Raw genomic sequence first — 57,671 nt, 5'->3', positions numbered from 1 at the left:
GCGGCACTGTGCAGCCATCGCTTTAGCAGAACCCACCGTTCATGCACTCTTCGCTGCAAGCGCTTCGCAGCAACGATACAACTTTCCCAGAACCTCCAAGCACTCACTACCTTCATCAGGACTAGAAGCGAATCGCTCGCTCCCCCCACATTGGCGTCTAGCCCCTCCCAATCCCACTCGAAAGGAGAATTCTCGAAAATGGAACATCGTGCTGCAGATACATAGCACTCGAACTGCCGGTCAGTGCAACTTCACCATGGGAACCTGCAGAAATCACCCCCTCCTGCCGGACATTTTATATTAAAGTCCAAGGATTCCACATCCGGCGCTCCCAATGACACTCAGAGCTTTCATCAGCAGCACCATGGACGATCTTGTGAACGAAAGACGGCTCGTTGCCAGAAGGCTCAAAGAGCTTGGCATTGAACCTGTAAATGCTGAAGCCATGCCCCCTTCCGGCCTCAACAGCTGGGATAGGATCAAAGGCGAAATAGATAGCTGCCAAATCGTGATTCTCATCTTGGGCGACAGATATGGTTGGATGCCGAATAGCGGCCATGGCGCCAACTTGGGAAAATCAGTTACACACCTTGAGTACGATCATGCGAAGGAACTCGGAAAGATCATTCTCCCGTTCCAGAAGCGACTGAGGTACGGCCTCCCTGTAGACACTTCCCGGGACGACTTTCGTCGCGAAGTTTCCGAATGGTCCGATGGCGCATTTCGACAGGAATTCGACTTCGCCGACGAGCTTTCAGAGCTTGCTGGCGCCGCCGTCATTGATCTTCTCCGAAATACGTTCCTCAAGAACCCGCCCTACCCCCGTCGTCAGCCGACGTCAATCCCACGCCCGGTGCTCTCCACCTCAAACCGTTCCACCAACAAGGACGTCCTAATTGCTGGAGCAGGGATGTCCATTGCCGCAGGAATGCCTACTGCATCGCTTCTGATCGGACTACTTTCTCACGAAATCTGGGATCAACCGAGCCAATCGGAGCGGTTCAACTTCAGTGATGTAGCCGAGTTCTACACCTTTAGATTTGGCAAAGAACAGCTGATTAATCGATTGGCGGAAGCAATGGAGAAGCTAGGAAACCCTCAACCGACATCAGCTCACAAGCACTCGGCGGCGTATTTCAGCGCGATCATTACCACCAATTTCGATAGCCTATTCGAGCAGGCTTGCGAACAGCAGGGCATTCCATACGTTGTCATGCTTCCTGGTCAGCCGCTCCCCGAGGTTGGAAATCGCCTGCCAATCTACAAACTTGCAGGAAGCTTGGATACATCAAAATCGCTTCGCCTGACTCAACAAGAAACAGCCATGGATGTGAATTCAGAGCTTGTCATGATGGCGAAGCAACTTACACGGAAGAATCCTGTAACGGTGATAGGTCACGGACTTCGCGATGGACTCATCCCTGAGATCCTCTCCCAAAGACCAGAGAGCCTTGAGGGAATAATGGTTTCTCCAATCGCAGACCCCATGGAAGAAATACTGCTCAATCGATTCCATTTGAATAAAGTCGAAATGTCAGCCAACGATTTCATGGAAGATCTGATAGGTCGGCTGTGACTTCGCAGTGAATTCAGCCAAAGGACAGCGAGGCAAGGCAGGCCCCTTCCAGTGCAATCAAGTGTAGAAGCCGCAGCACGGTGTTGCGGCTCATTTGCCTCTGCAAGGAACTACTGAAACAAGTTCCTGTGCCAGCGCCGCAAGGCCAGCGTAAAGACCGCCAAGGCAGCGCCCGGAATCAGCAGGAACAACGCCGCCACCTTCCAGAAGAAGAACGGCCACAGCCACGCGTAGTCCAGGTCGGTCAGCTTCAGTACGTCCATCGGTGGCAGCAGTTCCACCGAGGCCACGCGCCCCGCCAGCGCGGGCTCGACCTCCAGAACGGTCACCCGCAGCCACGAACGCCCGCGCGGCAGCGCATCCCCCCGGCCATAACCGAAGTACGAGGCGGCAAATCCAGCAGGCTCAACCGACTCGAGCGCACGGGTGATGCCGGAACCCGGCACGCCCGAACGCGTTTCGGCGCGGAAGTCGGTCCGATCTGTCGGGGTTTCCACGCGCAGGCGCACCTCAGGATCGATCGCCGTGGAAGTACCGTCATCCGCGTAACGCAGGCGCAGCCGCAATTGGTCATCGATGAAGCGGTAGACCGTGACCTCGGACGTCGCACCCGGGCTCAGCACCACAGGCAGCACCTGCGTGCGCGAGGCCATGTGGTTGGCGATCGCGCCCAGCACCAGCACCGCGCAGGCAAGCGCCCACAGGCTCCACAGCACCCACAGGGTGATCCGCACCACCGTTACGCCCTTCACGCTGACATCCGGGTCATCACGTCATTTCCCTGCTGGCCGTGCCGACACAGTAACGAAAAAGCCCCGCTTTCGCGGGGCTCTTACTGTCACCTACGCCGGGCAGCGCCCGGCGCTACCTCAGGCGAACGGATCCTGCAGGACCATGGTGTGGTCGCGGTCCGGGCCGGTGGAGACGATGCTGATCGGGCAACCGGCCAGCTCTTCCAGCGAACGCAGGTAGGCACGTGCGGCCGGCGGCAGGTCGTCCCAGTTGGTGATGCCGTGGGTGTTCTCGCTCCAGCCCGGGAACTCCAGGTACACCGGGGTGCAGTCTTCCCAGCCCTGCGCGTCCAGCGGCGCGTACTCGGTGCGCTTGCCGTTGTATTCGTAGGCGATGCAGACCTTGAGCTTTTCCATGCCATCCAGCACGTCCAGCTTGGTGATGCACAGGCCGCTGATGCCGTTGATGGCCACGGCGCGCTTCAGCGCGACGATGTCCATCCAGCCGCAGCGACGCGGACGGCCGGTCGAGGCACCGTACTCGGCGCCGCGGTCACGGATGCCCTGGCCGACTTCGTCGTCCAGTTCGGTCGGGAACGGGCCGCCGCCGACGCGGGTGGCGTAGGCCTTGGCGATGCCCAGCACGTAGTCGATCGAATCGGCGCCGACGCCGGAACCGGCCAGTGCACCACCGACGGTGGTGTTGGAGCTGGTGACGTACGGGTAGGTGCCGTGGTCGATGTCCAGCAGCGCACCCTGCGCGCCTTCGAACAGCACGCGCTTACCCTGCTTGCGCAGGTCGTGCAGGATGCCGGCCACGTCGGACTTCATCGGCTGCACGTATTCGCCGAAGGCCAGCGCTTCGTCGAAGGTCTTCTGGAAATCGACCGCATCGGTGTTCAGATACTTGGTCAGCACGAAGTTGTGGTAATCCAGCGCGGTGCGCAGCAGTTCTTCCAGCTGCTTCGGGTAATGCAGGTCGGCGATGCGGATGCCGCGACGCGCCACCTTGTCTTCGTAGGCCGGGCCGATGCCACGGCCGGTGGTGCCGATCGCCTTGCCGCCGGCAGCGCGCTCGCGCGCCTGGTCCAGGGCGATGTGGTACGGCATGATCAGCGGCGCGGCCGGGGAGATCTTCAGGCGCGAACGCACTTCCACGCCGGAGGCTTCCAGCTCGGCGATTTCCTTCTGCAGCGCGGCCGGCGAGATCACCACGCCGTTGCCGATCAGGCACAGCGCATCGTCACGCAGGATGCCCGACGGGATCAGGTGCAGGACGGTCTTCTTACCGTTGATGACCAGGGTGTGGCCGGCGTTGTGGCCGCCCTGGAAGCGCACGACGGCGCCGATTTCCTCAGTGAGCAGATCGACGATCTTGCCCTTGCCTTCATCGCCCCACTGGGCACCCAACACTACGACAGACTGACCCATGACGGGCTCCTCATATGTTGCGGCCATCGGGGCCGCGGACGGTTGAACCGTGGCGGGGCTGGCCAGCACCTTGAGGGCGGCTCCAAACGGGGAGCAGCCGGCGATGGAAGGCCCAGACACGGAAAAAGCCGAACGGGGAGGCCCGTCCGGCTTTTGTGCATTATCCGGGTTTCCGGGGTCGGGTGCCACCTTTCCGACGGACGGCTTCACCGGCCGGTCAGCCGCCCCGCCCGGTCGTGCCGGCCGTTGGCCGGCAATGCCAACCAAGGTTGGCATCTGCCAGAGCCGGACCACGCATGTGCCGGCCAGTCAGACGCCTCCGGTAGTGCCGGCCGCTGGCCGGCAATGCCAACCAAGGTTGGCATCTACCAGAGCCGGGCCACGCATGTACCGGCCGGTCAGGCACTACCCTTTCAATGCCGCGCCCACCACAGCAGGCTCAGGCCGGCCAGCAGCACCAGCCCGCCAAAGCTGCGCAGGGCCGGGCTGGGCAGGTCCAGCAGGCGCTCGGCCATGCGCTTCCAGGCGAACGGGGCGACGAACAGGAACAGGCCTTCCAGCACCGCCACCAGGCAGACGGCGGCGAACAGATCTTTCATGGGGACTCCGGAAAAAGCACGGGGCCCGGCATCTGGCCGGGCCCCGTGGGGTACTGCCCTGCGACCTCAGCGGTCGTTCTTCAGGTACTGCAGGAACGGGTCGTTCTTGTCGAGCACGATCACGCCGTTGCCGTCGGTCATGGAGCCACGGTAGGCCTCCAGGCTGCGGTAGAACGCATAGAACGACGGGTCGGCCGAGCCGGCCTTGCCGTAGATGCGCGCCGCATCGGCGTCGCCTTCACCGCGCAGGCGCTGTGCATCACGCTCGGCCTCAGCGATCAGCACGGTGCTGTCACGGTCGGCCTGGGCGCGGATGGTCAACGACTGCTCCTCGCCCTCCGCACGCAGCTTGGCCGCTTCCTGCTTGCGCTGGGCGCGCATGCGCTCGTACACGTCATTGATCACCTGGCTGTCGGTGGGCAGGTCCACCTGCTTGATGCGCAGGTCGATCATCTGCATGCCGAGGCCGGCCACCGCTTCGTTGATCCCCTTCAGCTGCTCGGCGATCAGCTCGCTGCGGTCGCCGGAGACCAGCTGCTGCAGGGTGCGCGAGTTGATCTGGTTGCGCAGCGAGTCGGTGATGATCGGTGCCAGGCGGGCGTTGGCGATGCGCGGATCGCCACCGGTGGCACGGAAGTAGTCACCCACGTTGGAGATGTAGCCGATGGCGAAGAAGTCGACGCTGACGTCCTTCTGCTCGGCGGTGAAGTAACGCGCCGGGGCGGTGTCGAGCACCTGGAAGCGGCGGTCGAAGACCTTCACCGTTTCCACCACCGGCACCTTGAAGTGCAGGCCCGGCTTGATGTCCGAACGCACCACCTTGCCCAGGTTCAGCACCATGGCGGTCTGGTCCTCGCGGACCACGTACACCGAGCCAAGCAGGCCCAGCACCACCGCCACGATCACGGCGATCCAGATAGGACTCTTCATCGGCTGCCCTCCTCACGGCCGCTCGGTCGCCCGGTCGGGCGGCCCACCGGCCGGCCCGGATCACGGGAAGCTTCCGCCGCTGCACCCGGCAGCGACGGCATCACCACCTCCGGATTGGTCACTCCCGGCGGGGCCGAGGTGGTGGGACGGGTATCGCCGGTCATCGGCACGTAGATCAGCTGGCGGCCATCGCCACCGATCACCTTGCGGTTCTCGCTCAGCACCTGCTGCACGGTCTCCAGCCACAGGCGCTTGCGGGTCACTTCCGGGGCGTCCTTGTACTGGGCCTGCAGCAGGCTGAAGCGCTGTGCGTCACCCTCGGCCTTGGACACCACGGCCTGCTTGTAGCCTTCGGCGGTGGTACGGGCACGCGAGGCCTGGCCTCGGGCTTCCGGCACGACCTTGGCGGCGTAGGCCTGGGCTTCGTTGATCAGGCGTTCCTTGACCTGCTGCGCACCGTTGACCTCGTCGAAGGCCGGCTTCACTTCTTCCGGCGGACGGGCGTCCTGCAGGGTCAGGCCGGTCACGGTCAGGCCGGTCTTGAACGCCTTCAGCAGCGCCTGCAGGCGCTCCTCGGCGGCCACGGCCAGCGGGCCACGGTTGTTCAGTACCGCGTTGAGGTCGGCACGGCCGACTTCCTCGCGCACCGCGCTCTGCGCCGACTGCTCCAGCACCTGGTTGGCATCGACCGTGCCGAACAGGTACTGCTGCGGGTCGTCGATGCGGTACTGGACGTTCAGCGAGACGTTGACGATGTTCTCGTCGCGGGTCAGCACCGGCACCTGGATCGAGAAGGTCTTGATCTCGGTGGCATTGACCTTGGTGACCGATTCGATCGGCCACGGCAGCTTGAAGTTCGGGCCGGGCTGCAGGATGCGCGAGAACTGGCCGAAGCGCAGCACCACGCCACGCTGCTGTTCGCCGATCAGCTGGAAGCTGGAGAACAGCACCAGCAACACCACGGCTGCCACCACCCAACGCATGATGCCACCGTCGAACAGGTCCTTCAGCGGCCCGGGCAGTCCGCCCCAGCCACCACCATTGCCACCGCCGCGCGACCCGAAGGGCCCGCGTCGATTGTCCTCGGGGCCTTGTCCGCCCTTGTTGCCGCCGGGTGTATTCCAGGCCATGCACGCTCCATCAAGATTTGGGCTGCGGCGCGGGCCCTTCCCGCACCACCAGCCGTGAAACCATCACCGATCATACAAGATGGGGCGGATCGGCAGGATCGAAAGGGGGGCAACGGGGTAAGGTGGCGTTTTCCTCGAAGTCAGGCAACGCCGATGGCCCCCACCACCCCGTTCACCGCCTTCCGCATCGAAAACGACGACGCCGGCTACCGCAGCGGCCTGGCCCAGCTCAATGTCGACGACCTCAACCCTGGCCAGGTACTGATCCGCGCCCACTGGTCTTCGGTCAACTACAAGGACGCGCTGGCGGGCACCGGCAAGGGCATGATCCTGCGCCGCTTCCCGCTGGTCGGCGGAATCGATGTGGCCGGCACCGTGGTGGCATCCACCGACCCGGACTGGCGTGAAGGCGATGCGGTGCTGGCCACCGGCTGCGGCCTCAGCGAGACCCGCGATGGCGGCTACAGCCAGTATGTGCGGCTGGAGTCGCGTGCGGTGATCGCCCAGCCGGCCGGGCTGACCCCGCGTGAGGCGATGGTGCTGGGCACCGCCGGCTTCACGGCGGCGCTGGCGCTGCTGCGCATGCAGGACAACCGGCAGGTGCCGGAACTCGGCCCGTTGGCGGTCACCGGCGCCAGCGGCGGCGTCGGCGCGCTGGCGCTGTCGATCTTCAGTCGTGCCGGCTACACCGTGCACGCAGTCAGCGGCAAACCGGACCAGGCCGAGTTCCTGCATGGTATCGGCGCCACTGAAGTACTACCGCGCGAGGCACTGTCCGACACCGGCCCGCTGCAGTCGGCCCGCTTCGGCGGGGGCCTCGACAATGCCGGAGGCGACATGCTTGCCAGCCTGCTGGCGCAGACCGTGCCCTACGGCAGCGTGGTCAGTGCCGGCCTGGCAGCCAGCCCGACGCTGGATATGACGGTGATGCCGTTCATCCTGCGCGGCGTGTCACTGCTGGGCGTGTCCTCGGCCAATGCACCGCGTGGGCTGCGCGAAGAAGTGTGGTCGCGGCTGGGCAGTGACTGGAAGCCGCAGCACCTGGACCGCATCTGCACCGCCGAAGTCGGCCTCGATGGCCTTCCTGCCGTGTTCGAACGGATGCTGGCGGGCGGTTCGCTGGGCCGCACAGTGGTGCGGATCGACTGAACGTCGCAGGCAGGCGACGGACGGCAGATGCGCCCCTCCCGCCAGTAATGGGCCCGCACTACACTGCGGGCATTACATGGGGAACAACATGGCACGCATTCTGATCGTCGACGACTCACCGTCGCAGCTGTTGGGGATACAGCGCATCGTCGAGAAGCTCGGGCACCAGATCCTGACCGCCACCGATGGCGCCGCCGGGGTCGAAACCGCCAAGGCCGAGCTGCCCGACCTGGTCCTGATGGACGTGGTGATGCCCAACCTCAATGGCTTCCAGGCCACCCGCACCCTCGCCCGCGACGAGGCGACCCGGCATATCCCGGTGATCCTGGTGACCACCAAGGACCAGGACACCGACCGCATGTGGGGCATGCGCCAGGGTGCCAAGGCCTACATCACCAAGCCGTTCTCGGAAGACGAACTGTCCGAGGTGCTGGAACGGGTGTTCGCCGGCCAGGGCTGAGACACGCGCGGTAGTGCCGGCCGCTGGCCGGCAACCACGCATCACCGTCCCGGGCAATGAAGTTGCCGGCCAGCGGCCGGCACTACCTTCAAATGGTCTCGCCGAAGGCCTTGGCCAGATTCCGGTAGGCCTTCTTCTGCGCCTCGTCGGTCGCGGCCGGGGCCACGATCTCGATCTCGACGATCTGGTCGCCATCCGGGTTGCCCGGCAGGCCACGGCCACGCAGACGCAGCTTGCGGCCGGCATCGGAATCGGCCGGAATCTTCAATTCCACCGCTCCACCCAGGGTCGGCACGCTGATGCTGGTACCCAGCGCGGCCTGCCATGGGGTCACCGGCAGCGTATAGAGGATGTTACGGCCATCGACCTCGAACTGTGGGTGGGCGGCATATTCCACTTCCAGCAGCAGGTTGCCGCCATGGTTGCCCTGCCCGGCCAAGCGGATCACCTGCCCCGGGCGGATGCCCTTGGGCACGCGCACGTCCAGCTGCTTGCCGTTGACGGTGATGCGCAGGCTGTCGCCGCTGTAGGCCGCTTCCAGCGGAACCGACAGCTTGGCGCGGGTATCGCGGTTGGGCGCGTGGCCCTGGCTGCTGAAGCCCGGCCCCGGACCAGCGCCACCACCGCCACGCTGGCGCGCGAACAGGCTCTCGAAGAAGTCGCTGAAGCCGCCATTGGGGCCGCCACCGCCGAATACTTCCTCGAAATTGAAACCGCCAGCACCACCATAGTTCGGCGGCACGTTGAACTCCTCGCCCGGGCGATAGCCCTGCGCGCGCAGCTGGTCGTAGGCCGCGCGCTTTTCCGGATCGCGCAGCGCCTCGTAGGCCTCGTTGACCGCCTTGAACTTGTCTTCGGCCCCGGCCTCCTTGCTGACGTCCGGGTGGTACTTGCGTGCCAGCCGGCGGTAGGCGGTCTTGATCTCCGCCTCGCCCGCGCTCGGTTCCACCCCCAGGGTGGCGTAGTAATCCTTGAATTCCATCCAGCTACCTCGATCTGCTTCGGCCGCGCCGGTGGCGCCGCCCCGGGTTCATTCTACGCGCCGGCATGCTACGCCGCCCCTCGTGCGGCCACGGTGAGGCCGACTGATCCTGCGCAATGCGGCTGCCATCCCCATGCGCCACGCTGTGGCTGGAAGCCCCCGCCGCAAAGCCTGAAGATGGGGCCTGCACACGGGTTTTCCAATGTCTTGACGCCCCTGTCCCATCCGGCCCACTAGCCTGCCCCAGCAAGGAGTTCCCCATGACCATCCATGTCGGCGACCGCATTCCGGAAGTGACCCTCAAGCGCATCCGCGAGGGCATCGAAACGCTCGATACGCATTCGCTGTTCGACGCACGCAAGGTGGTGCTGTTCGCCGTGCCCGGCGCGTTCACCCCGACCTGCTCGGCGCGCCACCTGCCCGGCTACGTCGAGAAATTCCAGGCGTTCCGCCAGCGCGGCATCGATGTCTACTGCATGGCGGTCAACGACCCGTTCGTGATGAAGGCCTGGGCTGCCGACCAGAGCGTGCCCGACGGCCTGCTGATGCTGTCCGACGGCAATGCCGAACTGACCCGTGCGCTCGGCCTGGAGCTCGACGCCAGCGCCTCGGGCATGGGCATCCGCTCACGCCGTTTCGCCCTGTACGTGGTGGATGGCGTGGTGCGTGCGGCCTGGATCGAGCAGCCCGGCCAGTTCGAAGTGTCTTCGGCCGAATACGTGCTGGAGCACCTGCCAACCTGATCTTCCACCGCAAGAGGAAACGGCCAGCCATGTCCACCAAGCCAGCCAAAGCCGCAAAGCCTGCCGCAAAGGTGCCCGGTATCAGTGACCGCAAGACCCTGCGCGAACGCGCGCGGCGCAACATCGAAGACGGTGCGATCACCGACAGCTACAGCGCCGACCGCAAGGTCGTGATCAAGCTGCTCAACGATGCGTTGGCCACCGAGTACGTATGCGTGCTGCGCTACTACCGGCACTACTTCATGGCCAAGGGCATGCTGGCCGACGCGGTGAAAGCCGAATTCCTCGAACATGCACAGCAGGAACAGGCGCACGCCGGCAAGCTGGCCGAGCGCATCGTCCAGCTCGGCGGTGAGCCGGACTTCAACCCCGATACGCTGACCGCGCGTTCGCATGCCGAATACAAGGAAGGCAGCGACCTGCGCGACATGGTCCGCGAGAATCTGGTGGCCGAACGCATCGCCATCGACAGCTACCGCGAGATGATCAACTTCATCGGCGACCGCGATACCACCACCAAGCGCATCCTTGAAGAGATACTGGCGCAGGAAGAGGAGCACGCCGACGAGTTCGCCGACCTGCTGGATGGGTGGATCGGGGAATGATCTGGTAGATGCCCACCTTGGTGGGCGTCTTTGCCGCGTGCCAACCAAGGTTGGCACCTACCAGAGCACGACGGTGTCGTTGGCGTTGGACCGCGCGCCGACCTAGGTCGGCATCTACCTGAGAACGTTGAACCGCACCTGCGTCCACGCGCCATCGGCCGCCAGCGCGGTCAAAGTGTGTGCGCCCGGATCGGCGAACTCGCGCTGCATCAACTGCGCGCCTCGGGTCTGCGCGATCCAGCGGCCATCCAGCAGCCAGTCCACCGCCTGCTCGCTGCCCAGCGCGCGCAGCTGCAGGCGCACGCCATGTTCGGCATTGGGTGCACGCGCCAGTGCAGCGCCATCATTGAGGCCATCGATGTGCAGGGCCACGCTGGCCTCACGCCCGTCGTCGCGGCAATCCGGCGACAGCGCCGGCAACTGCGAGGCAGCGCGTGTGGCCTTGGGCAGCCACGGTGACAACAACGCCGGCCAGCGCGCGATCTCGCGCGCTACTTCCTCATGTGGATTGCGGCAATCGGCCGATACACGCAGGCCGGTGTGCGCATCAGCCAGGTAACGCTGCCGGCCCGGTTGCCAGCGCCGCGCCTCGCGCTCGGGGAAGGTCGGTGGTGCCGCGCCGTCCAGCAGATAGGCCGACATCCGCCGCTGGCACAGTGCCGTCGGCAGGCCTTCGGCGCGTTCGCCGGTGGGCCAGCAGATATCTTCCTGGCTGACACTTGCCGGCATCGGTGCAGCAGCCGAATCGCCGCGCTGGCGCGGCAGGCTGTCCACCACTTCGAACATCAGCGGCAGCGCAGTCACCGCGCCGTACTGGCCCGGTAGCGGTGTGCCGTCCGGCCGGCCCACCCACACGCCCACGGTGTAGTGGCGCGTGCTGCCGATTGCCCACGCATCGCGGTACCCGTAACTGGTGCCGGTCTTCCACGCCACGCGCGGGCGGCCACCGACATCGAACGTACCGACGCTGTAGCCTGGGCGCGGGTTCGATTCCAGCATTTCGCGCACGATCCAGCTGGCGCCCGGCGAGGCCAGTCGCCGCTCGATCATCGGTTCGTCATCGGTGTAGCGCACGCGTCCGGCAATGCCGTTGCGGTTCAGCGCCGCGAACGCGCCGACCAGATCTTCCAGCCGCGCACCGGTACCGCCCAGAATCAGCGAGAGGTTGGGCGTGCTGCCCGGCGGGAAACGCAGCTGGATGCCGGAGTGCGAAAGCCGCGCAGCAAAGCGCGCGGCCCCAACCCGCTGCAGCAGGTCCACCGAGGGCACGTTGAGCGACAGCCGCAATGCGCTGGAGGCGCCAATCGGCCCGTTGAAGGCCATGTCGAAGTTGCCGGGGCGGTAGCTGCCGAAACTCTGCGGCGCATCGACCAGCAGGCTTTCCGAATGGATCAGGCCATCGTCCAGCGCCATTGCATACAGGAACGGCTTGAGCGTGGAACCCGGCGAACGCCAGGCCTGCACCATGTCCACGTGGCCCAGCCGCTGGCGGTCACCGAACGCCAAGGTGCCGACATAGGCACGCGCCTGCAGGGTCTGGTTGTCGACCACCAGCAAGGCGGCCGAGGTGCGCTCGGGCAGCGTCGAGAAATAGCTGGCCACGCGTTCTTCCAGCGTGCGCTGCAGGCCGATGTCGATGCTGCTCTGGATGCGTGCCTGGCCGGGGTACGCCGAGTGCAGTCGCTGCGCCAGCAGTGCGGCATGCAGTGGCGGCCGCAGCGAGCGCGCCACCACGTTCTCGATGCGCGCATCCTCCACTTCCTCCGGCGTCCACGCGCCCAGTTCGGCCATGCGTGACAGCACCTTGTCGCGCGCCTTCTGCGCGGCTTCCGGATGGCGGTCCGGGCGCAGCCGGCTCGGCGCCTGTGGCAGCACCGCCAGCAACGCGGCTTCGGCATGCGACAGCTGCGCCGCCGGCTTGCCCAGATAGGCCCAGCTGGCCGCTTCCACGCCCTCGATGGTGCCGCCATACGGCGCGCGCTCCAGATACAGGGCCAGGATCTGCTGCTTGCTCAGGTGCACTTCCAGCTGCACCGCGCGCAGCATCTGCTTGAGCTTTCCCCAGGGCGTGCGCGTATGCGGGTCGAGGATGCGGGCGACCTGCATGGTCAGGGTCGAGCCACCGGAAACAATGCGGCCGCCGCGCAGCAGCTGGCCGCTGGCACGCAGGATCGCCAGCGGGTTGATGCCCGGATGGCGCCAGAACCAGCGGTCTTCGTAGGTCAGCAGCGCCTGCAGGTACAGCGGCGAGACACTGTCGATCGATGCCGGGTAGCGCCACACGCCCTCGGCATCGGCAAACGCGCGCAATGGCGTGCCGTCGGCAGCCACCACCAGGGTGCTGGTATCGCGCTGCTTCGGCAGCGGCGGCGGGAAGGCGAAATCCAGCACCAGCAGCAGCGCCAGCGTGGCAGCCGTGCCCCAGCGCAGCCACGGCCACAGCGGCCGCAGCCGGCGGCGCAGGGCCGCCAGCCGGGTCGTCGTCGTGTTTCTCATTGCAGCGTGCCGGATTGGAGCTTGCCAGCGGGACGGGCCGCGCCGTCGCGGCCCGTCCGCGCGGTCACGGCTGCACCACCGTGATCGTGGTCGGGTTGCTGCGGCCGACGCCACGCAGCTGCGGCCGGTACATGTCCTCCACCAGCGGCGGCGGCACCGAGTAGGTTCCCGGCGTCACCGCACGCACCAGGTAGAACACGTTGGCCTTGCTGCCACGCGAGAGCTTCAGCGCGGCCACGTAGCGGTCGTCGCGGAACTCCTCGTGCTTGGTATCGGCAGCTTCTCCGCGGTCGCTGATGGTGATGCCATCGACCACCACGTCGGCCCACTGCTTGGCGTCGCCCAGGTTGAAGTTCTCGATCTCCAGGCCGGCCGGCAGCAGGTCGGTCAGCAGTGCATCGGGCATCGTGGTGTCGGCGGTGACGGTCACGCGCACGATCAGTGCTTCGCCTTCCTTCAGCGGGCGCGGCGACCACGGCTTGCCATCGGTGCCGTAGTAGCTGCGTTCGACACCCAGCACACTGTTGTCCGGCGCCGGTGCACTGCGCGGGATGCCCGCCACGTCGATGCTGGCGAACATCGGCGGCTGGCCCTGCGGGGTGAAGCGTACGCCGCTGGCCAGTTCGCTGGCGCTGAAGTTGCGGCCGAACAGCTTGCGCTCGCCGATGGCTTCGGTGTTGCCACCGATCACCAGCTCACCGGCCACCAGCGCCTTCTGGTTGGCGGCGAGCGCCTTGCCGAGGCGGGCAATCGCCACCTGTTCCTGCGTGCTCAGCCACATCCAGCCGGCATTGCGGCGGGCATCCAGGCCACGGCCGAGATCGACCGCACGCGCGTCCCACGCGGGCTTGGCCAGCTTGTTTTCGTGGGTCAGCGCGATCATCAGCGCGTCATCACGGATGGCGCTGCCGTAGTCGCCGAAGTACGACGGGCGTTCGCTGCTGGACTTGGCGAAGGCCGCCGCCAGCGCGGCCTGGCCACGCTTGGCATCGCCCTGCAACGACAGCGCCACGCCCAGATGGACCAGCGAGAGGCCACCGACCGCCTTGCTGCGCTCGTTGTCGTACAGCGTGCGCAGGGTACCCAGCGGCGCACGGTTGACCCGGGCCAGCACGTAGCCCGAATACGCCTGGTTGGCGAACTTCAGCTTCTCGCGGTCGTCCTGGCCGTAGAACTGGTTGCCACCGGACAGCAGGTCCTCGCTGAGCCGGTTCAGTGCCTTCTGCAGCACGTTGTCCGGCACCGCGAAACCGGCGTCCTTGGCATCGAGCAGGAACTCGGTGATGTACGGGGTCAGCCACGGGTTCACGTAGCCGTCGTCACCCCACATCGAGAAGTTGCCGTTGGCCACCTGCATCGACGCCAGGCGACCGAACGCACCTTCCATGCGTTCGCGACGGGTCTTGGCATCCAGGCCGTCGGCACCGAGCATCGACGATGTCGCCTGGTCCAGGATCAGCGCGGCGTAGCCCTTGCTGGTGGTCTGCTCGGCACAGCCATACGGGTAATTCAGCGCGCCCTGCAGTGCACTGGCGAACGGAATCGGCGGCAGCGGGCTGACCAGCAGGCGGGCATTCACCGACTCGGACATCAGGCCATCGGTCAGGCTGTTGTCGAGGCTGACCGCGGCCAGCGGATCGAGCGTGCGCACCTGCGAACGCAGCACCTGCGGCCACGCCGCACGCACCGGCAGGTCGTAGCGGCGATCGGCCTTGAAGCCGTTGCCATCCACCCGCACGCGCACCTTGGCCACGCTGTGGCCCTCGCGCGCGGACAGCGGGAAACTCAGCGTTGTCTTGGCATCGGCATTCAACTGCACGCTGCGGCTGCCCTCGCCCAGGTTCAGCGGGCCTTCGCTTTCCACCTTCACGTTGAACTGGCCCGGCTTGCCGGTGAAGTTCTGCACGTCCAGGGTCACGGTGCTGCGGTCGCCCGGGGCGAGCACGCGCGGCATGCTGGCTTCGGCCAGGATCGGCGCGCGCACCACGGTTTCCACATCGCGCTTGCCGTACTGGTCATCGCTGTAGACCAGTGCCGACACCCGCAGGGTGCCGTTGAAGTCCGGCACCTTCAGGCGGATGCGGGCGATGCCCTTGGCATCGAGCTGCACCGGGCCGGAGAACAGGTCCACGGTCTGCACGCGCGCAGTCGGGCGCTTGGCCTGCGGCAATGCCTGCAGCGCCATGTCGCCACCGAACTTCAGCTTGCCGGCACCGCCGTCAAAGCTCTCGATCACCCGGCTGTAGATGTCATAGGCATCAATGCCGAGGCGACGCTGGGCGAAGAAGTGCGCACCGGCATCGGGTACCGGGAAGCGGGTGATGTTGAGGATGCCCACGTCCACCGCCGAGACGGTGACGTGCGCCATCTTGCCAGCCAGCTGCGGCGCGCTGACCGTCACCGGCAGGTCCTGCTCCGGTCGCATCTGCTTGGGCGCTGCCAGGCCGACGGCCACGGTGCGGCCCTTGCGGTCCATCGGCACATGCACCACGCCCACGGCACGGGCCGGAGTGATCTTGCTCGGTGCACTGCCGCCACGGAACACCAGCGCGGTGATGTAGACGTCGTGCCGCTCCCAATCGGCGGTGACCGGAATCTTGAAGGTCGAACCCGGCTTGGCGTCGATGTCCTGCACGTACAGCATGCGGTCGGTCTCGACCATCAGGATGCCCTTGCCGGCATGCGGCGGGGTCACCGTCACCTCCAGCGTGTCACCGGCCTTGTACCCGGTCTTGTCCAGGCCCAGCTTGACCTTGTCCGGGCGCGCGTCCAGGCCGCGGTTGTCATCGCCCCAGCTCCAGCCGGCACGGAACGGGTAGCGGCTGGTCAGGCCGGTGGACGGATCGAACACGTCCACCCGGTACTCGCCCCACTCCACCGGGAAATCGAAGGCGACCGCGCTGCTGCCGGCGTCGACGGTGCGCGTTTCCTTGTTCTCGAAGCGGCGGGTGAAGTCGTAGTCCCAGCGGTTGTCGTTGAAGGTCCAGTGGTAGTCGCGCAGCTCGCGCACCAGGGTGATCTTCAGGCCCTTGGCCGGCTGCGGCTTGCCGGCGGCATCCACGCGCATCAGCTCGAAGCGTGCATTGCCGTTGGAGTCGGCGCCATCCTCGGGGTTGAACAGCGGGCGCACGCCGACCAGCGCGTTGGCCGGCCACATCACCCGCTTCAGGGTACGGGTGACGGTACGGCCACCGGTTTCATACAGGCTGCCGGACAGCACCACGGCGATCGGTGCCTTGGCCTTGGCGGCCTCTTCCGGCAATGCCACATCCTCACGCAGCTGGCCGTTGCCCGGCAGCGTGGTATCGATCACGTCCTTGGCTTCGCGCGGCAACTGCAGGGTCGGGTCACCGAAGAAGTAGCCCGGCAGGCCCTCGACCGGCTGCTGTTCGGCGGCCACCGCCATGCGCGCGGTGAAGCGGTTGCCGTCGGCCGGCGCCCCGTACAGGTAGGCGCCATTGGCCTGCAGGCGCAGGTCCTCACCCGGCTTCAGCGTCTTCTGCGCGCTGTCCAAGTCCAGCTTCATGCGCTCGGGCAGGAACTCCTCGATACGCAGGGTCATGCCCTGGATCGCTTCCTTGCTGGCCGGATCGGTGCGGAACTCGACCTGCCAGCGCCCGGTCGGCGCCTCGGCGGGGATCACCTGCTCGAAATTGATGTAGCCCTGCTCGCCCGGCTGCAGGCGGGTCTCGCGGAAGGTCTTGCCGTCGGGCTGCTTCAGGCGCAGGAACACCGGCTGAGCCTTGACCGGCTTGCCATCGTTGTCGCGCAGCAGTGCGGACAGGCGCACGGTTTCGCCCGGGCGATACAGGTCGCGCCCGGACCAGGCATAGACGTCGAACCAGGCATTGTCACGGCCGGCCACGGCGAATTCGCTCAGGTCCAGCGCCGGCTGGTTGAACGGCAGGAAGCTGGTGTCCTTGCCCGTGCTGGCGACCAGCACGTGAGTGGCATCCAGCGTGTAGTTCAGCAGCGCATTGCCGTTGCCGTCGGTGCTGCCCTTCAGTACCACCTCGCCCTTGGCGTCGAGCACGCGCAGGTCGATGCCCTTCAGCGGCGCGCCGTCCTTGAGGCCGGCGGTGTGCACGAACAGCTTGTCCTTGTAGGCGCGGGTATGCAGGCCGATGTCGCTGACCGAGAAGAACGCGGTATCGAACTCGCCTTCGTAGTCACCGGTGCGCTTGAGCAGGGCGAAGTACAGGCCCGGCTCCTGCAGTTCCTTGATGTCCTGGGTCGGCAGGTAGGTCAGCACCCGCTCGTTCTTCTTGCCGCCGAGGATGAAGCGGTTGACGTAGACCGGCTCGGCCAGCTTGTTGATCGGGCTGCGCTCGTAGTCGCTGCTCAGTTCCCAGCTGCCACGGCGGCCGCCGCGCTGGTACTGGCTGAAGAAGGTCGGCAGGTCCTTCTCGCGCACGCGCAGGAATTCGACGTCAACCTCGGGCACGTTCACCGAGACCACCGGCAGGCCACGGCTGTCCTTGGCCGGCAGCACGCTGCCCTGCGAGGCGAAGCCGACCACCGGCTTCAGCTCGCCGCTGAACACCTTCTGCTTCAGTTCCTTGCCCAGGCGGCTGCCATCGGCGGCCAGCAGGTCCGGCGAGACCACCAGGCTGAACTCCTTGCCAGCCTCGACGAACGGGTAACGCAGGGTCAGGCCGTCATCGGACAGCGTCCAGCTGCTGTCGTCGGTGCCGACCTTCTCTTCGAAGCGCACCAGCTTGTCGAAATCCTGGGTGCCGACCAGTGGGCGCGAGAACTCCAGCGCCAGCGACAGGCCGTCATTCTTCTGGTCCGGGTAGGCGCGCAGCAGGGTGAATTCCTTCACCTGCTCGGCCTGGGTGGTGATCGCTTCACCGCTGGCCTTGGGCAGCTGCCCGCTGTCGTTGCGGCAGCCGGCCAGGCCCAGCAACAGGCCTCCTGCCAGTACCGCCGCCGCCCATCCCCACCGCTTCCGCCGTGCCGGACCGCTCATGTCGTCACTCCTTGATCGAGGCGGCCATTATAGGCAGGCCGCGTCAAGGTGTTGACGCGAATTCGGCAATTGCCCGGGCGGGTAGTGCCGGCCGCTGGCCGGCGGAACCGGTAGTCGCCAACCTTGGTTGGCGTCGGCCGTGCCAACCAAGGTTGGCACCTACCAAAGCGAGCCGAGCCACGTGCCTGGCAAGCAGGCGTGGCATCAGATCCGCCGAAGCGCGTTCCCTACCCCGGCAGGTACAGGTCCACGTAATCGGTCACCGGCATCGCCGCCAGCGCCACCGGGTCCAGCGATGCCGCCAGAATGCGCTGCTGCTGGGCGGTCGGGAAGCGGTGGGCCAGGTGCCGGCGGAACTTGTCCATCAGCAGCGGAATGCCCTCCCCGCGGCGCCGGGCGTGGCCCAGCGGATACTCCACCAGCACCTCCGGCAGTTCACTGCCATCGTTGAAGCGCACGCTCAGGCCGTTGGCGATGCTGCGCTTGTCCGGGTCCAGATAGTCGGCGCTGAGCTGCGGATCCTCGTGGCAGGCCATCTTTGCGCGCAGCGCGTCGATGCGCGGATCGGCGGCGACGTCGTCCTCATAGTCCTCGGCCACCAGCCGCCCATGCAGCAGCGCGATGGCGATCATGTACTGCACGCAGTGGTCACGGTCGGCCGGATTGTGCAGTGGGCCCCTCTTGTCGATGATGCGGATGCAGGCTTCCTGGGTGCGGATGGCGATGTGCGCGATATCCTCGACCTGCCGCCCCATCGCGCGCAATTGCTGGTGCAGCGCGATCGCTGCCTCCACCGCAGTCTGGCCGTGGAACTCGGCCGGGTAGCTGATCTTGAACAGCACGTTCTCCATCACATAGCTGCCCAGCGGCCGCTCCAGCGTCAGTGCCTGTCCATGCATGGACACAGCCTCGAAGCCCCAGGTCGGTGCACTGAGCACGCTCGGATAGCCCATTTCACCCGTTGCCGCGATCAGCGCCAGGCGTACGCCACGGCTGGTGGCATCGCCGGCGGCCCAGCTCTTGCGCGAACCGGTGTTGGGCGCGTGCCGGTAGGTCCGCAGCGCCTGGCCATCGACCCAGGCCAGCGACACTGCATTGAGCATGCGTTCGCGATCCAGCCCGAGCAGCTGCGCCACCACAGCGGTGGTGGCGACCTTGACCAGCACCACATGGTCCAGCCCGACCCGATTGAAGGAATTCTGCAGGGCCAGTACACCCTGGATCTCGTGCGCCTTGATCATCGCCAGCAGCACGTCGTGCACGGTCGGCGGCGGGCGGCGCAGGGCCTGCGCGTTGCGTCCCAGCCAGTCGCAGACGGCGAGGATTCCGCCCAGATTGTCCGACGGGTGGCCCCATTCGGCGGCCAGCCAGGTGTCGTTGAAATCGAGCCAGCGCACCATCGCGCCCAGATTGAACGCCGCCTGCACCGGGTCCAGCACGTAGTGGGTGCCCGGAACGCGCGCGCCGTTGACCACGCTGATGCCTGGCACCACGGGACCGAGCAGCTTGCTGCAGGCCGGGAAGGACAGTGCTTCCAGCCCGCAGCCCAGCGTATCAAGCAGGCAGTGGTGCGCGGTCTGGAACGCCAGCGGTGAGTCGATGCGTGCGTCGCGCACGTAATCGACGATGTCCACCAGCAGCGCATCCCACGCTGCACGCTCGTTGGATGGGGTGGGGCTGTCGGACATCGTCGATCTCCTCGTTACGGTGCACGGTTGCCCGTGCACCATGCCAACCAAGGTTGGCATCTACCAAAGCAATTGGTCACTGCGGCCCGGTAGTCGCCAACCTTGGTTGGCGTTTACCAACGCATCACTCGGCCGGCACCCGCACCTTGCCTTCCATCAGCACGCGGGCACTGCGGCTCATGATGGCCTTGCTTACTGTCCACTGGCCGTCAACGAGGCCGGCCTGCGCACCCACGCGCAACGTGCCGGAGGGGTGACCAAAGGTCACCGCTTCGCGTTCGCCGCCGGCCGCACGATTGACCAACGTGCCCGGAATCGCCGCCGCAGTACCGATCGCCACGGCGGCGGTACCCATCATCGCGTGGTGCAGCTTGCCCATCGACAATGCGCGCGCATGCAGATCGATGGCCGAGGCCGGAATGGCCTTGCCGCTGGATGACACATAGTCCTGCGCCGGTGCAACGAACGCCACCTTAGGCGTGTGCTGGCGGGTCGCAGCGTCTTCCAGGTTCTTGATCAGACCCATGCGCAAGGCGCCGTAGGCGCGGATGGTCTCGAATTTCTGCAGCGCGGCCTTGTCTTCGTTGATCGCCGGCTGCAGCTCGGTGCCGCTGTAGCCCAGATCGGCAGCGTTGAGGAAGATCGTCGGGATGCCAGCGGTGATCATGGTCACCTCGAAGCTGCCCACGCCGGGCACTTCCAGGGTATCGACCAGATTGCCGGTCGGGAACATCGCGCCCGCATCGCCGTCATCGGACGGATCGATGAATTCCAGCTGGATCTCGGCCGCCGGGAAGGTCACCCCGTCCAGTTCGAAATCGCCGATCTCCTGCACTTCGCCATCGCGCATCGGCACGTGCGCGATGATGGTCTTGCCGATGTTGGCCTGCCAGATGCGTACGGTGCACACGCCGTCACGCGGTACCCGGGCCGGATCGATCAGACCGTTGGCGATCGCGAACGGACCCACCGCAGTGCTGAGATTGCCGCAGTTGCCGCTCCAGTCGACGAAGGCGGTGTCGATCGACACCTGGCCGTACAGGTAGTCCACGTCGTGGTCAGGCACCGAGGCGGTGGAGATGATCACGCACTTGCTGGTGCTGGAGGTGGCGCCGCCCATGCCGTCGGTCTGCTTGCCATACGGATCGGGCGAGCCGATCACGCGCATCAGCAGCGCATCGCGTGCGGCGCCCGGCACCTGCGCGGCATCGGGCAGGTCCTGCAGGCGGAAGAACACGCCCTTGCTGGTGCCGCCGCGCATGTAGGTGGCGGGAATTCGGAGTTGCGGAAGAAAATTCATCGTCGGATCCAAGCGTTTGGATTTCAGGAAATGTCTTGCATCAGTGCGTCAAGGCCACGATCAACGCACCACACCCGCATGACGTCCACGCGGTCCGGCAGATCGAGGTAGTAGACGAGATAGCGTTCAAAGCCCGGAACCTGCATGAAGCGCAAGAGTGCCGGCAACTGTGCGGCGAGGTCGGCATGGCGGACGGAACCTGACGCAGGGAACATCGCAATACGTTGAAGCGTGGCCTCCAGCTCGGCGAGAAAGCGCTGACCCAGTGCCAGCCCTCCCTGTCGTGCGTACCACAGCGCGGCGTCGGCTGCGTCTGTCTCGGCCCGGGGCCTCCATTCAATCGCCTTCACGCTCCATCCTTTCGGTCAGTTCGCGACGCATCCGCTCGAATGTGGCCGCAGTCACCGGAACGGCAGGCCCAGAAGCCAGCCCCTCGGCAATCAACTGCTTGAGCAGCTCTTCAGCCTTGCTGCGCTGACGCTGGCGGATCAGGTCACGCACATAATCCGACGTACTGGAGTAGCCGCCTTCGCGCACTTCCTCGTCCACGAACTGCTTGAGCGGATCGGTCAGCGAAATGTTCATGGTGGCCATGAAACTCTCCTTTGGCAGTTTTTGCCAAGTCAGTGTGCGCCTTGCCCTGGTGTCGGACAAGCCCGCCCCCGGCCTCCGGGGGCAGGCATTCAGTCCGGCATCACGCCACCTTGGCGCCTTCCAGGAAGTCCTGGGCGAAGCGCTGCAGCACGCCGCCGGCCTCGTAGATCGCCACTTCCTCGTCGCTGTCCAGGCGGCAGGTGACCGGCACGAGCACGTCCTGGCCGTCGCGGCGGTGGATGACCAGGGTCAGCTCGGCGCGCGGGGTGCGCTCGCCGATCACGTCAAACGTCTCGGTGCCGTCAATGCCCAGGGTCAGGCGGGTGGTGCCCGGCTTGAACTCCAGCGGCAGCACGCCCATGCCGATCAGGTTGGTGCGGTGAATCCGCTCGAAGCCTTCGGCCACGATCGCTTCCACGCCGGCCAGGCGCACGCCCTTGGCGGCCCAGTCACGCGAGCTGCCCTGGCCGTAGTCGGCACCGGCGATGATGATCAGCGGCTGCTTGCGGTCCATGTAGGTCTCGATCGCTTCCCACATGCGCATCACCTTGCCTTCCGGCTCCACGCGCGCCAGCGAGCCCTGCTTCACGCTGCCATCGTCGTTGCGCACCATCTCGTTGAACAGCTTCGGATTGGCGAACGTAGCGCGCTGCGCGGTCAGGTGGTCACCGCGGTGGGTGGCGTAGGAATTGAAGTCCTCTTCCGGCAGGCCCATCTTCGCCAGGTACTCACCGGCGGCACTGGACGCCAGGATCGCGTTGGACGGCGACAGGTGGTCGGTGGTGATGTTGTCCGGCAGCACCGCCAGCGCGCGCATGCCAGACAGCGTGCGCTCACCGGCCAGTGCGCCCTCCCAGTACGGCGGACGGCGGATGTAGGTGCTCTGCGGGCGCCAGTCGTACAGCGGGCTGACCGCCGCACCGTGCTCCACGCGTACGTTGAACATCGGGTTGTAGACGCGGCGGAACTGCTCCGGCTTCACCGAGGCCTTCACCACCGCATCGATCTCGGCGTCGCTCGGCCAGATGTCCTTCAGGCGCACTTCGTTGCCGTCGGTGTCCACGCCCAGCACGTCCTTCTCGATATCGAAGCGCACGGTGCCGGCGATGGCATAGGCGATCACCAGCGGCGGCGAAGCCAGGAAGGCCTGCTTCGCATACGGGTGGATGCGGCCATCGAAGTTGCGGTTGCCCGACAACACGGCGGTGGAATACAGGTCGCGATCGATGATTTCCTGCTGGATCTTCGGGTCCAGCGCACCGCTCATGCCGTTGCAGGTGGTGCAGGCGAAGGCGACGATGCCGAAGCCGAGCTTTTCCAGGTCCGGCAGCAGGCCGGCCTCTTCCAGGTACAGCTGCACCGCCTTCGAACCCGGCGCCAGCGACGACTTCACCCACGGCTTGCGCAGCAGGCCACGCTCGTTGGCCTTGCGCGCCAGCAGTGCGGCGGCGATCACGTTGCGCGGATTGGACGTATTGGTGCAGCTGGTGATGGCGGCGATGATCACCGCGCCGTCGGGCATCAGCCCCTGCGCCTGCTCGGCCTTGCCCGCTTCCAGCTTGGCTTCGTCGGCGATGCCGCGCTCGGCCAGCTCGGCGGTCGCCACGCGCTTGTGCGGGTTGGACGGGCCGGCCATGTTGCGCACCACGCTGGACAGGTCGAAGCGCAGCACACGCTCGTATTGTGCGGTGGCCAGGTCATCGGCCCAGAGGCCGGTGGTACGGGCGTAGTTCTCCACCAGCGCCACCTGCGATTCCTCGCGGCCGGTCAGGCGCAGGTAATCGATGGTCTGCCCGTCGATGTAGAACATCGCGGCGGTCGCGCCGTACTCCGGGCACATGTTGGAAATGGTGGCGCGGTCACCGATGGTCAGTGCCGCAGCACCCTCGCCGAAGAATTCAAGATACGCACCGACCACGCGCTCCTTGCGCAGGAACTCGGTCAGCGCCAGCACCACGTCGGTGGCAGTGATGCCCGGCTGCGGCCTGCCGGTCAGCTCGACACCGATGATGTCCGGCAGACGCATCCACGAGGCGCGGCCCAGCATCACGTTCTCGGCTTCCAGGCCGCCAACACCAATCGCGATCACGCCCAGTGCATCCACGTGCGGGGTATGGCTGTCGGTACCCACGCAGGTATCCGGGAAGGCCACGCCGTCCTGCACGTAGACCACCGGCGACATCTTCTCCAGGTTGATCTGGTGCATGATGCCGTTGCCCGGCGGAATCACGTCCACGTTCTCGAACGCCAGCTTGGTCCAATCGATGAAGTGGAAACGGTCTTCGTTGCGGCGATCTTCGATGGCGCGGTTCTTCTCGAACGCCTGCGGATCGAAACCACCGCACTCCACCGCCAGCGAGTGATCGACGATCAGCTGCACCGGCACCACCGGATTGACCTTGGCCGGGTCACCGCCCTTGTCGGCGATCGCATCACGCAGGCCAGCCAGGTCGACCAGTGCGGTCTGGCCGAGGATGTCGTGGCAGACCACGCGTGCCGGGAACCACGGGAAGTCGAGGTCGCGGCGGCGCTCGATCAGCTGCTTCAGCGAATCGCCAAGCGTAGCCGGATCGCAGCGACGCACCAGGTTCTCGGCCAGCACGCGCGAGGTGTACGGCAGGGTGGCATAGGCGCCAGGCTGGATCGCATCGACAGCGGCGCGCGCGTCGAAATAGTCCAGCGTGCTGCCGGGGAGGTTCTTGCGGTAATCGGTATTCATGGGCTGGCGGAGTGCTTGAGGCGGGCCGGGTGCCGGCGGTGCGGCGGCGAAAGCATCCGGCCGGCACGGGGCCGGCCGGATGGGTACAGCAGGGGGATCAGACGCGCTTGTCGATGGCGACGAAGTCGCGGTCTTCCGGACCGATGTAGTTGGCGCTCGGGCGGATGATCTTGCCGTCGATGCGCTGCTCGACGATGTGCGCGCTCCAGCCGGCGGTGCGGGCGATCACGAACAGCGGGGTGAACATCGCGGTCGGCACGCCCATCATGTGGTAGCTGACGGCACTGAACCAGTCCAGGTTCGGGAACATCTTCTTGATGTCCCACATCACCGATTCCAGGCGCTCGGCGATGTCGTACATCTTCATGCTGGACTGTTCTTCGGACAGCTCGCGGGCCACGTCCTTGATCACCTTGTTGCGCGGATCGGAGACGGTGTAGACCGGGTGGCCGAAACCGATCACCACTTCCTTGCGCTCGACGCGGGCCTTGATGTCTTCCTCGGCTTCATCCGGGTTGTCGTAGCGCTTCTGCACTTCGAACGCCACTTCGTTGGCGCCGCCATGCTTCGGGCCACGCAGCGCGCCGATGCCACCGCAGATCGCGCTGTACATGTCGCTGCCGGTACCGGCGATGACGCGGCAGGTGAAGGTCGAGGCGTTGAACTCGTGCTCGGCATACAGGATCAGCGAGGTATGCATCGCCTTCACCCACGATTCCTGCGGCTTCTCGCCGTGCAGCAGGTGCAGGAAGTGGCCACCGATCGAGTCATCGTCGGTTTCCACGTCGATGGCGCGGCCGTTGTGGCTCCAGTGGTACCAGTACAGCAGCATCGAACCGAGGCAGGCCATCAGCTTGTCGGCGATGTCGCGCGCGCCCGGATGGTTGTGGTCGTCCTTCTCCGGCGCCACGCAGCCGAGCACGGACACGCCGGTGCGCATCACGTCCATCGGGTGCGCCGACGGCGGCAGTTCTTCCAGCGCCGCCTTCACCGCGGCCGGGATGCCACGCAGCGACTTCAGCTTGGCCTTGTACGAAACCAGCTCGGCGCGGGTCGGCAGCTTGCCGTGCACCAGCAGGTAGGCGATTTCCTCGAACTCGCTGGTGTTGGCCAGGTCCAGGATGTCGTAGCCACGGTAGTGCAGATCGTTGCCACTACGGCCCACGCTGCACAGCGCGGTGTTGCCGGCGGCGGTGCCGGACAGGGCGACGGACTTCTTCGGCTTGAAGGTCGGGGTTGCGGTCGTATCGTTCATGTTTCCCTCCGAAAACTTGATGGTGCAGGGTACTGCTTATTTCTTGGCGGCGAACAGTGCATCGAGCTGCTGCTCGAAGGCGTGGTAGCCGATGCGGTCGTAGAGTTCTTCGCGGGTCTGCATGGTGTCCACCACGTTGCGCTGGTGGCCATCGCGGCGCACCGCCTGGTAGACGTTCTCGGCAGCCTTGTTGGCGGCACGGAACGCCGACAGCGGGAACAGCTGGATGGCGACGCCGGCCGAGGCCAGTTCATCGCGGCTGAACAGCGGGGTGGCGCCGAATTCGGTGATGTTGGCCAGCACCGGCACCTTCACCGCGTCGACGAAGCGGCGGTAGGTGTCCAGGTCGTAGGCAGCCTCGGCGAAGATGCCGTCGGCACCGGCCTCGACACAGGCGATGGCGCGCTCGATAGCCTTGTCCACGCCGTCCACCTGGATGGCGTCGGTGCGCGCGATCAGGAAGAAGTCCGGATCGGTCTTGGCATCGGCGGCCGCCTTCACCCGGTCGACCATTTCACCCTGCGAGACGATCTCCTTGCCCGGGCGGTGACCGCAGCGCTTGGCGCCGACCTGGTCCTCGATGTGGCAGGCGGCCGCGCCGGCCTTGATCAGCGACTTCACGGTGCGCGCGATGTTGAACGCGCTCGGGCCAAAGCCGGTGTCGATGTCGACCATCAGCGGCAGATCGCAGACATCGGTGATGCGGCGCACGTCCACCAGCACGTCTTCCAGGGTATTGATGCCCAGGTCCGGCAGGCCCAGCGAGCCTGCGGCAACGCCGCCGCCGGACAGGTAGATGGCACGGAAGCCGGCGCGCTTGGCCAGCAGGGCGTGGTTGGCGTTGATCGCGCCGATCACCTGCAGCGGCGATTCGGCAGCCAGCGCCTCACGGAAGCGGGCACCGGCAGAGAAAGGGGCGGAAGCAGTCATGCGGCAATCCAGGTTGAAGAACGGATGGGTAGGCGCAAGCACCATGCCAAGCTGCAAGCGGTTGATTTCACGGGGATGACCGACACGCAACCGCGAAACAAATGAAACATTGAAACAGATGTATCATGAAACACCCCGTCTGAACCCATCGCCATGTACCTGCCCCGCTCGCCCCTGCGCCATGCCGATGCCGACCCCGGCCGACCGGTGATCTGGACGGTCAGCGTCTCGCGGCTGACCGGCCTGCTCGGCGACGTCATTCCCGAGTTCGACCGTCGCGCGCGCATCGAACAGATCAACCTCGGCTTCGAGGAAGCGGTGGATGTGATCGGCCAGCGCCTGCGCCGCGAGCATTGCGATGTGGTGATTGCCGGCGGCTCCAACGCCGCCTGGCTGCGCGGCCGGCTGGAGCTGCCGCTGGTACCGATCCAGGCCAACGGCTTCGACCTGATGGAAGCACTGGCGCGCGCGCGACGCATCGCCAGCCGCATCGGCCTGGTCACCCACGCCAGCGACGTGCCGGTGTTCAGCAACTTCCAGCAGAGTTTCGGCCTGGATATCGAGCATCGCCGTTTCGTCACCCGCGAGGACGCACGCGACTGCATCGCCGACCTGCGCGCCAACGGCATCGAAGTGATCGTCGGCACCGGCATGGCCATCGACCACGCCGAACAGGCCGGCCTGCCCGGGGTGCTGCTGTACTCCGCCGACTCGGTGCGACAGGCGTTCGAACATGCGCTGGAACTGACCCAGACCCTGGCACGTTCCAGTGGCAATCGGCCTAGCCCACGTCGGCGCCCGGCAGCGCGCGCCGATGCGCATGAACTGCTCGGCGACAGCGACACGATGGCGCAGGTGCGCGCACAGATCGCGCTGTATGCCCCGCATGACAGCACCGTGCTGGTCACCGGCGAAACCGGCACCGGCAAGGAACTGGTTGCGCGCCAGCTGCACGCGGCCAGCGGCCGTCGAGGCCGCTTCGTCGCGTTGAACTGCGGCGCGATCAGCGAATCGCTGCTGGAAGCGGAGCTGTTCGGCTACAGCGATGGGGCATTCACCGGCGCACGCCGTGGCGGCCGTGTCGGCCTGATCGAGGCCGCAGACGGTGGCACCCTGTTCCTGGACGAAATCGGCGAACTGCCGCTACCGCTGCAGACCCGCCTGCTGCGCGTACTGGAAGAACGCGAGGTACTGCGCGTGGGCGCCACCGAACCGACCCCGGTGGACCTGCGCGTGGTGGCCGCCACCCTGCAGTCGCTGGAGCAGCGCGCAGCAACCGGCAGCTTCCGTCGCGACTTGTATTACCGCTTGGCCGCACTGCGTATCGCCCTGCCCACGCTGCGCGCGCGGCGTGGCGACATTCCGATGCTGGCACAGCACTTCTTCCGCCAGCTGCGCGGCATCGATGCGCCATTGGATGAGGACGCGATGGGCATACTGATCGCCGCCGGGTGGCCCGGCAACGTGCGCGAACTGCGCAACCTGGTGGATCGCCTGCGCATCCACTGGCAGCCGGGCGAAGGGCTGATCGATGCGGCGCGCCTGCTGCAGCTGGCGCCGGAGCTGGTGAATGAAGGTGCCGCCTCGATGCCGGTGGAAAGCAACGGCAAGCGCCCACCGCGTGCGCAGTTGGAAACGCTGCTGCAGGAACATCGCAATGATCGCGAAGGGATGGCGCAGGCGCTGGGCGTCTCACGCACCACGCTATGGCGCTGGCTGCGCGCGGAGGGGTTGTAACCACTCGTTGCCTGGTGGGTGCGAACCTTGGTTCGCACCGCTCTTCCGTCAAGCATCTCATCCACGCATGGCGTGGATCTACCGGAACACACCAAATGCTACAGGCGCACTCCGGCTGCGCGCGGACGATGAGCACTCACCGTACCCAGCGCGCCTCGATGGCGAACCGTCCACTCCCCACCGCCGCAATCCAAAGCAGCAACACCCCCAGCGGCACTTCGCTCAGGTAGAAGAACCAGCTCAACCAATCCGGCACGCCCAATCCTGCTGGAATGCGTGCGATGCCATCCGTCAATGCGGCCACCGCGCAGATGCCCGCCAGCAGCAACGCCGAGGGGCGGCTCAGCAGCCCCAGCACCAGCAGGCCGCCGGCGATCCATTCGATCACACCGAGCACCGGCGCACTGAACACCGGGAACGGAATGCCCGCATCAACCAGCGTATGCACCATGCGCTCGCGCCCCGCGTCGGTGAACACCTTGTTCCAGCCGGATACGCAGAACATCACGCCGGCGACGATGCGGGCAAGCAGCAGCAGGAAGGCTTCCACGCCGCGGCGTGGCGGCGGCACAGCAAACAGGCAACGCCAGGAGGGCATGGCAACTCCGGAAGTCGAGGGCATTCGTTGGAGTGTGCCGGTTGGTTGCCTGCCCGCAGATGAAGCGCATGGGTCCGAATGCGACAATCCGCTCTTGTAGAGTCGAGCCATGCTCGACTGCTTTACGCGCCAGAGCAAAAGCAGCCGAGCATGGCTCGGCTCTACAACAGCCGCCCGTCGGCCAGCAGCAGCTCGATTTCCTCCACCTGCACCACCGGCACCTGCCACGGGTGATGCGGCACGATGCCCTGTTCGAAGATGCGCTGCAGCCGCTGCGGATTCCGAGGCAGGCAGAATTCCAGGCGCACGCTGTCGACCACTTCGGTGCGGCCCGCCTCACCCTGCACGGGTGACGCACCCACGCGCGGGCGGAACTGCTCGAACCCCGGCGCCGACCACCACATCCCGTGCTCGTAGTCGCCGGCCGCCAGCGCGTCCACCGCGAGGATGCCCTGCTTCACTGCATCCAGTGCTGCCGACGGCACGAACACCACCACACGGTACAGCGGCAGGCGTTGCATCAGGTTGCCTTACGGATACAACAGGCGCTTGCTCCAGCGCCCTTCGGCACCGGCTTCATAGCACCAGCGTTCGTGCAGGCGGAACTGCGCGCCATACCAGAACTCGATGCGGTCAGGCACCACGCGCAGGCCGCTCCAGCCCTCCGGGCGCGGCACGTCCTTGCCCTCGAAGCGGGCTTCGACCTCGGCCACGCGCGCATCGAATTCCTCGCGCGTCGCCAGCGTCTTCGACTGCTGCGAGGCCCAGGCGCCGATCTGGCTCATGCGCGGGCGGCTGGCGAAATAGGCATCGGCTTCAGCATCGGCGACCTGCTCGACACGGCCTTCGATGCGCACCTGGATACCCGCCTCGCGCAGGCTGCGCCACAGGAACAACAGCGCGGCCTGCGGATTGGCCTGCAGCTCCTGGCCCTTGTGGCTGTCCAGGTGGGTATAGAAGACGAAGCCACGCTCGTCGAAGGCCTTCAGCAGCACGGTACGCGCCGAGGGACGGCCCTGCGTATCGGCGGTGGCCACGGTCATCGCATTCGGCTCGACCTCGCGGCTCTGCTTGGCCTCGTCGAACAGGCCGGCAAACGTGGACAGGGCTTCGGCGTACAGGTCGCTCATGATTGCGTTCTTCTCACACGGATTGGGCTATTGTGGCTGCATGGCCGCTGCTGCGTATATGCCCCAGGTGAAAGGATTCCCCGAAACATTGGCCGAACAGGCGCTGGATGATGCGCTGGGCAGCGGTGCAGCGATTCCAGTATTGGCGATCAGCGGCCTGCAGGGGAGCGGCAAATCGACGCTGGCCGCGCAGGTGGTGGCGCGCGCCCAGGCACGCGGCCTGAACGCGGCCACGCTGTCGATCGATGACGTCTACCTCACCCGTGCGCAGCGCCAGCGACTGGCCCGCCAGGTGCATCCGCTGCTGATCACCCGCGGGCCGCCCGGCACCCACGACCTGCCGCTGGCCCACGGCGTGCTGGACGCGGTGGCCGCACGCCAGCCCTTCGCGATGCCACGATTCGACAAGCTGGCCGATGAACGCCTGCCCGAGGCTCAGTGGCCGCAGCTGCAGCAGCCATTGGACCTGCTGGTGTTCGAAGGCTGGTTCCTCGGCACACCGGCGCAGGATGACAACGCACTGGACAGCCCGCTGAACGCACTGGAGCGCGAGGCCGACGCCGATGGCCGTTGGCGCCGCTGGTGCAATCAGGCACTGGCCCGCAACTACCCGGCGTTGTGGCAGCGCTGCAACCGCCTGTGGTTCCTGCAGCCGCCGGATTTTTCGGTGGTGCCGCGCTGGCGCTGGCAGCAGGAGCAGAACCTGCAGGCGGCGCAGCCGGGCCGGCACGGCATGAGCCGGCCGCAGCTGGAGCGCTTCGTGCAGTATTACGAGCGGGTCAGCCGGCAGGCACTGCATGCCCTGCCCGGCCTGGCCGACCACGTGGTGGTGCTGGACGGCCAGCGCCAGGTGCAGGCGGTGCGCTGAGCACGCCTATTCCACCAGGAAGGTCACCCGCAGGTTGACCCGCCATTCGGTGATTTCGCCGCTGCCGTTGGTGACCACCTTGGTCTCGTTCACCCAGGCGCCCTGGATGCCCTTGACCGTCTCGGAAACCTTCTTCAGCCCGCTGCGCACGGCGTCTTCCACGCTTTTGGGCGAGGAGGCGGTGATTTCGATGACCTTGGCGACCGTCATGGCCTGTACTCCGGCTGGCGCGGGAGACCCCGCAGGAACGCCTACCCTGACGTGAAGAACGTAAAGGCAAGGGCACGGAGGTGTTAGCATCAGAGGGCATGAATCCTGCTCCGAACCTGATCCTGATCGGCCCGATGGGCGCCGGCAAAACCTGCATCGGCCGCCGCCTGGCCGAGCGCTTCACGCTGGACTTCGTCGATGTCGACCAGGCCATCGTCGATGCCGCCGGCGCCAGCATCCCGACCATCTTCGAGCACTCGGGTGAAACCGGCTTCCGCAGCCATGAGCGCGAAGCCTTGGCCCGTGTGCTGGAAGGCCGCGGCCAGCTGGTCTCCACCGGTGGCGGCGCCGTACTGGATCCGGACAACCGTGCGCTGATCGCCCAGCGCGGCTTCGTGGTCTACCTGCGGGTCAGCGTTGCCGCGCAGCTGGAACGCCTGGCCCGCGACAAAGGCAGGCCACTGCTGCAGCGCCCGGACCGCGAGCAGGTGCTGCACGATCTGGCTGCTCACCGCGACCCGCTGTACCGCGAGCTGGCCGACCTCACCCTCGATACCGACCCGTACACCGCTGCCGACGCGACCGCCCACCTGGTGGTCAAGCTGGCCACGCAATGGCAGCGCCAGGACCTGACCGCATGACTTCCCCCGCCCTGCTGCAGGTCGCCGTTGGCGGCGACCGCCCCTACTCCATCACCATCGGCGCTGGTGCCCAGACCGACGGCACCGCGTTGGCCTCGCATGTGCGCGGCCGCCACGTGCTGCTGCTCAGCGACAGCGAAGTGGCTCCGCGCTACCTGGCAGCCGTGAAGCAGACGCTGCTGGCCGCACGCCCCGACCTGATCGTCGGCGAGCACGTGCTGGCCGCCGGCGAAGCCTCCAAGACCCTGGCCGAATTCGGCCGCGCGATCGAAGCGCTGGCCGCGCTCGGCGCCACCCGGGATGCCTGCGTGTTCGCCCTCGGTGGCGGCGTGGTCGGTGATCTCGCCGGTTTTGCCGCGGCCTGCTGGATGCGCGGCGTGGACTGCGTGCAGCTTCCGACCACCCTGTTGGCGATGGTTGATTCGTCGGTGGGCGGCAAGACCGCGGTCGACATTCCCGCCGGCAAGAACCTGGTCGGCGCGTTCCATCCGCCGCGCGCGGTGATCGCCGATACCCGCGTGCTGGCCACCCTGCCGCCGCGCGAGCTGCGCGCCGGCCTGGCCGAAGTGGTGAAGTACGGCGCGCTGGGCGATGCGGTGTTCTTCGAATGGCTGCAGCAGCATGCCGATGCGCTGCTGGCCGGCGAAGACAACGTGCTTTCTGAAGCCATCGCGCGCAGTTGCCGGCACAAGGCCGCCATCGTCGAGCGCGATCCGTTCGAGAAGGGGGAACGTGCCCTGCTCAACCTGGGACACACCTTCGGCCACGCCATCGAGACCGAACAGGGCTACTCCGCCCCCGGCCGCGATGCGCTGAACCATGGCGAGGCGGTGGCGGTGGGCATGGTGCTGGCGGCGAAGCTGTCCACCGACCTGGGCCTGGCCGACGATGCCGACCGTGCGCGCCTGCAGGCCCTGCTGGAACGCCTCGGCCTGCCGGTGGCGATCCCGGCGGGGCTGGACCCGCAGGCCCTGCTCGGCCGCATGCGGCTGGACAAGAAGAACGTGGCCGGCCGCCTGCGCCTGGTGCTGTGGCGTGGCATGGGCCGCGCCGAAGTGGTGCCGGACGTGGATGAGGCAGCGGTGCTGAAGGTGCTGTCGGCCCGGTAGTGCCGGCCAACGGCCGGCACCACCGCGTTGCGGCCGGGGTCACCCTGGCCCCGCTACAATCGGCGCCATGCACGTCTACCTGCAACATCCCGACGCCGGTGCGCAGGCACCGCGCTTCCTGCGCCTGAGCCTGCAGCCGGATCTGTTCGGCAGCTGGGAACTGCTGCGCGAGAGCGGCCGCGTCGGCAGCCGCTCGCAGCTGCGGCGCGAGCTGTTCCTGCAGGCCGACGAAGCCCGCCATGCCTTCGAGAAGGCCCGCGATGCCGAACTGCATCGCGGTTTCCAGATCCTCTCGCACGGCGACTGACGCCGCTGCCAACTTTCGTCCAAGGAATGCCCATCGTGACCAGCCCTCTCCGCAACGATCGCCTGCTGCGCGCCCTGCGCCGCGAACCGGTGGACTGCACCCCCGTCTGGCTGATGCGCCAGGCCGGACGCTACCTGCCGGAATACCGCGCGACCCGGGCCAAGGCCGGCAGCTTCCTGGCCATGGCCAAGAATCCGGAGATTGCCTGCGAGGTTACCCTGCAGCCGCTGCGCCGCTTCCCGCTGGATGCGGCCATCCTGTTCTCGGACATCCTCACCATTCCCGATGCGATGGGCCTGGAGCTGTACTTCGTCGAAGGCGAAGGCCCGAAGTTCCGCCACCCGGTGCGTGATGAAGCGGCCATCGCCAGGCTGGCGGTGCCGGACATGGAACAGGACCTGGGCTACGTGATGGACGCGGTGCGCCTGATCCGCCGTGAGCTGGACGGCCAGGTGCCGCTGATCGGTTTCTCCGGCAGCCCGTGGACGCTGGCCTGCTACATGGTGGAAGGCGGCGGCAGCAAGGACTTCGCGCGGATCAAGGCGATGGCACTGAACCATCCGCAGGCCCTGCACCGCCTGCTGGAGGTCACCACCGAGGCGGTGATCGCCTATCTCGGCGCGCAGCGCGCGGCCGGTGCACAGGCGCTGCAGGTGTTCGACACCTGGGGTGGCGTGCTGTCGCCGTCGATGTACCGCGAGTTCTCGCTGCGCTACCTGCAGCGGATTGCCGAGGGCCTGGAGCGCGGCGAAGGCAACGAGCGCACCCCGCTGATCCTGTTCGGCAAGGGCACCGGCCTGCATCTGGAAGCGCTGTCGCAGACCGGTGCCGATGCGCTGGGCCTGGACTGGACGCTGGATCTGGACGAGGCGATGCGCCGCACCGGCGGCCGCGTCGCCCTGCAGGGCAACCTCGACCCGACCACCCTGTACGCCTCGCCGGATGCGATCGCCGCCGCAGCAGCACGCGTGCTCGACACCTATGCCGCCGGCAACGGTGGTTCGCGCGAGGGCCATGTGTTCAACCTCGGTCACGGCATGTCGCCGGACATGGACCCGGCGCACGTGCAGGTGCTGGTCGACGCAGTGCACGCGCACAGCCAGCGCTGAGCATTGCGCATGCGGTTGCGGCGCGATGTTGATCGCGCCGTGACCCGCAGTGCGCGATCATGACGACCCCCACGCTGCACCGGCCACACCCCATGTCCACATCGCCATCGACCTACACCCGCCAGCGCCCCCTGCTGTGGCTGGTTTCGTTGGCGATCTTCATGCAGATGCTGGACTCGACCATCGTCAACACGGCCTTGCCGGCGATGGCGGCCAGCCTGGGCGAAAGCCCGCTGCAGATGCAGTCGGTGGTGTTCAGCTACGCATTGGCGGTAGCCACCTTCATTCCCGCCTCCGGATGGATCGCCGACCGCTACGGCACCCGCCGCACCTTCCTGGTGGCGATCATCCTGTTCACCCTCGGCTCGCTGGCCTGTGCGCTGGCCCAGCACCTGCACCAGCTGGTTGGGGCACGTGTGCTGCAGGGAATCGGCGGTGCGATGCTGCTGCCGGTTGGACGCCTGGCAGTGATGCGTTCGGTGCCACGCGAGGACTTCCTGCGCGCGATGAGCTTCATCGCCATCCCCGCGCTGGTCGGCCCGTTGATCGGCCCGACGTTGGGTGGCTGGCTGGTCGAGATCGCGTCGTGGCACTGGGTGTTCCTGATCAACCTGCCGATCGGCGTGATCGGTTTCATCGCCGCGATGAAGATCATGCCCGACCACTACGCCAGCCATCGCACCCGTTTCGACCTGCGCGGCTACATCATGCTGGCCTTTGCGATGGTGGTGCTGTCGCTGGCGCTGGACGGCATCTCCGGGCTCGGAACGCCACATGCGCTGGTGATGCTGATGACCGTGGCCGGCCTGGCCGCACTGGTCGGTTACTGGCTGCATGCCGCCAACTCCACCGCGCCGTTGTTCTCGCTGGCCCTGTTCCGCGTGCCCAGCTACCGCATCGGCATCCTTGGCAACCTGTTCTCGCGCATCGGCAGCAGCGCCATGCCGATGCTGATCCCGCTGCTGCTGCAGGTCGGCCTGGGCCTTGGCCCGATGAACGCCGGCCTGATGATGGTGCCGGTGGCGGCGGCCGGCATGGTGTCGAAGAAGCTGGCGGTGAAGCTGGTCGAGCGCTACGGCTACCGCCGCGTGCTGATGGTCAACACCGTGCTGGTTGGCCTGGCGATGGCCAGCTTCATCCTGATGACACCCGGCCAGCACCTGGCCTGGCGCCTGCTGCAGCTGGCCTTCTTCGGTGCGGTCAATTCCCTGCAGTTCACCGTGATGAACACCGTGACGCTGCGGGATCTGGACCGCGAATTCGCCAGTTCCGGCAACAGCCTGCTGTCGATGGTGATGATGCTCGCCGCCGGTTTCGGTGCCGCGGCGGCCGGCAGCCTGCTGGCTGCGTTCGGCAATCACCTGGACAGCAACAGCGCCACCGCGGCACTGCATGCGACGTTCCTGTGCGTGGGCGCGATCACCCTGACCTCGACGATGATCTTCTGGCAGCTGCCGGACACCAAGCCCGAACCGCGGCAGGTCGAGCACGTCGCGGAGTGAGGGGGTTCGGCAGGGCTGCACCCTGCACCCGCCGAATCAACGTCAGCGTCAAAAGCGGGCATTCCGTGGAATGGCGGGGCGGTGTCGGATTGCGGGGACGCCACAAGTACGTCCCTGCAGGCTTGGCAGCCGCATCCATGCGGCTGACACCCCGCAATCCGACACCGCCCCACCTCTGACAGATGGGCGCTGCTGTTGGTGGGTGTCGACCTTGGTCGACACATCGGTCAGATATCGAAATGTACATGGGGTCAGATTCATTTTGATATCTGACAGAGATTCGTCCACGCATGGCGTGGATCTACTGGAGACCGCGACGGGTCTGGAGGAGAGCCCCCTGAGTCAGGGGGCGGCCGCGAAGCGGCGGGGGTATGGGCGCTGGTAAGAGGGGCCCGCGTTTCGCGCAGCGAAGCGTGGGAGCGACAGCGCGCATGCGATGGCGTGTACCAGGGCCGCAGGCCCTGCCGAACCTACCTTCCCATCACCCGGGCGATCGCTTCCACCAGCAGTTCCCCGGTCACCGGCTTGCGCAGGAAGCCACCGATGCCGGCCGCCTCCACCTGCTGCTGCAGGTCCGGGTCGGTACGTGCGGTCACCGCCAGCAGCGGCAGCATGTAGCCCTGGTTGCGCAGATGCTGGGCCAGCTCGAAGCCGCTCAGGCCCGGCAGGTCGAGATCCAGCAGGCCGACGTCGAAATCACCGGCACTGATCTCACGCAGTGCCGCCAGCGCATGGCCCGCATGTACCACCTCGTGCCCGCGCGCACTCAGCAGCCCGCGCACCACATCGGCCACAGTCGCGTCGTCCTCCACCAGCAGTACCCGCAATGGCGGCATGTTGGCCGCGTCCTCGCGGTGCGTTTCACCATCTGCTTCGGCATCGGCATCGACCACCATCGGCAACGGCAACGTCACGCCGAAGCAGGTGCCGCGACCAAGCTGGCTCTCCACCTGGATCCGCCCCTGCATCGCATGCGCCAGTTCGCGGCAGATCGCCAGGCCCAGGCCACTGCCGCCGTACTGCGCCGCGGTACGTGCACCATCGGCCTGCTCGAAGCGGCGGAACAGGCGTTGCTGTTGCTCCTGGCTGATGCCGGGGCCGGTGTCGCGCACTTCGAAATGCAGCGATCGCAGCTCGGCGTCGCTGCGCGCGTGCAGGGTGATGGTGCCGCGGCTGGTGAACTTGACCGCATTCGAAAGCAGGTTCAGCAGGATCTGCCGTACCCGCATCGCGTCGCCGGTGGCCTGCAGGCCGGGCGGCAACTGGTTGTCGAGGGTGAAGCGCAGGCCCTTCTGTGCAGCCAACGGGCCCATCAGCGCCGCCAGGTCCTGCAGCAGGCAGCTCAGCGCGAACGGCTTGGACTGCAACTCCAGACGGCCCGATTCGATCCGCGCCAGGTCCAGCGCATCGTTGACCAGATGCAGCAGGTGCTCGCCGGCGTGGCGGATTGATTGTGTATAGCCGCGCTGCTGCGGATCCAGCGGTGAGGACAGCAGCAGCTCGCTCATGCCGAGCACACCGGTCATCGGCGTGCGGATCTCATGACCAAGGTTGGCCAGGAAGCGGGTCTTGGCCGCCGACGCCTGCTCGGCCAGCTCCTGCTTGTGCAGCGCCAGCTGATAGGCGTGGCGACGCTGCAGGCGCCGACGGTACAGCCAGGCGAACCAGCTGGTCAGCAGCAGCGCGAACGAGGCCAGCACCAGCAGGCCGGACAGGCTGCGCCACCACGGTGGCTGCACGCGGAATTCCAGGCTCTGCACCCGTGACCAGACATGGTCGGCCGACCGCGCCTGCACTTCCAGCCGATAGCTGCCCGGTGCCAGCCGCGAGAACAGGCGCTCACCGGCCGGTCCCACTTCCACCCAGTCCGGGTCATAGCCGGCCAACCGGTAACGATAGGTATTGGACGCCGAATCGGCGAACGACAACAGGCGCGCGACGATGCGCAGATCGCGGTCGCCATCGGCGATCTGCAACGGCGCGTCGTGGGTGAGGTCCAGCACCTGCTCGTTGCGGCGCACCTCCACCCGCTCGATCACCAGCGGCGCACGCCGCATCGAGGGCCGCACCTGCTCCGGGTCGAACACCACCACACCGGCCGGCGTACCCGCCACCAGATGGCCGTCTCCCGACATCACCAGCGTGTGCTCGCGGAATTCCTGGCTCGGCAGGCCGTCATGCACGCCATACAGGCGCACGCTCTGGCCATCGGCGCCGATGCGCACCAGGCCACGCGCGCTGGTTGCCCACGCCACCCCCTGTGCATCGACCACCAGCCCCGAAGCGGAGATCGCCGGGTAGCCCTGCTCGGCACCGATCACGGCCTGCCGCTCCAGCCGGCCCTGGCGCCAGCGGTAGCGCGACAGGCGGCCATCCTCGGACAGCCAGACCTGGCCATCGCTGCCCACGTGCAGTGCATGGATCGCGGTCGCCGGTGCGCCCGGCACCGGCTGGAAGCGCTCGCTTTCCGGCAGCCACTGCAGCAGGCCTCGGCTGCTGGCCAGCCAGATATGATCCTGCGGCCCGCATTCCACATCGAGATTGAGCTGGCCCTGCTGCAATCCGCGCTGGCCATTGTCCAGCTGGCGCCGCAGGCGCCCATCCAGATCGCGCTGCTGAAGACCCGACGGCAGCATCAGCCAGAGGCTGTCACCATCACAGGTCATCATCGATTCGATGACCCCTTCCATGGTCGCGTCGGCGCCGGCATCCCGGCCCCAGCGGCGCAGATCTCGCCGCTTCGGGTCGTAGCGCAGCAGCGCGTCGTTGGAGCCGATCCAGACCTGGCCGCGGCGATCCTCGCGCACCGAGGTCAGCCAGCGCATGCCGTTGACCCAGGTGCGGTGCTGTTCGATGCGGCCGCTCTTCGGATCGAAGCGGTCCAGCGCGCCGTGGCTGCCGACCGTCCAGATGCCGCCGTTGCTGGACGGGCTGGTACCCAGCACGAAGGCATTGCGCAGCGAGCGCGGGTCGTCCTCCAGCCGCGACAGCACCGAGAACTGCCACCAGCGCGGCAGCAGGTGCCACAGGCCGGCGTTGGTGCTGGCCAGCCAGATGCCCCCCTCGCGATCCTCGTAGGCGCCGGTCCAGTTCGGGCGTACCGGGCCACGCGCCACCGCGCTGTACAGCGGCACGGCCTGGTACTGGCCATCGACCGCGCGACCAAGGCCGGTGCGGGTGTCCAGCCAGTGCCCGCCCTGCTCGTCGCGCAGCATCATGCCCAGCACCTGTTCGCCTTCGGGCAGCTTCCAGGACGGTGCCTCGAAACGACCATCGGGACGACGCACGATGGCACCGGCCATCGTGCTGATCCAGAGGCTGCCATCGGGCTCGGCCGTCAAGCCATTGATCAGCAGGCTGGGAACAATGCCGGCACCAACCCGTTCAAAGTCCGTGCCGGTCCAGCGCGCGACGCCATGCTTGGTGCCTATCCACAGGCTGCCATCGGCCAGGGTTGCCAGATAGGGCACCGATGCGGCCGGCAGACTGCGTGGGTTGTTCGCTTCGGGCAGGAAGCGCTGCAGCCGGTCCTGGTTGTCCAGGCGGTACAGACCACCTTCGTGGGTGCCGAACCAGACTGAACCATCCGGCGTGGTGGCCAGGCTCCAGACCGTGTTGGTGCCCATCAACGGCTGGCTGCTGCGGTCGTAGAAATGCAGCTGGCGACGATCGGCCGACATCCGTACCAGACCGGCGTTCTCGGTGCCGATCCAGAGCTGGTTGCGGGCATCGACCAGCACCGTCCAGATGCGGTTGTCGCGCAGGCCGTCTTCCGAACGCCAGATCCGGTAGTTGCGCCCATCGTAGCGGGCCAGACCGTCGTTGGTGGCGATCCAGAGGTAACCGTAACGATCCTCGGCCATGCGGTTCACGGTATTGGACGGCAAGCCGTCGAACACCGTCACCTGACGCGGGCTCGGTGGCACCGGCTGCGCCGCAGCGGGCGACAGGCAGCACAGGAGGACCAGCAGCAGCATCGCCGCCCGCAGATACACCACCGATTGCCTCCTCACGCTGCTTCTGATGATTCCCGCACTACGGGCGTCGGCATGGTAAACCGAAAGTCGCGCCGTTCACGCCCGGCGCTGGCGCATTCAAAGAGCGGTTTGTCGTTTTGCGCGCGCCTGGGCAATGGCAGTCACCAGCATGTCACCGGTCACCGGCTTGCGCAGGAAGCCATCGAACCCGGCCGCCAGGACCTGGGTCTCGGCGTAGGCATCGGAGCGCGCGGTGACCGCCACCAGCGGTAGTTCATAGCCCATGGTGCGCAGCTGGCGAGCGATGGCGGTGCCGTCCAGCGCGGGCAGATCGAGATCGAGCAGGCCCACGTCAAAACCATCGGTGGCAATCTCCGAAAGCGCGCCCAGGCCATGCAGCACGTGCACCACGTCGTGGCCACGGCCACGCAGCAGGCCGGCGATGACCTCGGCCACGGTCGCGTCATCTTCCACCAGCAGGATGCGCAGCGGCGGCAGCACCGGCAGCACCGGCGACTCGCCCGGCGCATTGGCGGCCTGCCGGATCCAGGGCAGCGGCAACCACACCCGGAATCGCGCGCCCTTGCCCGGCTGGCTGTCCACTTCGATGCGTCCGTTCATGGCCATGGCCAGCTCCTGGCAGATCGCCAGGCCCAACCCGCTGCCGCCATAGCGCGACGCGGTGCGCGGGCCGTCCGCCTGTTCGAAGCGATGGAACAGCCGGTCCTGCTGCTCGGCGTTGATGCCCGGGCCGGTGTCATGCACTTCGAAGCAGAGTCCGCCACCGTTCTCTTCCAGGCGCACGGCCAGGCCGACGTGCCCGCGCTCGGTGAACTTGATTGCATTGCCCAGCAGGTTGAGCAGGATCTGCCGCACGCGCATCTCGTCGCCGCTGACGCTGATCGGCCCCAGCGGATCGCCCCCACGCTGGAACCCCAGGTTGCGCTGCTTCGCCATCGGCTCCATCAACGCCTGCACCTGGTCGAGCAGGCCAGCCAGATCGAACGGGCGCAGGTCGAGCTCCAGCCGGCCGGCCTCGATGCGGGCCAGATCCAGTGCGTCATTGACCAGCCGCAGCAGGTGGCTGCCAGCCTGCTGGATCGAGCCTGCATAGCTGCGCTGCACCGCATCCAGCGGGGTGGCCAGCAGCAACTCACTCATGCCGAGCACACCGGTCATCGGCGTGCGCACCTCATGGCCCAGCGTGGCCAGGAACCGGCTCTTGGCCTGGGAGGCCTGCTCTGCCAGTTGCTGCTTGTGCACGGTCAACTGCCATTGCTGGCGGCGGCGCAGGCGCGCACGGATCGACCACACCAGGATAAGCAGCAGCAGCGAGCCGATCAGCAGGTAGCCGAAGATCGCCATGCCGCTGCGCCACCAGGGTGGCAGCACCTTCACCTGCAACCGCTGTGAAGGCGTCCACGTGCCACTGGCCGTTGCCGCCTGGACTTCAATGACGTAGCTGCCGGTCGGCAGCCGCGACAGCGTGCGCTGGCCGTCACCGCCCTGCTCCACCCAGTTCTGGTCGTAGCCCTGCACCCGGAAGCGGTAACGGTTGCCCTGCGGATTGGCATAGGAAAGCAGTCGCGCATCGATCTGCAGATCACGATCATCCGGCCCCAGCAACAGCGTGCCGGTGGTCGGCAGCGGTTGCCAGCCGCGGGCATCATCACGCCGCACGCGGACCTCGGCGATCACCAGCGACGACGGCGGCAGCACCGCATCGGCAGCATTCACATCGAACACGACCAGGCCGGTCTGGGCCACCGCGAGCACGCGACCATCGGCATTCACCGCCGGCGGCCTGCTGGTGAACTCGGCGTCGGGCAGGCCATCGCGTTCGTTGAACTGCTGCAGGCGGCGCGTTTTCGGGTCCCACCGCAGCAGGCCACGTGGCGTGGTCGCCCACAGGCGGCCGTCTTCGGCCAGCGCCAGTCCTCCCATGCTGACCGAGGGCACGCCAGCACTGCCATCGATGCGCTGGATCAGGCGCAGGCTCATGCCATCCCATTGGTAGCGTTCCAGCGCGCCCTGCCGGGCCAGCCACAGCTGCTGTGGATCCACCCACACCAGATCGTAGATCAGCCCGCGCGAAACGCCCGGCACCGCTTCGAAGCGCCCGGCCTGTTCACGCCAGATCCCCATGTCGCCCATCACCCAGGCCTTGCCCTGTGCATCAAAGCGGATCTGCTCGACCGGTGAATCGGCGGTCTTGCGGAGATCCTCCAGCGGGTAACTACGCAGCACGCGGCCATCGGCGCTGCGCTGCTGCAGGCCCAGGTTCATCACCGACAGCCAGACCGTGCCATCGGGGGCCTGCCGCATCAGATCGATGCGCTGGCGCAGATCGGCTCCCCCATCGATATGCCAATCGTGCAGCGCGCGGGTGGCCGGGTCGTACACGCTGATGCGGCCGGCACGCCCCAGCCACAGGCGCCCGTCCGGCCGCGGCAGCACCGACCACACCGCCCCGCTGCCGATCTCGCGATCGCTGGCCAACAACTTCAGTACTCCCTGCGCGTCCAGCTGGTACACGCCATGCGCTGAGCCGACGTAGTAATTCCGGCCATCACTGGCTGCACTCAGCAGGTACTGGCTGTCCAGCGGCTTGCCGTCAAGCTGGTTCCAGATCGAAAACCGGCGCCAGTCCGGCGGCAGGTAGGCCAGGCCCTGGGTCAGCAGCGCCACCCACAATCCGCCCTCATGGTCCTGCATCAGATCAAGCACACCGCTCTGGGCAGTGAGGAAGCCACTGCCGCGGTCGCCGTCGAGCCGCCGCAGCATGCTGGCATCTCCACGCAACAGGCCATCGGAGGTGCCCGCCCAGTAACCGCCCTGGCGATCGGCCAGCACCAGTGCCGAACGCAGGCGCGCACTGTCGGCCCAGCGCGGACGGCTGACCCGGTCCTGCGCGTCGATACGGTAGAGGCCGTCATTCTGGCTGCCGGCCCAGATCGAGCCATCGGGGTCGCGGCTCAGGCGCAACACACTCAGCGCCCCCAGTTCGCGCGGCGCGACAGCCTCGAATCCAGTCCCGTTCCAGCGCGCAATGCCCGCCTCGGTGCCGATCCACAGTCGCCCCTGCGCATCGACCAGGCTGCTGTAGATGGTATTGCTGGGCAACCCGCCAGGACGGGCCGGATCATGCTCGAAGAAGCGCAGGCTGCCGTCTTCACCGAAACGGCAGACGCCATGGCCACTGGTGCCGATCCACAGTGCATCCTCGGCGTAGGCCAGCGTCCAGAACTGGCTCATGCAGGGGCCGTTGACCGCATCGAAGGTCTTGAAGCGTTCGCGGTCGGCATCCAGCCGGGCCACGCCCTTGCCATTGATGCCGACCCAGACGCGGTCCAGGGGATCGACCAGCAGGGTCTCGATCTCGTTGCCGGGCAGCGAGCCCGGCTGCTCCGGATCATGTTCCCAGACCCGCAGGTTGCCACCGTCATAGCGCACCAGGCCACCATCGGTGGCCGCCCAGATATGGCCCTGGCGGTCCTCGGCCAGCGCCAGCACCATGCGCGAGGGCATGCCTTCAGCTGCACCGAAACGGCGCAGGCGCGGTGTTTCCGCCATGTCGAGGGCCGTGGCCGCCGTGGCGAACGCCATCAGCAGCAGCCCCATTCCCGCGATGCCTCGGCACCACCGGCGCCAACCGCTCGTCATCCTGAACCCCCTGTCCTGTCCCGATTGTCACACAGGGCCGGGTTCATGGCTGCAACAGGCTGTTTCCACCGGTGGACCCACCACGAACTGTTGCAGCCATGCACGCAACGTTGGCAGGGGGCTGTGCGTATGATCGCAACGTCCCCCTTCCGGAGCCCGCCATCGATGCGTCCCTGCCTGGCCCTGCTGCCGATGCTGCTCGCCACCGCCCCCGCCTGGGCGGATGCAGATACCTATCGCCTCGATCCGGTGCATACGCGTGTGCTGTTCACCATCGACCACGCGGGTTACTCGCAGGCGATGGGTACGGTCTCCGGCAGTGAGGGCCGCCTGCAGTTCGATCCCGACAACTGGCGCGAGGCCACACTGGATGTCGAGGTCCCCGTGTCGCGATTGGACCTAGGTGATGCCAAATGGAACCAGGCCACGCTGGCCCGCAGCCTGCTCGACGGCGAGCGTTTCCCCAGCGCGCGCTTCGTCTCCAGCCGGGTCGAACCGATCGATGCCAGGCGCGCCCACGTGATCGGTACCCTGACCCTGCGCGGCGTCAGCCAGGAAGTCACCCTGGACGTGACCCTCAACGCCATCAAGCGCTACCCCCTCCCCCCGTTCCGACGCACCGCCGGTTTTTCCGCCAGCACCACGCTGAGCCGGCGCGCGTTCGGCATCACCGCCTGGCCGGGCGTCATCGGTGATGCAGTACAGCTGAGGATCGAGGCTGAAGCCACCCTCGACCGCAGCGACGCCCCGGGAACTCCCGCTCCCGTTCCGCACTCCGACCCCAAGACGGCCCGCTAGAGGACCTTTCATGACCGCCAAGAACACCCCCGCCGCCTGGGGGAGTGTCAGCCAGATCCTGCATTGGTTGATCGCACTGCTGATCCTCGCCCTGGGCGTGGTCGGCCTGACCATGGGCGAACTGCCCAAGACGCCCAAGTACTTCTGGGTCTACACCGCACACAAGTCGATCGGCATCACCGTACTGGCGCTGGTGCTGTTCCGCCTCGGCTGGCGCCTGTACGCCGGCGCCCCCAAGCCGGTGCCGGGCGTGCCCAGCTGGCAGGAGCGCATCGCCAGCGCGACCCATGTCCTGTTGTATGTGCTGATGTTCGCCATCCCGCTGTCGGGCTGGCTGTACGACTCGGCCAGTGGCCTGCGCCCGTTCCGCTGGTTCGGCCTGGTTGATGTGCCCAAGCTGAGTGGCCCGGATCCGCAGGTCGTCGCGGTGTCCCACGCCATCCACGAATACGGCTTCTGGCTGTTGATCGCGGTGGTGCTGGCCCATGCCGGCGCTGCCTTCTACCACCACCTGTTCCAGCGCGATGCAACGTTGTCCCGCATGTTGCCGCGCGGCTGGCTCGCCTCCCCTCAGAAGGACTGACCGATGAACCTGAAACTGACCACTCCGGCCGCCGTGGCCGCCGCCCTGGCCGGCATGCTGGCCACCGCCCCGGCGCTCGCCGCGGACTACGCGCAGGCCCCCGGCGCCGGCTCGATCCTGGTGTTCGCCACCAAGTACGACGGCGAAGTGTTCACCGGCAGCTTTCCGGGCTTTGCCACCAAGCTCAGCTTCGACCCGGCCAACCCGGCCGCCGGTTCGCTGGACGTGGTGATTCCGCTGGCCGGTGCCAAGAGCGGCAACAGCGACCGCGACTCGACCCTGCAGACCGCCGACTTCTTCAACGTCGGCAAGTTCGCCACTGCGCGTTACACCGCCAAGGGCTTCCGTGCGGTGGGCAACGACCAGTTCGCCGCCGACGGCACGCTGGAGCTGCGCGGCGTCAGCAAGCCGGTCACCCTCACCTTCACCTGGAAGCCGGGCACCCAGCCGGTGTTGACCGGCAAGGCCACCGTCAAGCGCCTGGACTTCGGCGTCGGCAGCGGTGACTGGGCTGACACCAAGACCATCCCGGACGAAACCGCGATCAGCACGATCGTGAAGTTCGACGCGAAATGATCAACGGGCCGGGGCACCGCCCCGGCCATCATCTCCGGTGGTGCCGGCCGCTGGCCGGCAACCTCACCGATGCGGGCAGGTGCCGGCCAGCGGCCGGCACTACCGTTCGACGGCCAGCCAGGCTTGAACCGCAGCCGCGTCGAACGGCCAGTCCAGCTCACGGTCGCCGCGCTCGTCGCGCAGCACCGGCACCCGCGCGCCGTAGCGCGATTCCAGCGCTGGCTGGTCATCCAGGAACACCGATTCGAATTCCGGCGCCCGGGCCTTGGCCAGCTCGGCCAGCGCCATGTCGCACAGGTGGCAGTCGTCACGCTGGAACAGAGTCAACACCGGCAGGGTCCCCTTGGTGGAAATGCTGCGCCGCAGCCATTGAAGTGCGGCGTGAACCGCTAGAATAGCGGTCTCTTCCGGTACCCGCAGTACGGCAACCATGGCTGTCAGCACGTTCGACGTTTTCAAGATCGGCATTGGCCCGAGCTCCTCGCACACCGTCGGGCCGATGAAGGCCGCCGAGCGATTCATCCATCGCTGGCTGCTCGATCCGGGCCGCCTGCACGAGGTCGCACGCATCCGCGCCGATGTCTATGGCTCGCTGGCGCTGACCGGCCGCGGCCATGGCACCGACAAGGCGATCCTGCTCGGCCTGGAAGGCCAGCGGCCGAACCTGATCGACCCGGACATCATCCCGGCCACCCTGGAGCGCATCCGCAGCAGCAAGCGCATCCAGCTGATGGGCCAGCACGAGATCGCCTTCGACGAGAAGCGCGACCTCGGCATGAACAAGCGCCAGAAGCTGCCGTACCACACCAACGGCATGCGCTTCACCGCGTACAACGCCGACGACGAAGTGATCGCCACCCGCGATTACTACTCGGTTGGTGGCGGCTTCGTGGTCAACCAGGACGACGCGGCCGATGACCGCATCGTGCCCGACGAGACCCCGCTGCCCTACCCGTTCAAGAGCGGCGACGAGCTGCTGGCGCAGACCGCACGCAGCGGCCTGAGCATTGCCCAGTTGATGTTCGAGAACGAGAAGTGCTGGCGCAGCGAAGACGAGATCCGCGCCAACCTGCGCGAGATCTGGAGCGCGATGCAGTCGTGCGTTGCGCGCGGCATCCGCGAGGAAGGCGTGCTGCCGGGTGGCCTGAAGGTCGGCCGTCGCGCACCGGCGCTGTACCGCGAGCTGTCGTCGAAGCCGGAAGCGGCGATGCGCGATCCGCTGACCACGCTGGACTGGGTCAACCTGTACGCACTGGCGGTGAACGAAGAAAACGCCGCCGGTGGCCGCGTGGTGACCGCGCCGACCAACGGTGCGGCCGGCGTGCTGCCCGCCGTGCTGCATTACTTCGACCGTTTCTGCCCGGGCGCCAACGAGCAGCGTGTGTTCGACTTCCTGCTGACCTCGGCGGCGATCGGCATCCTGTACAAGGAAAACGCTTCGATTTCCGGTGCCGAAGTGGGCTGCCAGGGCGAAGTGGGCGTGGCCTGCTCGATGGCGGCCGGCGGCCTGGTCGCGGCGCTGGGCGGCAACCCGAGCCAGATCGAGAATGCTGCGGAAATCGGCATGGAACACAACCTGGGCCTGACCTGCGACCCGATCGGCGGCCTGGTGCAGATCCCGTGCATCGAGCGCAATGCGATGGGTGCGGTGAAGGCGATCAATGCCTCGCGCATGGCGATGCGCGGCGACGGCAAGCACAAGGTGTCGCTGGACAAGGTGATCAAGACCATGCGCGATACCGGCCGCGACATGCAGGACAAGTACAAGGAAACCAGCCGCGGTGGCCTGGCGGTGAACGTCATCGAGTGCTGATGGCCGCAGCCAGGCATGGCCTGGCTCTACCCTGCAGCCGGGCATGAGCCCGGCTCAACATCGGACGACACCGTCACCGCGTTCCGGTTAGGCTCGGGGCTCCCCTACCCCGGATTGGCCCCATGCGCGTGATCGCTGCTGCCCTGCTTGCCTGCCTGCCGCTGTCCGCGCTGGCCGCGCCCACTTACGGGCCGCGGCTGGAGGGTTTCGACTACGGCTATCCGGTGAAGACCTTCGGGCTGGAATCGCAGCGGCAGCCGCTGGAGATGGCATACCTGGACATCGCGCCGAAGAAGGCGCCCATCGGCGTGGTGGTGCTGCTGCACGGCAAGAACTTCTGTGCCGCCACCTGGAAGGAATCGATCAAGCCACTGGTCGCCGCCGGCTACCGGGTGATCGCCCCGGACCAGGTGGGCTTCTGCAAATCCAGCAAGCCCGAGCGCTACCAGTATTCGTTCGCGCAGCTGGCCGCCAACACCCATGCCCTGCTGCAACAGCTGCAGCTGGGTGATGTACCGGTGCACCTGGTCGGTCATTCGATGGGCGGCATGCTGGCGGTGCGCTACGCGCTGATGTTCCCGCAGGACCTGCGCAGCCTGTCACTGGTCAATCCAATCGGGCTGGAAGACTGGAAGGCGCTGGGTGTTCCCTGGCGCAGCGTGGACACGTGGTACGCCGGCGAAATGAACATCAGCTATGACAGCATCCGCCGCTACCAGCTGGACGTGTACTACGACGGCAAGTGGAAGCCGGCGTATGAACCGTGGGCGCGGATGCAGTCGGGCATGTACGAAGGGCCTGGCAAGCAGGTCGTTGCATGGAGCCAGGCACTGGCATCGGACATGGTGTTCAACCAGCCGGTGGTCTACGAACTGAAGAATCTGCAGGTGCCGACCACGTTGTTCATCGGCCAGAAGGACCGCACCGCGATCGGCCGCGACCTGGCGCCGCCAGCGGTGAAGGCAACGCTGGGCAACTATCCAGTGCTCGGCAAGTCGGCGGCCGCGACGATTCCCGGCGCGACGCTGGTCGAGTTCGCCGAACTGGGCCATTCGCCACAGGTGCAGGACCCGAAGCAGTTCAACAACGCGTTGTTGAAGGCGTTGAAGTCCCGCTGACCAGCAGGCGTGCTCCTGTCGAGCCGAGCATGGGCTTGGCTCGACAGGAACGCTGCGATCAGCCCACGATCCGCAGCACGTCATCCAGCAACGCGGCCGCAGTGACTTCCGCACCCGCGCCCGGCCCCTGGATCAATAACGGCTGGCGGTGATAGCGATCGCTGTGGATGGCCACGCGGTTGTCGGTGCCTGCACCCTGCGCCAAGGGGTGATCGGCCGGCAACTCGCGCAGGCCTACCTGCGCACCCTCGCCATCAACGCGGCCGACGAAACGCAGCACACGACCATTGTCGCGTGCCTGCTGCCAGCGCGCCTGCAGCGGCGCATCCAGCTGCTCAAGCGCAGCCACCGCATCCTCCAGCGGCAGCGCTGCCAGCGCTTCAGGCACCAGTGAATCCACCTGCACCTGCGAAGCATCCAGCGCCAGCCCGCTGCTGCGCGCCAGGATCAGCAGCTTGCGGCGCACGTCCTCGCCGGACAGATCCAGACGCGGGTCCGGTTCGGTATAACCGGCCACCAGCGCCTCGCGCACCGCCGCCGAGAACGGCGATTGGCCGTCATAGCGATGGAACAGCCACGCCAGCGAGCCGGACAGCACGCCCTCGATGGCGTGGATGTGGTCGCCACCGGCTACCAGCGCGCGCAGGCTGCTCAGCAACGGCAGGCCGGCACCGACGGTGGCGCTGTCGCCATAGCGTGCGCCACTGTCTGCGCAGCTCTCGGCGATGGCCGTGGCACGTGCCAGCTGCGCACCGCGGCCCAGCTTGTTGGCGGTGACCACGTGCACCCCACGCGCCAGCCACTGCACGTGACGTGCGGCCACATCTTCGCTGGCAGTGGCATCGACCACCACGTCACCCCGTTCCAGCCCTTCGGCGCTCGCCCATGGCGGTGAGCTGAGACCGTCACGCGGTGCGCGTCGTGCCAGCTCCAGCGGCAACGCCAGATCACGGTCGATCGCCAGTGCGGTGCGCGAATTGGCCAGCCACTGCACGCTGGGCAGTTCCAACCCGCGTGCCTGCAACGCCTGGTAGCGCTGCACGAAGGCAGAGCCCACCGTGCCGGTGCCGAGCAGCGCCAGGCGTCCCACGCCCAGCGCAGGAATGTCAGCGGCGAGCGCGCTCATGCATCCACCACCTGTTTGCGGCGCGCAGCCGCATCGATCACGGCTTCGGCGCGCTGCAGCGCTGCGCCGAGATCAGCCAGCAGGTCACGCTCGGCCTCGATGCCGACCGACAGGCGCAGCAGGCCTTCGCTGATGCCGGCGGCCGCGCGCGCTTCAGCGGTCATCGCCGCATGGGTCATGGTGGCCGGGTGCGCGATCAGGCTTTCGACGCCACCCAGCGATTCGGCCAGGGTGAAGCAGCGCAGGCCATCGACGAAGGCACGCACTGCGGCATGCGGATCATCGCCTTCGCAGTCGGCCAGTTCGAACGACAGCATCGCGCCGAAGCCGCTTTGCTGGCGCGCGGCGATGGCGTGGCCCGGGTGATCGGCCAGCCCCGGGTAGTACACCGTGCCGACCGCCGGATGCTGGTCCAGCAGGGCGACGATCGACGCGGTGTTTTCCTGGTGCACGCGCAGGCGCGCATCCAGCGTGCGCAGGCCGCGCAGGGTCAGGAACGCATCGAACGGCGAGCCGGTCAGGCCCAGCGCGTTGCCCCACCACACCAGCTGCTCGTGCAGCGCCGGATCGCGCGCGACCACCGCCCCACCGACCACATCGCTATGGCCATTGATGTACTTGGTGGTGGAATGCAGCACAAGGTCCGCGCCGAACGACAGCGGCTGCTGCAGTGCCGGCGACAGGAAGGTGTTGTCGACTACCACCAGTGCACCGGCCTTGTGCGCGGCCTCGATGACGAAGCGCAGGTCGGTGATGCGCAGCAGCGGGTTGGACGGCGTTTCCACCAGCACCAGCTTCGGCTGCGTGGCCAGCGCCTGCGCCAGTGCGCGCGGATCGGTCAGGTCGGCGGTGACCAGTTCGAAGTGGCCCTTTTTCGCCAGCGCATTGAACAGGCGCCAGCTGCCGCCGTATGCATCGTGCGGCACCACCAGGGTGTCGCCCGGCTGCAGCAATGCGTTCAACACCAGGTTGATCGCACCCATGCCGGTGGCGGTGATGACGCCGCCGGCGCCGCCCTCCAGTTCCGCCAGCGCCTCGCCGAGCAGGTCACGGGTCGGGTTGCCACTACGCGTGTAGTCGTACTGGCGCTTGTTGCCGAAGCCTTCAAAACTGAAGTTCGACGACAGCACGATCGGCGGCGTGACCGCACCATACGCGGTGTCCCGATCGATGCCGGCACGGACGGCGGCAGTGGTGCGACTACAGGACGGCTCGTTTGCGTGCAGGCTCATGCGGACTCTCCAGAAGTGCGGAAGGCGGTGGCGAGGATCGCGTCGATGCGATCGGTTTCTTTGAGGAAGGCGTCGTGGCCGTAGGGCGAGCGCAGCACGCGCAGACTGCCGCGCGGGCCCAGCCCTTCGACCAGACCGACCAGGTCGGCCAGCGGCACCAGGCGGTCACCCTCCACCGCGACAACTACGGTGGGCGGCAGGATCGCGGTGGGGTCGACGCGGTGCAGGTCGATCGATTCGGACAGGCGCAGGTAAGCAGTCACCGGCGTGCGCGCGACGTACTGCGCACCGGCAGCGTCGAGATAGTCTTCGGCGGCCACGCGCACGCGGCCATTGATCACTTCCGGCGCGGCATCGAAGCGCTCGCCGAACTCTTCCGGGGTGCGGTAGCTGAGCATGGCGAACTGCCGGGCCAACGCCAGACCGTGGTCTTCGCCGCACTGCAGCTGGCCCAACGCGACCGCGCGGCGCTGCAATGCGCGCCAGGCGGCGGCATACGGATGCGGGCGATGCGCGCCACTGGCCAGCACCAGCTGGCGCACGCGTGCACGGTGGCGGATCGCGAACTGCTGGCCGACCAGCGCCCCGTAGGAGTAGCCCACGAACGCCTTCAGCGTGCGGATGCCGAGATGGTCCAGCAGCAGCGCCAGTGCATCGGCCTGGTCGGCGGTATCGATCGGCACATCCAGTGCACCATCGGCGCCGATGAAGTCGAAGGCCAGTACACGCAGCTGCTGCGGATCCAGCGCGCGCCCGCTGCCGACCAGGTCTTCGGCCCAGCCTTTCTCGCTGAACTGTGCATTGGACGCCACGTGGCGATGGGCGGAAATGCCACCGGCCAGCACCACCACCGGCGCATTGGCCGGGCCGACCCACTCATAGCGCAGGCGCACCGGGCTGGGGCCGGCGTGACGCATCGACAGCACCGCGGCGAACTCACCGCGCTCGGCATGCACGCGGTCTTCGACCGGCACGCTGACGGGGACAAAGGGTTCGGGGCGAAGCGCGGTACTGGCGGCGAAGCTCATGGCGGGATCCGGTTGGGGAATCGGCCATCGAGCCTTCGCGGGGCCCGCGTTCGAGATGCACGTGGGGTGCATGGTTCGAACCATCTTTCGGTGGACGCCACGGTCCCCGCAGGATTTGGCACCTACGCAGACGCTTTCGCATCCGCGGGCTGCCCCGGCTTCAAAGGGCCTGTCCCTCTGCCGGTCTCGATGGTGGAGCCACGATGCCAGCCCTTTCCGGCACTGTCAATCCCTTCATGCGGATAAAGCGATGAATATTTTCAACGCGACTATGCGAAGGCGGTCGCGGTCGTCCTGTTCAGGATCGGCTACAGTCCCGGCGGTCCCTACCCTCTGGAACCACTGATGCTGCGCCTGCCTCTGACCTGCCTGCTGATGTCCCTGCTGGCGAGCACGACGGCCAGCGCCGGTGACTGGCGCCAGGGCTGGGGACTGGTGCCCAAGGCCGCCCCGGCCGCTCCGCCCTCCCGTGGCGAGACCGCGCAGAGCGCTGCGCCGATGGCCCAGCTGCGCCTGCAGCCGCTCGGCGAGCACTGGCAGGCCCGGGTCGACAACGCACTGGCCGGTCCGCTGCAGGTCGAACTGCGCGCCGCGCCCGGACGCCCGGTCGAAGGCCTGCCGGTGCAGTCGCTGATCCAGGGCGACAGCAGCCTGGTGGTCGGCCACCTGCCCGCCCCGTCCAACGGCCGCCCCCTGGATCTGCGCCTGCAGTCGGTGCCGGGCAACCCGGCCGCACAGGCCGAAGATGTCGCCTATCGCCTGCCTTTCGATGCGGCCCGTCCGCGCGTGGACCAGGCGCCGCAGGGCCGGTTCAGCCACGATGACGAGGAGAACCGCGACGCGGTGGACTTCGCACTGCCGGAGGGCACGCTGGTGCTGGCCGCGCGCGAGGGCACGGTGATGCAGATCCAGGATGGCTTCCGTGGCAACGGCCAGGACCGCGAGCGCGATGGCGGCCGTGCCAACTTCATCCGCGTGCTGCACAGCGACGGCAGCATGGCGCTGTACGGCCACCTGCAGGCCGGCGGCATGCGCGTGCGTCGCGGCCAGGCGGTGGGGGCCGGGCAGCCGCTCGGCCTGTCAGGCAACAGCGGCTTCAGCAGCGCGCCGCACCTGCACTTCGTGGTGCAGGTCAACCGCGGCATGGGCCTGCGCTCGGTGCCGGCACGCATCTTCGCCGAACAGGGCCAACTGCAGTTCGCCCGCCAGGGCGAGGCCGAAGGCGGCACCGGGCGCTGACCGCCCCCGGCCGGTATAATCGGGCGCTTATCTCTTTGAAAAGCGCCCCGGGCGGGCGCCACTGCCATGTCCGAAGTCGCCAACGAAGCGTCGCGTCGCCGCACCTTCGCCATCATCTCCCACCCTGACGCCGGCAAGACCACGCTGACCGAAAAGCTGCTGCTGTTCGGAGGCGCGATCCAGATGGCCGGTTCGGTCAAGGGCCGCAAGGCCGCCCGCCACGCCACCTCCGACTGGATGGCGCTGGAAAAAGAGCGCGGCATCTCCGTCACCTCCTCGGTGATGCAGTTCCCGTACGAAGGCAAGATCGTCAACCTGCTCGACACCCCCGGCCACGCCGACTTCGGCGAGGACACCTACCGCGTGCTGACCGCGGTGGACTCGGCGCTGATGGTGATCGACGTGGCCAAGGGCGTGGAAGAGCGCACCATCAAGCTGATGGAAGTGTGCCGCCTGCGCGACACCCCGATCATGACCTTCATCAACAAGCTCGACCGCGAGGGCAAGGACCCGATCGAGCTGCTGGATGAAGTGGAAACCGTGCTGGGCATCCAGTGCGCGCCGGTGACCTGGCCGATCGGCATGGGCCAGCGCCTGAAGGGCGTGGTCCACCTGCTGACCGGCGAAGTGCACCTGTACGAACCGGGCCGCAACTTCACCCGCCAGGACTCGACCATCTTCCCGTCCATCGATGCGCCCGGCCTGGCCGAGAAGATCGGTGCACAGATGCTGGCCGACCTGCGCGACGAACTGGAACTGGTGCAGGGCGCCAGCCATCCGTTCGACCTGGACGCCTACCGCGCCGGCAAGCAGACCCCGGTGTTCTTCGGTTCCGGCGTGAACAATTTCGGCGTGCAGCCGCTGCTGGACTTCTTCGTCGAACATGCCCCGTCGCCGCAGGCGCGTTCCACCACCGGCCGCGAGATCGCCCCGGAAGAGAACAAGCTGACCGGCTTCGTGTTCAAGATCCAGGCCAACATGGACCCGCAGCACCGTGACCGCGTGGCGTTCATGCGGGTCTGCTCGGGCCGCTTCAGCGCCGGCATGAAGACCTTCCACGTGCGCACCGGCAAGGAAATGAAGCTGGCCAACGCGCTGACCTTCATGGCCAGCGACCGCGAGATCGCCGCCGAGGCGTGGCCAGGCGATGTGATCGGCATCCACAACCACGGCACCATTTCCATCGGCGATACCTTCACCGAAGGCGAAGCGGTCACCTTCACCGGCATCCCCAACTTCGCCCCGGAACTGTTCCGCCGCGCACGCCTGCGCGATCCGCTCAAGCTCAAGCAGCTGCAGAAGGGCCTGGCCCAGCTGTCCGAAGAAGGTGCGACCCAGTTCTTCCGCCCGCTGACCAGCAACGACCTGATCCTGGGTGCGGTCGGCGTGCTGCAGTTCGACGTGGCCGCCTACCGCCTGAAGGACGAGTACGGCGTGGAAGCCACTTTCGAGCCGGTAAGCGTGACCACTGCGCGCTGGGTCCACTGCAGCAACGAGAAGAAGCTGGAAGAGTTCCGCGAGAAAAATGCGCTGAACCTGGCGCTGGATGCAGCCGGCCACCTGGTCTACCTGGCACCGACCCGGGTCAACCTGCAGCTGGCGCAGGAACGCTCGCCGGACGTGCGCTTCTCGGCCACCCGCGAAGCGGCGCATACGGTTTCGGTGGGCTGATGCCAGCGGGCCGGATCCCTTTCCGCAGGGAAAGGGCTCTGCCCCCGGCCGTCGCGGGCGGTTCATCCACGCATGGCGTGGATCTACCGCTCACGGATTCATCGGCGCAACGCAGGGATTCACCCACCATACGGTGACGGGCGTGCACACGGCGGCCATCGCGGCGATGATAGGGGGACGCGGGTCCCCCTCCCCGTGAACGATGCCCATGCCCATGTCCACGACGTCCATTGCTTCGATCCGTGAAGAAATCGCCAGCGCCCTGACCCATGGCCTGGGCGCGGTGTTCGCCCTGGCAGCCAGCGCGGTGCTGATCACCCTGGCTGCGATCTACGGCGACGGCTGGCAGCTGGCCAGCGCGATCGTATTCGGTATCGCGCTGTTGCTGCTGTACACCGCCTCCACCCTGTATCACGCCATCCAGCATCCGGTCGCCAAGGGCCGCTTGAAGGTGTTCGACCACTGCGCGATCTACGTGCTGATCGCGGGCACCTATACCCCGTTCACCCTGATCGGCCTGCGTGGCCCGTGGGGCTGGGGCCTGTTCACCGCGATCTGGGCGCTGGCGCTGGGCGGCGTGGTGTTCAAGCTGTTCTACACCGGCCGCTTCAAGGTGCTCTCAACGGTGATCTACATCGCCATGGGCTGGCTGGTGGTCGTGGCGATCAAGCCGATGTGGGCTTCGATCGACGGCGGCACCCTCACCTGGCTGTTCGCCGGTGGCCTGTCGTACACGCTGGGGACCTACTTCTACCACCGTGAATCGATCCCGTATTCGCATGCGATCTGGCACCTGTTCGTGATCGGTGGCAGCGTCTGCCACTTCGTCGCGGTCACCATGCAGGTGCTGTAAACCAGCGTTCGAACGCGGCGTGTGCACACCACGCACATGGACGCTTCGCGCCCTGTCCACGAAGAGGGGGCAACCATGGCGGCGTGAATGCTGCCGCCTCCCCTGACGCAAAGCGCACGACCCGCTGGCGCCTCCGCCGCCCCGGCCCACGAGGCCGGCGCTGGCTCACGATCCTGATCTTCCTGCTGGCGGCACTCCTGCTGCTGATCGCGCTGTGGGACTGGAACTGGTTCAAGGGGCCGGTTGAGCGCGCGGTGCAGGCACGCACCGGCCGTGCGCTGCACATCGGGAACCTTGATGTCGACCTCGGCCGCACCAGTACGATCCGCGCCGATGCGATCACCTTCGCCAATGCAAGCTGGGCGAAGCAACCCGATATGGCCACCGCAGACCGCGTCGAGATCGACGTGCGGGTGTGGCCGCTGCTGCGCGGCAGCGTGCAGCTGCCCGAAGTGCGCCTGACCCGGCCGGACGTGCTGCTGGAAACAGCGCCGCGCAAGGGCGACCCGGGCAATTGGGATTTCCTCGGTGGCAGCGCCGGTGGGACCAGCCCGCAGCTCAAACGGCTGCGCATCGATGACGGTCGCCTGCAGTTCCTCGACGCGCTCGGCCGTACCGATATCCGCGTGGACGTGCGCAGCGGCCAGCCGAAACAGGCCGATGCGGCGCCACCGCTGCTGGTACAGGGCAAGGGACACTGGCAGGGCAATCCGTTCACCCTGCGTGGCGGCACGGAATCACCGCTGGAGCTGACCGACAGCGACCATCCGTTCCGCATCCATCTCGATGGCCGAGCAGGCGCCACCCACGCGGTAGCCAGTGGCACGCTGACCAATCCCTTCCAGCTGCGCGTGTTCGATCTGCAGTTTGCGCTCAGCGGCCAGGACCTCGCCGACCTCTATCCGCTGCTCGGCATTGCCATTCCGCCGTCGCCACCCTATGCGTTGAACGGCCGGCTCAAGCGTGACCACAACGTCTGGCGCTACGACGCCTTCACCGGCAAGGTCGGCGACAGCGACCTCGGTGGCAATCTGCAGTTCGAAGTGGGCGGTGCGCGCCCGCGGCTGACCGCCACGCTGGAATCCAAACGCCTGGACTTCGATGACCTTGCCGGCTTCGTCGGTGCCCCACCGAAAACCGGCGGCGGCGAAACCGCCAACGCAGACCAGAAGGCCGAGGCCGCACGGGTTGCTGCCCGCGCACGCGTGCTGCCCGACACGCCCTACAACCTCGGCAAGCTGCGCGCGATGGATGCCGACGTGCGCTGGAAAGCCCACCGCATCAACGCGCCATCGCTGCCATTGGATGACATGGATGCGCACCTGTTGCTGGATGACGGCGTACTGCGGCTGGACCCGCTGAACTTCGGCGTGGCCGGAGGCGATATCCGCAGCACGATCCGCATGGACGCGCGCCGTCCGCAGATCAGCACCGCTCTGAAGGCCAGCGTGCGCGGCGTGCAGCTCGGCCAGCTGTTTCCGGACGCGAAACTGGCCGAGCAGGCCAAGGGCGGCATCGGCGGCGAGGTGGACCTGAGCGGCCGCGGCAACTCGATCGCCGCGATGCTCGGCAGCAGCAGTGGCAAGGTCGGCCTGGCGATGGGCCGCGGCCATGTCGGCAACCTGGTGATGGAACTGGCAGGGCTGGACATCACCGAATCACTGAAATTCCTGGTGACCGGCGACAAACAGATTCCCCTGCGCTGCGCCTTCGCCGACTTCGGCGTGCGCGACGGCCTGATGACCAGCCAGGCGCTGGCGGTGGACACTACCGATACGATCCTCATCGGCGAAGGCACGGTCAGCCTGCGCGACGAGACCCTGGACCTGCTGCTGAAACCGCGCCCGAAGGACAAGAGCATTCTGGTGCTGCGCTCTCCACTGCACATCAGTGGCACGTTCAAGGACCCGTCATTCCGACCGGACTTCAAGGCGTTGGGCATCCGGGGAGCCGTGGCCCTGGCGCTGGGCAGCATCGCGCCGCCAGCGGCATTGCTGGCGACCATCGAACTGGGGCCGGGGAAGGATGCCGACTGCGGGGGGCAGTATGCGAAGTAGGGTTACAGCGTTGTTCGCGGCGCCTCTTTTCCCGCGCGTAGAGCCGGAGCAAGGCGACAGGCAGGACACGCCGTAAATACGTCCCTGTAGGCTCGGTCGGCGCATCCATGCGCCTCACGGTCCTGCCTGCCGCCTTGCTTCGGCTCCGGACAGGTTCCTGCGCGCGGAACGAGAGCGGAAATTCAAAGTCAGAAGAAAAAAGCAAATTCAAAAGCTGTTGCCAACCAAGGTTGGCAGCTACCAAAAGCAGATCGTCTGCGGCGAATCTCACCGCGCTCGCGGCAATGTATCCAGAGGCAGAGGGCATGGGCGTGCAGGACCGTTGGCGCCATGGATGGCGCCATCGAGCCTTATCTGATCGGAATCTGGCAGCGTAGGCGGCGAGAGCCGGCGTGGGCCGCCGTGCGAGCCTAGATCTCGACGATCCGTAACCAGG

General features: G+C 66.9%; 46 protein-coding genes and 1 riboswitch. Of the genes, 21 read left to right on the top strand and 25 right to left on the bottom strand.

The window, feature by feature from the left end; genetic code table 11:
• Window positions 1–334: 334 nt before the first annotated feature.
• A complete protein-coding gene (locus QRO95_RS08330) occupies window positions 335–1,576 on the top strand; it encodes a DUF4062 domain-containing protein (RefSeq protein WP_285302257.1) in 1,242 nt (413 codons plus the stop codon).
• A gap of 110 nt (window positions 1,577–1,686) precedes the next feature.
• Here the strand turns inward: QRO95_RS08330 and QRO95_RS08325 are convergent, their stop codons facing one another.
• From QRO95_RS08325 to hflK, 5 genes are all read right to left on the bottom strand, one after another.
• Window positions 1,687–2,328 (bottom strand): hypothetical protein, encoded by a 642-nt coding sequence (locus QRO95_RS08325; protein WP_285302256.1) that lies wholly within the window; start codon window positions 2,326–2,328, stop codon window positions 1,687–1,689.
• A gap of 117 nt (window positions 2,329–2,445) precedes the next feature.
• Window positions 2,446–3,738: an adenylosuccinate synthase gene (locus QRO95_RS08320; protein WP_014038120.1), complete on the bottom strand. Its 1,293-nt coding sequence runs from the start codon at window positions 3,736–3,738 to the stop codon at window positions 2,446–2,448.
• A gap of 413 nt (window positions 3,739–4,151) precedes the next feature.
• On the bottom strand, window positions 4,152–4,337 hold the full coding sequence (locus QRO95_RS08315) for a DUF2065 family protein (RefSeq protein WP_005410640.1): 186 nt from the start codon (window positions 4,335–4,337) through the stop codon (window positions 4,152–4,154).
• Between the two features lie 66 nt (window positions 4,338–4,403).
• Window positions 4,404–5,267, bottom strand: a complete 864-nt coding sequence (hflC, locus tag QRO95_RS08310) for a protease modulator HflC (protein WP_010482785.1) — start codon at window positions 5,265–5,267, stop codon at window positions 4,404–4,406.
• Window positions 5,264–6,397 (bottom strand): FtsH protease activity modulator HflK, encoded by a 1,134-nt coding sequence (gene hflK / locus QRO95_RS08305; RefSeq protein ID WP_049401370.1) that lies wholly within the window; start codon window positions 6,395–6,397, stop codon window positions 5,264–5,266. The genes hflC and hflK overlap by 4 nt, the downstream gene beginning before the upstream one ends.
• 153 nt (window positions 6,398–6,550) lie before the next feature.
• On the opposite strand from hflK, the gene QRO95_RS08300 reads away from it, so the two are divergent.
• Together QRO95_RS08300 and pilH are read left to right on the top strand one after the other, a co-directional pair.
• A complete protein-coding gene (locus QRO95_RS08300) occupies window positions 6,551–7,546 on the top strand; it encodes a YhdH/YhfP family quinone oxidoreductase (RefSeq protein WP_285302254.1) in 996 nt (331 codons plus the stop codon).
• Between the two features lie 88 nt (window positions 7,547–7,634).
• Window positions 7,635–8,006: a twitching motility response regulator PilH gene (gene pilH / locus QRO95_RS08295; protein WP_005410644.1), complete on the top strand. Its 372-nt coding sequence runs from the start codon at window positions 7,635–7,637 to the stop codon at window positions 8,004–8,006.
• An 88-nt stretch (window positions 8,007–8,094) separates the two neighbouring features.
• On the opposite strand, the gene QRO95_RS08290 is transcribed toward pilH, so the two are convergent.
• Window positions 8,095–8,988: a DnaJ C-terminal domain-containing protein gene (locus QRO95_RS08290; protein WP_106468840.1), complete on the bottom strand. Its 894-nt coding sequence runs from the start codon at window positions 8,986–8,988 to the stop codon at window positions 8,095–8,097.
• Window positions 8,989–9,248: 260 nt separating this feature from the next.
• Here QRO95_RS08290 and QRO95_RS08285 point away from each other — a divergent pair, with 260 nt between their 5' ends.
• Both QRO95_RS08285 and QRO95_RS08280 read left to right on the top strand, forming a co-directional pair.
• On the top strand, window positions 9,249–9,731 hold the full coding sequence (locus QRO95_RS08285) for a peroxiredoxin (protein WP_032127816.1): 483 nt from the start codon (window positions 9,249–9,251) through the stop codon (window positions 9,729–9,731).
• A gap of 29 nt (window positions 9,732–9,760) precedes the next feature.
• Window positions 9,761–10,336: a bacterioferritin gene (locus QRO95_RS08280; protein WP_049421227.1), complete on the top strand. Its 576-nt coding sequence runs from the start codon at window positions 9,761–9,763 to the stop codon at window positions 10,334–10,336.
• Between the two features lie 114 nt (window positions 10,337–10,450).
• On the opposite strand, the gene pbpC is transcribed toward QRO95_RS08280, so the two are convergent.
• The 9 genes from pbpC to prpB all read right to left on the bottom strand — a co-directional run bounded on the left by pbpC (window position 10,451) and on the right by prpB (window position 26,290).
• Window positions 10,451–12,832 carry a penicillin-binding protein 1C gene (gene pbpC, locus QRO95_RS08275; protein WP_285302253.1) on the bottom strand — a complete coding sequence of 794 codons (2,382 nt, stop codon included), beginning with the start codon at window positions 12,830–12,832 and terminating at the stop codon, window positions 10,451–10,453.
• A 64-nt stretch (window positions 12,833–12,896) separates the two neighbouring features.
• On the bottom strand, window positions 12,897–17,804 hold the full coding sequence (locus QRO95_RS08270) for an alpha-2-macroglobulin (RefSeq protein ID WP_285302252.1): 4,908 nt from the start codon (window positions 17,802–17,804) through the stop codon (window positions 12,897–12,899).
• A 227-nt stretch (window positions 17,805–18,031) separates the two neighbouring features.
• Window positions 18,032–19,492, bottom strand: coding sequence for a bifunctional 2-methylcitrate dehydratase/aconitate hydratase (locus QRO95_RS08265; protein ID WP_285302251.1), 1,461 nt, complete (start codon window positions 19,490–19,492; stop codon window positions 18,032–18,034).
• A 124-nt stretch (window positions 19,493–19,616) separates the two neighbouring features.
• A complete protein-coding gene (gene prpF / locus QRO95_RS08260; protein WP_285302250.1) occupies window positions 19,617–20,792 on the bottom strand; it encodes a 2-methylaconitate cis-trans isomerase PrpF in 1,176 nt (391 codons plus the stop codon).
• 23 nt (window positions 20,793–20,815) lie between these two features.
• The gene (locus QRO95_RS08255) at window positions 20,816–21,142 is read right to left on the bottom strand and encodes a type II toxin-antitoxin system RelE/ParE family toxin (protein WP_006384132.1); all 327 of its coding nucleotides are present in this window, start codon (window positions 21,140–21,142) and stop codon (window positions 20,816–20,818) included.
• Entirely contained in the window at window positions 21,129–21,386 is a 258-nt protein-coding gene (locus QRO95_RS08250) for a type II toxin-antitoxin system ParD family antitoxin (protein WP_006384133.1), read from the bottom strand. Before QRO95_RS08250 ends, QRO95_RS08255 begins: the two co-directional genes overlap by 14 nt.
• 100 nt (window positions 21,387–21,486) lie before the next feature.
• Complete coding sequence (gene acnD / locus QRO95_RS08245) at window positions 21,487–24,105, bottom strand: Fe/S-dependent 2-methylisocitrate dehydratase AcnD (protein WP_285302249.1); 2,619 nt, start codon at window positions 24,103–24,105, stop codon at window positions 21,487–21,489.
• Between the two features lie 97 nt (window positions 24,106–24,202).
• A complete protein-coding gene (gene prpC, locus QRO95_RS08240; RefSeq protein ID WP_014038133.1) occupies window positions 24,203–25,360 on the bottom strand; it encodes a 2-methylcitrate synthase in 1,158 nt (385 codons plus the stop codon).
• Between the two features lie 36 nt (window positions 25,361–25,396).
• The gene (prpB, locus tag QRO95_RS08235) at window positions 25,397–26,290 is read right to left on the bottom strand and encodes a methylisocitrate lyase (protein WP_049401429.1); all 894 of its coding nucleotides are present in this window, start codon (window positions 26,288–26,290) and stop codon (window positions 25,397–25,399) included.
• Between the two features lie 153 nt (window positions 26,291–26,443).
• Between prpB and prpR the strand changes: the two genes are divergently transcribed.
• Entirely contained in the window at window positions 26,444–28,027 is a 1,584-nt protein-coding gene (prpR, locus tag QRO95_RS08230; protein WP_285302248.1) for a propionate catabolism operon regulatory protein PrpR, read from the top strand.
• Window positions 28,028–28,163: 136 nt separating this feature from the next.
• Here the strand turns inward: prpR and QRO95_RS08225 are convergent, their stop codons facing one another.
• From QRO95_RS08225 to pdxH, 3 genes are all read right to left on the bottom strand, one after another.
• A complete protein-coding gene (locus QRO95_RS08225; protein WP_285302247.1) occupies window positions 28,164–28,625 on the bottom strand; it encodes a DoxX family protein in 462 nt (153 codons plus the stop codon).
• Between the two features lie 161 nt (window positions 28,626–28,786).
• Complete coding sequence (locus tag QRO95_RS08220) at window positions 28,787–29,146, bottom strand: hypothetical protein (protein ID WP_285302246.1); 360 nt, start codon at window positions 29,144–29,146, stop codon at window positions 28,787–28,789.
• Window positions 29,147–29,155: 9 nt separating this feature from the next.
• Entirely contained in the window at window positions 29,156–29,755 is a 600-nt protein-coding gene (gene pdxH / locus QRO95_RS08215) for a pyridoxamine 5'-phosphate oxidase (RefSeq protein ID WP_049401396.1), read from the bottom strand.
• Window positions 29,756–29,795: 40 nt separating this feature from the next.
• On the opposite strand from pdxH, the gene QRO95_RS08210 reads away from it, so the two are divergent.
• Window positions 29,796–30,623 (top strand): kinase, encoded by an 828-nt coding sequence (locus QRO95_RS08210; protein WP_285302245.1) that lies wholly within the window; start codon window positions 29,796–29,798, stop codon window positions 30,621–30,623.
• Between the two features lie 6 nt (window positions 30,624–30,629).
• On the opposite strand, the gene QRO95_RS08205 is transcribed toward QRO95_RS08210, so the two are convergent.
• Window positions 30,630–30,833 carry a dodecin family protein gene (locus QRO95_RS08205; RefSeq protein ID WP_005410663.1) on the bottom strand — a complete coding sequence of 68 codons (204 nt, stop codon included), beginning with the start codon at window positions 30,831–30,833 and terminating at the stop codon, window positions 30,630–30,632.
• A 98-nt stretch (window positions 30,834–30,931) separates the two neighbouring features.
• Here QRO95_RS08205 and QRO95_RS08200 point away from each other — a divergent pair, with 98 nt between their 5' ends.
• From QRO95_RS08200 to mdtD, 5 genes are all read left to right on the top strand, one after another.
• On the top strand, window positions 30,932–31,474 hold the full coding sequence (locus QRO95_RS08200; RefSeq protein ID WP_032127802.1) for a shikimate kinase: 543 nt from the start codon (window positions 30,932–30,934) through the stop codon (window positions 31,472–31,474).
• Window positions 31,471–32,583 (top strand): 3-dehydroquinate synthase, encoded by a 1,113-nt coding sequence (aroB, locus tag QRO95_RS08195; RefSeq protein WP_285302244.1) that lies wholly within the window; start codon window positions 31,471–31,473, stop codon window positions 32,581–32,583. The genes QRO95_RS08200 and aroB overlap by 4 nt, the downstream gene beginning before the upstream one ends.
• Before the next feature lie 67 nt (window positions 32,584–32,650).
• Entirely contained in the window at window positions 32,651–32,890 is a 240-nt protein-coding gene (locus tag QRO95_RS08190; RefSeq protein WP_285302243.1) for a WGR domain-containing protein, read from the top strand.
• 26 nt (window positions 32,891–32,916) lie between these two features.
• Window positions 32,917–33,999 (top strand): uroporphyrinogen decarboxylase, encoded by a 1,083-nt coding sequence (gene hemE / locus QRO95_RS08185; protein WP_032127799.1) that lies wholly within the window; start codon window positions 32,917–32,919, stop codon window positions 33,997–33,999.
• Window positions 34,000–34,091: 92 nt separating this feature from the next.
• A complete protein-coding gene (gene mdtD / locus QRO95_RS08180; RefSeq protein ID WP_132810625.1) occupies window positions 34,092–35,501 on the top strand; it encodes a multidrug transporter subunit MdtD in 1,410 nt (469 codons plus the stop codon).
• A gap of 470 nt (window positions 35,502–35,971) precedes the next feature.
• Here the strand turns inward: mdtD and QRO95_RS08175 are convergent, their stop codons facing one another.
• The gene (locus QRO95_RS08175; RefSeq protein ID WP_285302241.1) at window positions 35,972–39,499 is read right to left on the bottom strand and encodes a hybrid sensor histidine kinase/response regulator; all 3,528 of its coding nucleotides are present in this window, start codon (window positions 39,497–39,499) and stop codon (window positions 35,972–35,974) included.
• 96 nt (window positions 39,500–39,595) lie between these two features.
• Window positions 39,596–43,141 (bottom strand): ATP-binding protein, encoded by a 3,546-nt coding sequence (locus tag QRO95_RS08170; RefSeq protein ID WP_285302240.1) that lies wholly within the window; start codon window positions 43,139–43,141, stop codon window positions 39,596–39,598.
• Window positions 43,142–43,306: 165 nt separating this feature from the next.
• On the opposite strand from QRO95_RS08170, the gene QRO95_RS08165 reads away from it, so the two are divergent.
• From QRO95_RS08165 to QRO95_RS08155, 3 genes are read left to right on the top strand one after another with little or no spacing between them, the layout of a single operon-like run.
• A complete protein-coding gene (locus QRO95_RS08165) occupies window positions 43,307–43,939 on the top strand; it encodes a YceI family protein (protein ID WP_049420948.1) in 633 nt (210 codons plus the stop codon).
• 10 nt (window positions 43,940–43,949) lie between these two features.
• Window positions 43,950–44,522, top strand: a complete 573-nt coding sequence (locus QRO95_RS08160; RefSeq protein ID WP_005410672.1) for a cytochrome b — start codon at window positions 43,950–43,952, stop codon at window positions 44,520–44,522.
• Between the two features lie 3 nt (window positions 44,523–44,525).
• On the top strand, window positions 44,526–45,098 hold the full coding sequence (locus tag QRO95_RS08155) for a YceI family protein (protein ID WP_010482754.1): 573 nt from the start codon (window positions 44,526–44,528) through the stop codon (window positions 45,096–45,098).
• Window positions 45,099–45,197: 99 nt separating this feature from the next.
• Here QRO95_RS08155 and QRO95_RS08150 read toward each other — a convergent pair whose 3' ends face one another.
• The gene (locus QRO95_RS08150; RefSeq protein WP_032127830.1) at window positions 45,198–45,428 is read right to left on the bottom strand and encodes a glutaredoxin family protein; all 231 of its coding nucleotides are present in this window, start codon (window positions 45,426–45,428) and stop codon (window positions 45,198–45,200) included.
• A gap of 100 nt (window positions 45,429–45,528) precedes the next feature.
• Between QRO95_RS08150 and QRO95_RS08145 the strand changes: the two genes are divergently transcribed.
• On the top strand, window positions 45,529–46,911 hold the full coding sequence (locus QRO95_RS08145; protein WP_049456519.1) for an L-serine ammonia-lyase: 1,383 nt from the start codon (window positions 45,529–45,531) through the stop codon (window positions 46,909–46,911).
• Window positions 46,912–47,033: 122 nt separating this feature from the next.
• Window positions 47,034–48,029 carry an alpha/beta fold hydrolase gene (locus QRO95_RS08140; protein WP_121504647.1) on the top strand — a complete coding sequence of 332 codons (996 nt, stop codon included), beginning with the start codon at window positions 47,034–47,036 and terminating at the stop codon, window positions 48,027–48,029.
• A gap of 58 nt (window positions 48,030–48,087) precedes the next feature.
• Here QRO95_RS08140 and QRO95_RS08135 read toward each other — a convergent pair whose 3' ends face one another.
• Genes QRO95_RS08135 through QRO95_RS08125 form a run of 3 tightly spaced genes read right to left on the bottom strand, consistent with a single transcriptional unit; the run spans window position 48,088 to window position 51,415 of the window.
• Window positions 48,088–49,155: a homoserine dehydrogenase gene (locus QRO95_RS08135; RefSeq protein ID WP_285302239.1), complete on the bottom strand. Its 1,068-nt coding sequence runs from the start codon at window positions 49,153–49,155 to the stop codon at window positions 48,088–48,090.
• On the bottom strand, window positions 49,152–50,387 hold the full coding sequence (locus QRO95_RS08130) for an O-succinylhomoserine (thiol)-lyase (protein WP_285302237.1): 1,236 nt from the start codon (window positions 50,385–50,387) through the stop codon (window positions 49,152–49,154). The genes QRO95_RS08135 and QRO95_RS08130 overlap by 4 nt, the downstream gene beginning before the upstream one ends.
• Window positions 50,384–51,415, bottom strand: coding sequence for a homoserine O-succinyltransferase (locus QRO95_RS08125; protein ID WP_049401407.1), 1,032 nt, complete (start codon window positions 51,413–51,415; stop codon window positions 50,384–50,386). Before QRO95_RS08125 ends, QRO95_RS08130 begins: the two co-directional genes overlap by 4 nt.
• 77 nt (window positions 51,416–51,492) lie before the next feature.
• Window positions 51,493–51,611, bottom strand: a riboswitch (SAM riboswitch).
• Between the two features lie 149 nt (window positions 51,612–51,760).
• On the opposite strand from QRO95_RS08125, the gene QRO95_RS08120 reads away from it, so the two are divergent.
• The 4 genes from QRO95_RS08120 to QRO95_RS08105 all read left to right on the top strand — a co-directional run bounded on the left by QRO95_RS08120 (window position 51,761) and on the right by QRO95_RS08105 (window position 57,235).
• Window positions 51,761–52,654 carry a M23 family metallopeptidase gene (locus tag QRO95_RS08120; protein WP_285302235.1) on the top strand — a complete coding sequence of 298 codons (894 nt, stop codon included), beginning with the start codon at window positions 51,761–51,763 and terminating at the stop codon, window positions 52,652–52,654.
• Window positions 52,655–52,720: 66 nt separating this feature from the next.
• Window positions 52,721–54,325, top strand: coding sequence for a peptide chain release factor 3 (locus tag QRO95_RS08115; protein ID WP_014038155.1), 1,605 nt, complete (start codon window positions 52,721–52,723; stop codon window positions 54,323–54,325).
• A 214-nt stretch (window positions 54,326–54,539) separates the two neighbouring features.
• Window positions 54,540–55,178: a hemolysin III family protein gene (locus QRO95_RS08110; protein WP_005410682.1), complete on the top strand. Its 639-nt coding sequence runs from the start codon at window positions 54,540–54,542 to the stop codon at window positions 55,176–55,178.
• A gap of 83 nt (window positions 55,179–55,261) precedes the next feature.
• Complete coding sequence (locus QRO95_RS08105; RefSeq protein ID WP_285302234.1) at window positions 55,262–57,235, top strand: AsmA family protein; 1,974 nt, start codon at window positions 55,262–55,264, stop codon at window positions 57,233–57,235.
• The last annotated feature ends 436 nt before the right edge of the window (window positions 57,236–57,671 follow it).

The sequence above is a fragment of the Stenotrophomonas maltophilia group sp. Smal13 genome, assembly GCF_030236855.1.
Lineage (GTDB): Bacteria > Pseudomonadota > Gammaproteobacteria > Xanthomonadales > Xanthomonadaceae > Stenotrophomonas > Stenotrophomonas maltophilia_A.
This window is presented reverse-complemented; position numbering and strand designations above follow the sequence as displayed.

What these genes read in the sequence shown, in the direction of transcription:
- mdtD (WP_132810625.1), top strand. Translation starts at nt 34,092, where the DNA reads ATGTCCACATCGCCATCGACCTACACCCGCCAGCGCCCCCTGCTGTGG.
- QRO95_RS08165 (WP_049420948.1), top strand. Translation starts at nt 43,307, where the DNA reads ATGCGTCCCTGCCTGGCCCTGCTGCCGATGCTGCTCGCCACCGCCCCC.
- QRO95_RS08140 (WP_121504647.1), top strand. Translation starts at nt 47,034, where the DNA reads ATGCGCGTGATCGCTGCTGCCCTGCTTGCCTGCCTGCCGCTGTCCGCG.
- pdxH (WP_049401396.1), bottom strand. Translation starts at nt 29,755, where the DNA reads ATGAGCGACCTGTACGCCGAAGCCCTGTCCACGTTTGCCGGCCTGTTC.
- QRO95_RS08170 (WP_285302240.1), bottom strand. Translation starts at nt 43,141, where the DNA reads ATGACGAGCGGTTGGCGCCGGTGGTGCCGAGGCATCGCGGGAATGGGG.
- QRO95_RS08125 (WP_049401407.1), bottom strand. Translation starts at nt 51,415, where the DNA reads ATGAGCTTCGCCGCCAGTACCGCGCTTCGCCCCGAACCCTTTGTCCCC.
- QRO95_RS08190 (WP_285302243.1), top strand. Translation starts at nt 32,651, where the DNA reads ATGCACGTCTACCTGCAACATCCCGACGCCGGTGCGCAGGCACCGCGC.
- pilH (WP_005410644.1), top strand. Translation starts at nt 7,635, where the DNA reads ATGGCACGCATTCTGATCGTCGACGACTCACCGTCGCAGCTGTTGGGG.
- hflC (WP_010482785.1), bottom strand. Translation starts at nt 5,267, where the DNA reads ATGAAGAGTCCTATCTGGATCGCCGTGATCGTGGCGGTGGTGCTGGGC.
- QRO95_RS08290 (WP_106468840.1), bottom strand. Translation starts at nt 8,988, where the DNA reads ATGGAATTCAAGGATTACTACGCCACCCTGGGGGTGGAACCGAGCGCG.
- QRO95_RS08320 (WP_014038120.1), bottom strand. Translation starts at nt 3,738, where the DNA reads ATGGGTCAGTCTGTCGTAGTGTTGGGTGCCCAGTGGGGCGATGAAGGC.
- hemE (WP_032127799.1), top strand. Translation starts at nt 32,917, where the DNA reads ATGCCCATCGTGACCAGCCCTCTCCGCAACGATCGCCTGCTGCGCGCC.
- aroB (WP_285302244.1), top strand. Translation starts at nt 31,471, where the DNA reads ATGACTTCCCCCGCCCTGCTGCAGGTCGCCGTTGGCGGCGACCGCCCC.
- hflK (WP_049401370.1), bottom strand. Translation starts at nt 6,397, where the DNA reads ATGGCCTGGAATACACCCGGCGGCAACAAGGGCGGACAAGGCCCCGAG.
- prpB (WP_049401429.1), bottom strand. Translation starts at nt 26,290, where the DNA reads ATGACTGCTTCCGCCCCTTTCTCTGCCGGTGCCCGCTTCCGTGAGGCG.
- QRO95_RS08315 (WP_005410640.1), bottom strand. Translation starts at nt 4,337, where the DNA reads ATGAAAGATCTGTTCGCCGCCGTCTGCCTGGTGGCGGTGCTGGAAGGC.
- QRO95_RS08200 (WP_032127802.1), top strand. Translation starts at nt 30,932, where the DNA reads ATGAATCCTGCTCCGAACCTGATCCTGATCGGCCCGATGGGCGCCGGC.
- QRO95_RS08135 (WP_285302239.1), bottom strand. Translation starts at nt 49,155, where the DNA reads ATGAGCGCGCTCGCCGCTGACATTCCTGCGCTGGGCGTGGGACGCCTG.
- QRO95_RS08115 (WP_014038155.1), top strand. Translation starts at nt 52,721, where the DNA reads ATGTCCGAAGTCGCCAACGAAGCGTCGCGTCGCCGCACCTTCGCCATC.
- QRO95_RS08250 (WP_006384133.1), bottom strand. Translation starts at nt 21,386, where the DNA reads ATGGCCACCATGAACATTTCGCTGACCGATCCGCTCAAGCAGTTCGTG.
- QRO95_RS08285 (WP_032127816.1), top strand. Translation starts at nt 9,249, where the DNA reads ATGACCATCCATGTCGGCGACCGCATTCCGGAAGTGACCCTCAAGCGC.
- QRO95_RS08145 (WP_049456519.1), top strand. Translation starts at nt 45,529, where the DNA reads ATGGCTGTCAGCACGTTCGACGTTTTCAAGATCGGCATTGGCCCGAGC.
- QRO95_RS08160 (WP_005410672.1), top strand. Translation starts at nt 43,950, where the DNA reads ATGACCGCCAAGAACACCCCCGCCGCCTGGGGGAGTGTCAGCCAGATC.
- QRO95_RS08330 (WP_285302257.1), top strand. Translation starts at nt 335, where the DNA reads ATGACACTCAGAGCTTTCATCAGCAGCACCATGGACGATCTTGTGAAC.
- QRO95_RS08210 (WP_285302245.1), top strand. Translation starts at nt 29,796, where the DNA reads ATGGCCGCTGCTGCGTATATGCCCCAGGTGAAAGGATTCCCCGAAACA.
- acnD (WP_285302249.1), bottom strand. Translation starts at nt 24,105, where the DNA reads ATGAATACCGATTACCGCAAGAACCTCCCCGGCAGCACGCTGGACTAT.
- QRO95_RS08205 (WP_005410663.1), bottom strand. Translation starts at nt 30,833, where the DNA reads ATGACGGTCGCCAAGGTCATCGAAATCACCGCCTCCTCGCCCAAAAGC.
- QRO95_RS08120 (WP_285302235.1), top strand. Translation starts at nt 51,761, where the DNA reads ATGCTGCGCCTGCCTCTGACCTGCCTGCTGATGTCCCTGCTGGCGAGC.
- QRO95_RS08270 (WP_285302252.1), bottom strand. Translation starts at nt 17,804, where the DNA reads ATGAGCGGTCCGGCACGGCGGAAGCGGTGGGGATGGGCGGCGGCGGTA.
- QRO95_RS08265 (WP_285302251.1), bottom strand. Translation starts at nt 19,492, where the DNA reads ATGTCCGACAGCCCCACCCCATCCAACGAGCGTGCAGCGTGGGATGCG.
- prpR (WP_285302248.1), top strand. Translation starts at nt 26,444, where the DNA reads ATGTACCTGCCCCGCTCGCCCCTGCGCCATGCCGATGCCGACCCCGGC.
- QRO95_RS08300 (WP_285302254.1), top strand. Translation starts at nt 6,551, where the DNA reads ATGGCCCCCACCACCCCGTTCACCGCCTTCCGCATCGAAAACGACGAC.
- QRO95_RS08130 (WP_285302237.1), bottom strand. Translation starts at nt 50,387, where the DNA reads ATGAGCCTGCACGCAAACGAGCCGTCCTGTAGTCGCACCACTGCCGCC.
- prpC (WP_014038133.1), bottom strand. Translation starts at nt 25,360, where the DNA reads ATGAACGATACGACCGCAACCCCGACCTTCAAGCCGAAGAAGTCCGTC.
- prpF (WP_285302250.1), bottom strand. Translation starts at nt 20,792, where the DNA reads ATGAATTTTCTTCCGCAACTCCGAATTCCCGCCACCTACATGCGCGGC.
- QRO95_RS08110 (WP_005410682.1), top strand. Translation starts at nt 54,540, where the DNA reads ATGTCCACGACGTCCATTGCTTCGATCCGTGAAGAAATCGCCAGCGCC.
- QRO95_RS08280 (WP_049421227.1), top strand. Translation starts at nt 9,761, where the DNA reads ATGTCCACCAAGCCAGCCAAAGCCGCAAAGCCTGCCGCAAAGGTGCCC.
- QRO95_RS08225 (WP_285302247.1), bottom strand. Translation starts at nt 28,625, where the DNA reads ATGCCCTCCTGGCGTTGCCTGTTTGCTGTGCCGCCGCCACGCCGCGGC.
- QRO95_RS08220 (WP_285302246.1), bottom strand. Translation starts at nt 29,146, where the DNA reads ATGCAACGCCTGCCGCTGTACCGTGTGGTGGTGTTCGTGCCGTCGGCA.
- QRO95_RS08155 (WP_010482754.1), top strand. Translation starts at nt 44,526, where the DNA reads ATGAACCTGAAACTGACCACTCCGGCCGCCGTGGCCGCCGCCCTGGCC.
- pbpC (WP_285302253.1), bottom strand. Translation starts at nt 12,832, where the DNA reads ATGAGAAACACGACGACGACCCGGCTGGCGGCCCTGCGCCGCCGGCTG.